Origin of the sequence: Sphingomonas xinjiangensis (genome assembly GCF_014199255.1) — a bacterium.
GTDB lineage: Bacteria > Pseudomonadota > Alphaproteobacteria > Sphingomonadales > Sphingomonadaceae > Sphingomonas > Sphingomonas xinjiangensis.
This window is the reverse complement of record NZ_JACIJF010000007.1, coordinates 113947-169793: the sequence shown is the minus strand read 5'-3', so window position 1 is coordinate 169793 and position 55847 is coordinate 113947. Positions and strand designations below refer to the sequence as shown.

General features: G+C 66.6%; 55 protein-coding genes and 2 pseudogenes (2 of these 57 only partly in view). 33 read left to right on the top strand and 24 right to left on the bottom strand.

The window, feature by feature from the left end; all coding sequences use genetic code 11:
• Both FHT02_RS13100 and FHT02_RS13095 read right to left on the bottom strand, forming a co-directional pair.
• On the bottom strand, positions 1-393 hold the start of the coding sequence (locus FHT02_RS13100; protein ID WP_184088299.1) for a glycoside hydrolase family 3 protein. Its footprint begins 2076 nt before the window's first position; 393 of the gene's 2469 nt are visible here — the first part of the coding sequence; it begins with the start codon at positions 391-393; the stop codon falls past the left edge of the window.
• Positions 394-476: 83 nt separating this feature from the next.
• Positions 477-779 (bottom strand): annotated as a pseudogene (locus FHT02_RS13095) (4a-hydroxytetrahydrobiopterin dehydratase); the annotation flags it as partial.
• A 35-nt stretch (positions 780-814) separates the two neighbouring features.
• On the opposite strand from FHT02_RS13095, the gene FHT02_RS13090 reads away from it, so the two are divergent.
• The 3 genes from FHT02_RS13090 to FHT02_RS13080 are packed head-to-tail and all read left to right on the top strand — an operon-like array spanning position 815 to position 2423.
• Complete coding sequence (locus FHT02_RS13090; RefSeq protein ID WP_184088228.1) at positions 815-1216, top strand: metallopeptidase family protein; 402 nt, start codon at positions 815-817, stop codon at positions 1214-1216.
• The gene (gene ccmA, locus FHT02_RS13085; protein WP_184088226.1) at positions 1213-1782 is read left to right on the top strand and encodes a heme ABC exporter ATP-binding protein CcmA; all 570 of its coding nucleotides are present in this window, start codon (positions 1213-1215) and stop codon (positions 1780-1782) included. The genes FHT02_RS13090 and ccmA overlap by 4 nt, the downstream gene beginning before the upstream one ends.
• Positions 1779-2423, top strand: coding sequence for a heme exporter protein CcmB (locus FHT02_RS13080; RefSeq protein ID WP_184088224.1), 645 nt, complete (start codon positions 1779-1781; stop codon positions 2421-2423). The genes ccmA and FHT02_RS13080 overlap by 4 nt, the downstream gene beginning before the upstream one ends.
• 6 nt (positions 2424-2429) lie before the next feature.
• Here the strand turns inward: FHT02_RS13080 and FHT02_RS13075 are convergent, their stop codons facing one another.
• Both FHT02_RS13075 and thrC read right to left on the bottom strand, forming a co-directional pair.
• Entirely contained in the window at positions 2430-3299 is an 870-nt protein-coding gene (locus FHT02_RS13075) for a class I SAM-dependent rRNA methyltransferase (RefSeq protein WP_184088222.1), read from the bottom strand.
• Complete coding sequence (thrC, locus tag FHT02_RS13070; protein WP_184088221.1) at positions 3296-4687, bottom strand: threonine synthase; 1392 nt, start codon at positions 4685-4687, stop codon at positions 3296-3298. Before thrC ends, FHT02_RS13075 begins: the two co-directional genes overlap by 4 nt.
• 409 nt (positions 4688-5096) lie before the next feature.
• Between thrC and FHT02_RS13065 the strand changes: the two genes are divergently transcribed.
• A complete protein-coding gene (locus FHT02_RS13065; protein WP_184088220.1) occupies positions 5097-5666 on the top strand; it encodes a pseudouridine synthase in 570 nt (189 codons plus the stop codon).
• 108 nt (positions 5667-5774) lie between these two features.
• On the opposite strand, the gene FHT02_RS13060 is transcribed toward FHT02_RS13065, so the two are convergent.
• Positions 5775-6116: a hypothetical protein gene (locus tag FHT02_RS13060; RefSeq protein ID WP_184088219.1), complete on the bottom strand. Its 342-nt coding sequence runs from the start codon at positions 6114-6116 to the stop codon at positions 5775-5777.
• A 201-nt stretch (positions 6117-6317) separates the two neighbouring features.
• Here FHT02_RS13060 and FHT02_RS13055 point away from each other — a divergent pair, with 201 nt between their 5' ends.
• On the top strand, positions 6318-7694 hold the full coding sequence (locus FHT02_RS13055; RefSeq protein ID WP_184088297.1) for a transposase: 1377 nt from the start codon (positions 6318-6320) through the stop codon (positions 7692-7694).
• Positions 7695-9540: 1846 nt separating this feature from the next.
• Positions 9541-10371 (top strand): 23S rRNA (adenine(2030)-N(6))-methyltransferase RlmJ, encoded by an 831-nt coding sequence (locus FHT02_RS13050; RefSeq protein ID WP_184088218.1) that lies wholly within the window; start codon positions 9541-9543, stop codon positions 10369-10371.
• A 40-nt stretch (positions 10372-10411) separates the two neighbouring features.
• Here the strand turns inward: FHT02_RS13050 and FHT02_RS13045 are convergent, their stop codons facing one another.
• The 9 genes from FHT02_RS13045 to coxB all read right to left on the bottom strand — a co-directional run bounded on the left by FHT02_RS13045 (position 10412) and on the right by coxB (position 17323).
• Complete coding sequence (locus FHT02_RS13045; protein ID WP_184088217.1) at positions 10412-11029, bottom strand: SURF1 family cytochrome oxidase biogenesis protein; 618 nt, start codon at positions 11027-11029, stop codon at positions 10412-10414.
• The gene (locus FHT02_RS13040; RefSeq protein ID WP_343056944.1) at positions 11029-11433 is read right to left on the bottom strand and encodes a DUF983 domain-containing protein; all 405 of its coding nucleotides are present in this window, start codon (positions 11431-11433) and stop codon (positions 11029-11031) included. Before FHT02_RS13040 ends, FHT02_RS13045 begins: the two co-directional genes overlap by 1 nt.
• A 1-nt stretch (position 11434) precedes the next feature.
• Positions 11435-12319, bottom strand: a complete 885-nt coding sequence (locus FHT02_RS13035) for a cytochrome c oxidase subunit 3 (RefSeq protein ID WP_184088214.1) — start codon at positions 12317-12319, stop codon at positions 11435-11437.
• A gap of 31 nt (positions 12320-12350) precedes the next feature.
• Entirely contained in the window at positions 12351-12884 is a 534-nt protein-coding gene (locus tag FHT02_RS13030; protein ID WP_184088212.1) for a cytochrome c oxidase assembly protein, read from the bottom strand.
• On the bottom strand, positions 12881-13051 hold the full coding sequence (locus FHT02_RS13025) for a hypothetical protein (RefSeq protein WP_184088210.1): 171 nt from the start codon (positions 13049-13051) through the stop codon (positions 12881-12883). Before FHT02_RS13025 ends, FHT02_RS13030 begins: the two co-directional genes overlap by 4 nt.
• Entirely contained in the window at positions 13048-13953 is a 906-nt protein-coding gene (locus FHT02_RS13020; RefSeq protein ID WP_184088208.1) for a heme o synthase, read from the bottom strand. The genes FHT02_RS13025 and FHT02_RS13020 overlap by 4 nt, the downstream gene beginning before the upstream one ends.
• 128 nt (positions 13954-14081) lie before the next feature.
• A complete protein-coding gene (locus tag FHT02_RS13015) occupies positions 14082-14351 on the bottom strand; it encodes a hypothetical protein (protein WP_184088206.1) in 270 nt (89 codons plus the stop codon).
• Positions 14352-14481: 130 nt separating this feature from the next.
• Positions 14482-16164 carry a cytochrome c oxidase subunit I gene (ctaD, locus tag FHT02_RS13010; RefSeq protein ID WP_184088204.1) on the bottom strand — a complete coding sequence of 561 codons (1683 nt, stop codon included), beginning with the start codon at positions 16162-16164 and terminating at the stop codon, positions 14482-14484.
• A complete protein-coding gene (coxB, locus tag FHT02_RS13005; protein WP_184088202.1) occupies positions 16157-17323 on the bottom strand; it encodes a cytochrome c oxidase subunit II in 1167 nt (388 codons plus the stop codon). The genes ctaD and coxB overlap by 8 nt, the downstream gene beginning before the upstream one ends.
• 169 nt (positions 17324-17492) lie before the next feature.
• Here coxB and pyrE point away from each other — a divergent pair, with 169 nt between their 5' ends.
• The 7 genes from pyrE to FHT02_RS12970 are packed head-to-tail and all read left to right on the top strand — an operon-like array spanning position 17493 to position 23949.
• Positions 17493-18074, top strand: coding sequence for an orotate phosphoribosyltransferase (gene pyrE, locus FHT02_RS13000; RefSeq protein WP_184088200.1), 582 nt, complete (start codon positions 17493-17495; stop codon positions 18072-18074).
• A complete protein-coding gene (locus tag FHT02_RS12995) occupies positions 18071-18799 on the top strand; it encodes a pyridoxine 5'-phosphate synthase (RefSeq protein WP_184088199.1) in 729 nt (242 codons plus the stop codon). The genes pyrE and FHT02_RS12995 overlap by 4 nt, the downstream gene beginning before the upstream one ends.
• A complete protein-coding gene (gene acpS, locus FHT02_RS12990; protein ID WP_184088198.1) occupies positions 18796-19209 on the top strand; it encodes a holo-ACP synthase in 414 nt (137 codons plus the stop codon). The genes FHT02_RS12995 and acpS overlap by 4 nt, the downstream gene beginning before the upstream one ends.
• Positions 19209-20081, top strand: a complete 873-nt coding sequence (gene lepB, locus FHT02_RS12985) for a signal peptidase I (RefSeq protein ID WP_184088197.1) — start codon at positions 19209-19211, stop codon at positions 20079-20081. The genes acpS and lepB overlap by 1 nt, the downstream gene beginning before the upstream one ends.
• Positions 20081-21238, top strand: a complete 1158-nt coding sequence (locus FHT02_RS12980) for an AI-2E family transporter (protein WP_184088196.1) — start codon at positions 20081-20083, stop codon at positions 21236-21238. The genes lepB and FHT02_RS12980 overlap by 1 nt, the downstream gene beginning before the upstream one ends.
• Before the next feature lie 27 nt (positions 21239-21265).
• Positions 21266-21886: a maleylacetoacetate isomerase gene (maiA, locus tag FHT02_RS12975; RefSeq protein WP_184088195.1), complete on the top strand. Its 621-nt coding sequence runs from the start codon at positions 21266-21268 to the stop codon at positions 21884-21886.
• The gene (locus tag FHT02_RS12970; protein WP_184088194.1) at positions 21886-23949 is read left to right on the top strand and encodes a TonB-dependent receptor; all 2064 of its coding nucleotides are present in this window, start codon (positions 21886-21888) and stop codon (positions 23947-23949) included. The genes maiA and FHT02_RS12970 overlap by 1 nt, the downstream gene beginning before the upstream one ends.
• On the opposite strand, the gene FHT02_RS12965 is transcribed toward FHT02_RS12970, so the two are convergent.
• Entirely contained in the window at positions 23934-25025 is a 1092-nt protein-coding gene (locus FHT02_RS12965) for a glycosyltransferase (protein WP_184088295.1), read from the bottom strand. The genes FHT02_RS12970 and FHT02_RS12965 overlap by 16 nt on opposite strands.
• Before the next feature lie 142 nt (positions 25026-25167).
• On the opposite strand from FHT02_RS12965, the gene FHT02_RS12960 reads away from it, so the two are divergent.
• From FHT02_RS12960 to FHT02_RS12950, 3 genes are read left to right on the top strand one after another with little or no spacing between them, the layout of a single operon-like run.
• Positions 25168-26121, top strand: coding sequence for a hypothetical protein (locus FHT02_RS12960; protein WP_343056943.1), 954 nt, complete (start codon positions 25168-25170; stop codon positions 26119-26121).
• On the top strand, positions 26121-26633 hold the full coding sequence (locus tag FHT02_RS12955; protein WP_184088193.1) for a DUF2141 domain-containing protein: 513 nt from the start codon (positions 26121-26123) through the stop codon (positions 26631-26633). The genes FHT02_RS12960 and FHT02_RS12955 overlap by 1 nt, the downstream gene beginning before the upstream one ends.
• 13 nt (positions 26634-26646) lie before the next feature.
• Positions 26647-27828, top strand: a complete 1182-nt coding sequence (locus FHT02_RS12950; protein WP_184088192.1) for a glycosyltransferase — start codon at positions 26647-26649, stop codon at positions 27826-27828.
• On the opposite strand, the gene FHT02_RS12945 is transcribed toward FHT02_RS12950, so the two are convergent.
• Positions 27783-29333, bottom strand: coding sequence for a glycosyltransferase family 39 protein (locus FHT02_RS12945; RefSeq protein ID WP_184088191.1), 1551 nt, complete (start codon positions 29331-29333; stop codon positions 27783-27785). The two genes, FHT02_RS12950 and FHT02_RS12945, sit on opposite strands and share 46 nt — an antisense overlap.
• A gap of 98 nt (positions 29334-29431) precedes the next feature.
• Entirely contained in the window at positions 29432-32020 is a 2589-nt protein-coding gene (gene pepN, locus FHT02_RS12940) for an aminopeptidase N (protein WP_184088190.1), read from the bottom strand.
• 114 nt (positions 32021-32134) lie between these two features.
• Here pepN and FHT02_RS12935 point away from each other — a divergent pair, with 114 nt between their 5' ends.
• The 3 genes and pseudogenes from FHT02_RS12935 to FHT02_RS12925 all read left to right on the top strand — a co-directional run.
• Positions 32135-33793 carry a M28 family metallopeptidase gene (locus tag FHT02_RS12935; protein ID WP_184088189.1) on the top strand — a complete coding sequence of 553 codons (1659 nt, stop codon included), beginning with the start codon at positions 32135-32137 and terminating at the stop codon, positions 33791-33793.
• Positions 33794-33897: 104 nt separating this feature from the next.
• On the top strand, positions 33898-35478 hold the full coding sequence (locus FHT02_RS12930; protein WP_246352386.1) for a M20/M25/M40 family metallo-hydrolase: 1581 nt from the start codon (positions 33898-33900) through the stop codon (positions 35476-35478).
• A 149-nt stretch (positions 35479-35627) separates the two neighbouring features.
• Positions 35628-36461, top strand: a pseudogene (locus tag FHT02_RS12925) (Rossmann-fold NAD(P)-binding domain-containing protein); the annotation flags it as partial.
• On the opposite strand, the gene FHT02_RS12920 reads toward FHT02_RS12925, so the two are convergent.
• From FHT02_RS12920 to FHT02_RS12905, 4 genes are all read right to left on the bottom strand, one after another.
• Positions 36374-37333, bottom strand: coding sequence for a DMT family transporter (locus FHT02_RS12920; RefSeq protein ID WP_343056942.1), 960 nt, complete (start codon positions 37331-37333; stop codon positions 36374-36376). The pseudogene FHT02_RS12925 and the gene FHT02_RS12920 overlap by 88 nt on opposite strands.
• Complete coding sequence (locus FHT02_RS12915) at positions 37330-38337, bottom strand: threonine aldolase family protein (RefSeq protein ID WP_184088188.1); 1008 nt, start codon at positions 38335-38337, stop codon at positions 37330-37332. The genes FHT02_RS12920 and FHT02_RS12915 overlap by 4 nt, the downstream gene beginning before the upstream one ends.
• 52 nt (positions 38338-38389) lie before the next feature.
• Positions 38390-40624 (bottom strand): transglycosylase domain-containing protein, encoded by a 2235-nt coding sequence (locus FHT02_RS12910; RefSeq protein ID WP_246352385.1) that lies wholly within the window; start codon positions 40622-40624, stop codon positions 38390-38392.
• Positions 40625-40706: 82 nt separating this feature from the next.
• Positions 40707-41273 carry an HNH endonuclease gene (locus FHT02_RS12905; protein ID WP_184088285.1) on the bottom strand — a complete coding sequence of 189 codons (567 nt, stop codon included), beginning with the start codon at positions 41271-41273 and terminating at the stop codon, positions 40707-40709.
• Positions 41274-41373: 100 nt separating this feature from the next.
• On the opposite strand from FHT02_RS12905, the gene FHT02_RS12900 reads away from it, so the two are divergent.
• The 5 genes from FHT02_RS12900 to egtD all read left to right on the top strand — a co-directional run bounded on the left by FHT02_RS12900 (position 41374) and on the right by egtD (position 45743).
• Positions 41374-42348 carry a glutamyl-Q tRNA(Asp) synthetase gene (locus tag FHT02_RS12900; RefSeq protein ID WP_184088187.1) on the top strand — a complete coding sequence of 325 codons (975 nt, stop codon included), beginning with the start codon at positions 41374-41376 and terminating at the stop codon, positions 42346-42348.
• Between the two features lie 10 nt (positions 42349-42358).
• Positions 42359-42589, top strand: a complete 231-nt coding sequence (locus FHT02_RS12895; protein ID WP_184088186.1) for a twin transmembrane helix small protein — start codon at positions 42359-42361, stop codon at positions 42587-42589.
• Between the two features lie 201 nt (positions 42590-42790).
• Positions 42791-43348: a cob(I)yrinic acid a,c-diamide adenosyltransferase gene (locus FHT02_RS12890; RefSeq protein ID WP_184088283.1), complete on the top strand. Its 558-nt coding sequence runs from the start codon at positions 42791-42793 to the stop codon at positions 43346-43348.
• Between the two features lie 45 nt (positions 43349-43393).
• Positions 43394-44770, top strand: coding sequence for an ergothioneine biosynthesis protein EgtB (gene egtB, locus FHT02_RS12885; protein ID WP_184088185.1), 1377 nt, complete (start codon positions 43394-43396; stop codon positions 44768-44770).
• Position 44771: 1 nt separating this feature from the next.
• Positions 44772-45743, top strand: a complete 972-nt coding sequence (gene egtD / locus FHT02_RS12880; RefSeq protein WP_184088184.1) for an L-histidine N(alpha)-methyltransferase — start codon at positions 44772-44774, stop codon at positions 45741-45743.
• 3 nt (positions 45744-45746) lie between these two features.
• Here egtD and FHT02_RS12875 read toward each other — a convergent pair whose 3' ends face one another.
• Positions 45747-46745 (bottom strand): DUF1176 domain-containing protein, encoded by a 999-nt coding sequence (locus FHT02_RS12875; protein WP_184088182.1) that lies wholly within the window; start codon positions 46743-46745, stop codon positions 45747-45749.
• A 66-nt stretch (positions 46746-46811) separates the two neighbouring features.
• Here FHT02_RS12875 and FHT02_RS12870 point away from each other — a divergent pair, with 66 nt between their 5' ends.
• Positions 46812-47681 (top strand): 3-hydroxyacyl-CoA dehydrogenase NAD-binding domain-containing protein, encoded by an 870-nt coding sequence (locus FHT02_RS12870; RefSeq protein WP_184088180.1) that lies wholly within the window; start codon positions 46812-46814, stop codon positions 47679-47681.
• A gap of 33 nt (positions 47682-47714) precedes the next feature.
• On the opposite strand, the gene FHT02_RS12865 is transcribed toward FHT02_RS12870, so the two are convergent.
• Positions 47715-49013, bottom strand: coding sequence for a NupC/NupG family nucleoside CNT transporter (locus FHT02_RS12865; protein ID WP_184088178.1), 1299 nt, complete (start codon positions 49011-49013; stop codon positions 47715-47717).
• Positions 49014-49152: 139 nt separating this feature from the next.
• Here FHT02_RS12865 and FHT02_RS12860 point away from each other — a divergent pair, with 139 nt between their 5' ends.
• The 6 genes from FHT02_RS12860 to FHT02_RS12835 all read left to right on the top strand — a co-directional run bounded on the left by FHT02_RS12860 (position 49153) and on the right by FHT02_RS12835 (position 52998).
• Positions 49153-49833, top strand: a complete 681-nt coding sequence (locus tag FHT02_RS12860; protein WP_184088176.1) for a queuosine precursor transporter — start codon at positions 49153-49155, stop codon at positions 49831-49833.
• Positions 49834-49874: 41 nt separating this feature from the next.
• The gene (gene argB / locus FHT02_RS12855) at positions 49875-50774 is read left to right on the top strand and encodes an acetylglutamate kinase (protein WP_184088174.1); all 900 of its coding nucleotides are present in this window, start codon (positions 49875-49877) and stop codon (positions 50772-50774) included.
• Between the two features lie 79 nt (positions 50775-50853).
• Positions 50854-51156, top strand: a complete 303-nt coding sequence (locus tag FHT02_RS12850; RefSeq protein WP_184088172.1) for a YggT family protein — start codon at positions 50854-50856, stop codon at positions 51154-51156.
• The gene (locus tag FHT02_RS12845; protein ID WP_184088170.1) at positions 51157-51465 is read left to right on the top strand and encodes a DUF167 family protein; all 309 of its coding nucleotides are present in this window, start codon (positions 51157-51159) and stop codon (positions 51463-51465) included.
• Entirely contained in the window at positions 51455-52357 is a 903-nt protein-coding gene (gene folD / locus FHT02_RS12840; RefSeq protein WP_184088168.1) for a bifunctional methylenetetrahydrofolate dehydrogenase/methenyltetrahydrofolate cyclohydrolase FolD, read from the top strand. The genes FHT02_RS12845 and folD overlap by 11 nt, the downstream gene beginning before the upstream one ends.
• Positions 52354-52998: a MarC family protein gene (locus tag FHT02_RS12835; protein WP_184088166.1), complete on the top strand. Its 645-nt coding sequence runs from the start codon at positions 52354-52356 to the stop codon at positions 52996-52998. The genes folD and FHT02_RS12835 overlap by 4 nt, the downstream gene beginning before the upstream one ends.
• Here FHT02_RS12835 and FHT02_RS12830 read toward each other — a convergent pair.
• Positions 52955-54745 carry an AcrB/AcrD/AcrF family protein gene (locus FHT02_RS12830; protein WP_246352392.1) on the bottom strand — a complete coding sequence of 597 codons (1791 nt, stop codon included), beginning with the start codon at positions 54743-54745 and terminating at the stop codon, positions 52955-52957. The two genes, FHT02_RS12835 and FHT02_RS12830, sit on opposite strands and share 44 nt — an antisense overlap.
• Before the next feature lie 127 nt (positions 54746-54872).
• Between FHT02_RS12830 and FHT02_RS12825 the strand changes: the two genes are divergently transcribed.
• Positions 54873-55295, top strand: coding sequence for a GtrA family protein (locus FHT02_RS12825; protein ID WP_343056941.1), 423 nt, complete (start codon positions 54873-54875; stop codon positions 55293-55295).
• 1 nt (position 55296) lies between these two features.
• On the top strand, positions 55297-55847 hold the 5' portion of the coding sequence (locus tag FHT02_RS12820; protein ID WP_184088163.1) for a class I SAM-dependent methyltransferase. Its footprint extends 178 nt past the window's final position; only the first 551 of its 729 coding nucleotides appear in the window; its start codon is at positions 55297-55299; its stop codon lies off the right edge, out of view.

Below are 55847 nucleotides of genomic sequence, written 5' to 3'. Positions count from 1 at the left end.
GCCGGGCCGCTGCTCCTGCGCGATCGCCCGGAAGGCGCGGGCGGTCGCCACCCATTCGGCCTGGCCCGCGCGATCGTCGCCCGCCAGCGGCGGCGAGTTGCCGCCCGCGAGGATCGAACCCAGCGGATAGCGGCGCAGATCCTCGGGCTTGATGCTGGCAATGTCGGCCTGGATCATTTGCCCAACCTTTTCCTCGACGCTCATCTGCGCGAGAAGGTCGGACACCTTCTTTTCGGTCTGCGCGTCGATCAGCCCCTGGCTCTTGGCCGCTGGCCACTTGGCGGGCGTGGCCACGGCCGGGTTTCCCGACAGCGCTGTCGGCGCTTGCTGCGCCAAGGCCGGCATGGCCCAGAACATGGTTGTCGTCAGCAACAGCTTCACGCCAGGCCGCATCATACTCTCCCTGTGTTTGTTATGCGTCGGGATAAACGATGATCGTGCCTCAAGTCCACGGCGCCGTGCTCGTGCGGCTATCGCTAGAGGAGCAGGCGCTCGATTGCGTGCGCCATGTCTATGTCGCGCTGCGAGAGTCCCCCGGCGTCGTGCGTGGTCAGCAGGATATCAACCCGGTTCCAGACATTGGACCATTCGGGATGGTGGTCCGCCTTTTCGGCGAGCAGCGCGACGCGGGTCATGAAGCCGAAGGCCTGGTTGAAGTCCGCGAAGGTCAGCCGCCGCGTGATCGCGTCGCGCGCGGGTTCGTGAGTCCAGTGCGCTAACTGCGCCAGCGCTGCGGCGCGTGCTTCCTCGCTCAACCGTTCCACCATGACAGCCTCCTTGCCGCGCCTTTGCCGCTCCGCCTATGGACTTGGCCATGAACGGGCAAGCGCCAACCCATGCACCCGACGCCGCAGTGATCGAAGCGTTGGCGCGTGCCGCACTGGCGCGCATCCCGGAGCCCTTTGCGCGGCATCTGCACGATGTCGTGCTGGTGGTCGAGGAGTTCGCCGATGTGGAAACGCTCAACGCGCTTGGCATTGACGATCCGTTCGAGCTGACGGGACTGTATCACGGCCAACCGGTGGGGGAGAAGTCGGCCTTCGATTCCGGAACGCTGCCTGACCGAATTCATCTCTACCGGCGCGCGCTGCTCGATGAGTGGGTCGATACCGGGGTTTCGCTGGAGGCCTTGGTCAGCCACGTGGTGGTGCATGAAGTGGGGCACCATTTCGGATTATCCGACGACGACATGCACGCGCTTGAGGATGGCGAATGAGCGCTGCGCTGGCGTTCGAGGATGTTGCGTGCGTGCGGGGCGGGCGATTGTTGTTCGAGGAGGTCGGTTTCGCGCTCGGGCCCGGAGACGCGCTGCTGGTGCGCGGGCCCAACGGGGTTGGCAAGTCCAGCTTGATTCGGATCGCGGCGGGGCTGCTGCCACCTGCTGCGGGTACGGTTCGGGTTGACGGCGGGCGGGCACTGCTGGCGGAGGGGATTGCGCTGGATTCCGAGCTTTCGCTGGGGGAAGCGTTGCGGTTCTGGGCGGGGTTGGAGGGGCGTGGCCACTATCTGGTCGACGCGGAAAACAGGGTCGGCTTGCGTAGCTTGAGTCGCGTGCCGGTGCGGTTGCTGTCGACGGGGCAGCGGCGGCGGGCCGGATTGGCGCGAGTGATTGCGAGCGGGGCGCCGGTGTGGCTGCTGGACGAACCGGCTAACGGATTGGACTCAGGCGCTATTTCGATGCTGGAGGACATCGTCGCGCGGCATCGCGCCGAAGGCGGCATCGCCGTGGTCGCGACGCACCAGCCCATAAGCCTGCCGGGCGCGCAGGAACTCACGCTGTGAGCGCGTGGCTGCGGATCGTGCTGCGCGAGGTGCGGCGGGCGTGGAGCAGCGGCGGATTGCTGCTTCCGGTCGCGTTTTTCCTGTTGGTTGCGATCCTTTTTCCGTTCGGGATAGGCCCCGACGCGCGATTGCTCGCCCGCATCGCCCCAGGCGCGGTGTGGGCGGCGGCGCTGCTCGCCGCACTGTTACCAGTCGAGCGGCTGGTCGCGCCGGATCTGGAGAGTGGCGTGCTCGACCAGTTCGCAGTGCGCGGGATTCCCGACGGCAGCGTCGCCGCAGCCAAGATCGCCGGACACTGGCTGGGGTTCGCGCCGCCGCTGCTCGTGGCAACGATCGTCGCGGCGGCGCTGCTGCATCTGCCCGAGGCGGCGCTGCCGGCGCTGCTGGCGAGCCTGGCGATCGGCACGCCCGGACTTGCGGCGCTGGGCGTGGCCACCGCCGCGCTGGTGGCGGGGCTGCGCGGGGCAGGCGCGCTCGCCGGGCTGATCCTGCTGCCCTTTGCCGTGCCGCTGCTGATCTTTGGCGTGGGCGCAGCGTCGGGACAGCCGGGCGCGATCAAGCTGCTGGGCGCGGTCAGCCTGTTGCTGGTGGCCGGGTGCCCCGCCGCGGCGGGCGCCGCGATGCGGATGGGGCGGTCCTGAGCCCGCTCAGCGGCTCCAGCGCGCGAAGATCGCGGTGGGCAGCATCAGCCCGCGCGCTTCCTCGCGAACGGTCAGTTCGCCGGCTTCCACCGTGCCGCCCAGATCGGCGAAATGCTGGCGGACCAGTTCGCCGATCGCCAGCGCCGACATCCGCACGGCATAGACGGTCAGGAACAGGAAGCGCGACTCCGCGTCGAGCAACTGGCGGCAATCGGCGACGAGGCCGGGCAGCCCTTCTTCGAGCTTCCACACTTCGCCATTGGGGCCACGGCCCCATTTGGGCGGATCGAGGATGATGCCGTCATAGCGCCGCCCGCGCCGAATCTCGCGCGCGACGAACTTGCCCGCGTCGTCGATCATCCAGCGCGTGGGCTTGTCGGCCAGGTTGGACAGGACGGCGTTCGCCTTGCCCTCCGCCACCGATTTCTTGGACGCGTCGACATGGGTGACCTTGGCCCCCGCCGCCGCCAGCGCAAGCGTGCCCACGCCGGTATAGCCGAACAGGTTCATGCATTCGGGCGCGTCCATGCCGGCGACCCGGCCGCGCATCCAATCCCAGACCGGCGCCATGTCCGGAAAGAAGCCGAGATGGCGAAACGGCGTGTTCTGCGCGGTGAAGCGCACTTCACGCCATGACAGCGGCCAGCCCTCACGCGGCACGTCCCGGGCGAACTGCCAGCGGCCGCCGCCATCCTCGTCAGATCCGGGGATGAACTCCGCGTCGGCATCCCATTCGTCCGATGCCGGCGCCCACATCGCCTGAGGTTCGGGGCGGATGAAGCGGAAGCGGCCATAGCGTTCGAGCTTGCGGCCATGGCCGCTGTCGATCAGGCCATAGTCCGCCCAGGGCTCGCCGGTCATCGTCACCAGGTTCATGGCCGGGGGATCGCCCGTTCCGCGATGTAGCTGCTGACCGCCTGATAGGTGCCGGGCAGCGTGTCATAGCGTTCCTCACGCTGGTGCAGGTCGCCGACCCGCGCAGGCACCGTCGGGCGCACGCCCGTCGCGCGTTCGACGGCATCGGCGAACTTGGCCGGATGCGCGGTGGCCAGCGTGACGATCGGCGTGGCCGGATCGAGCCCGCTGGCGCGCGCCGCCGCCAGCCCGATCGCGGTGTGCGGATCGATCACCTGGCCGGCTTCGGCATAGGCCCAGCGCATCGCTTCGTTCATGCCATCCGCATCGACGGCGTTGCTGGCGAAGAGCCCGGCGGCGCCGTCGCGCTGCGCATTGGTAAGCTGCATCGCGCGGGCAGCCTCGAACCCGCGCATCTGATCGCCGATCGGCGCGCCGGCGAGATCGAACAACAGCCGCTCGAAATTGGAGCTGACCTGGATGTCCATGGAGGGCGCGGCGGTGGGAGTGACCGTGCCGGTCGAATAATCGCCCGACGACAGCGCGCGGTGGAGGATGTCGTTGATGTTGGTGGCGACGATCAGCTTGGCGACCGGCAGACCCATCTTCGCCGCGACATAGCCGGCGAACACGTCGCCGAAATTGCCGGTGGGCACGGAGAAGGCAACGGGTTTATCCGGCGCGCCCAGCCGCACGGCGGCATAGAAATAATAGACCACCTGCGCCATCAGCCGGGCCCAATTGATCGAGTTCACCGCCGATAGCTGGAAGCGCCCGGCAAAGCGCGGATCGTTGAACATCGCCTTCACCAGCGCCTGCGCATCGTCGAAGCTGCCGTCGATGGCGATGTTGTGAACGTTGGGGGCGAGCACGGTGGTCATCTGCCGCCGTTGGACTTTGGACACGCGCCCCTTGGGGTGGAGCATGAAGATGTCGACGCCGATGCGCCCGGCGACCGCGTCGATCGCGGCGCTGCCGGTATCGCCGGACGTGGCCCCGACGATGGTCAGCTGAGTGCTGCCGCCCGCGAGGAAGCGTTCGAACAGCTGGCCAAGCAGCTGGAGCGCGACGTCCTTGAAGGCGAGCGTGGGGCCGTGGAACAGTTCGAGCAGCCAGTTGCGGTCGTCGAGCTGAACCAGCGGCGTCACCGCGGCATGGGCGAAGCGGCCATAAGCGGTGGTGCACAAAGTGCGCAGCGCGTCTTCATCCAGGTGCGGGCCGACAAAGGGCAGCATCACCCGGACGGCGGTTTCGACATAAGACAGGCCGGCAAAGGCGGCGATCTCGTCCCTGGTAAAGGCCGGCCATTGTTCGGGGACATACAGCCCGCCGTCGCTGGCGAGCCCGGTCAGGGTCGCTTCTCGGAAGCCGAGCAAAGGCGCGGCGCCGCGGGTGCTCTGATAGCGCATGGCTTCCCGGTTAGCGGGCGGGGCGGAGCGTCACAAGATAGGCAATGTTTAGCGCGGGTATCGGTGGGGGTGGGAGACTTGCGACGCGGGTGGAGGGTTAATCGCCACGAGCGAATGGTCTTGTGGCGGTCCCCCTCTCCATTCCGGGGGGATCAGGCCGTGAACCCATAAGCGCGACGGCAGGAAGCACCCCAGGTGCAGACGCTCAGGACCGGGGTGCGCGCTCTCCAAATGCGGACGCCCATTCAGGCGACGCGGCGTCGCTGGAACCGGGCCGATAGCTGAACGGCCGATCCCCGTTGAGAAAACAGGAAACCCGACCGACAGTTTCCGGGTGGGTCCGGGCGCAGCCTGTCGGGCGCGGCATGCGCCAGAAGACATAGCCGCAGCCGAACGATATGAGCGCAGGATGACCCGGCTGCTACTGTTCAACAAACCTTTCGGGGTCTTGTCGCAATTCACCGACCGCGGATCGCCGACGCTCCGGTCGACATTGTCGGACTTCATTGCGGTGAAGGGCGTCTATCCCGCCGGGCGGCTCGATCGCGACAGCGAGGGCCTCCTGTTGTTATGCGATGATGGGCGGCTGCAGGCGCGCATTGCCGATCCCCGCTTCAAGATGCCCAAGACCTATTTTGTGCAGGTTGAAGGTGATCCGCAGGAGCCGGAATTGGAGCGCTTGCGGCAGGGCGTCCGGCTCAAGGATGGCATGACCCTGCCTGCCGATGTTGCGCGCATCGACGATCCCGACCTGTGGCCGCGCGACCCGCCGATCCGCCAGCGCAAACTCATCCCCGACAGCTGGCTGAAAATCACCATCCGCGAAGGGCGCAACCGGCAAGTGCGCCGCATGACCGCGGCGGTCGGGTTGCCCACCCTGAGGCTGGTCCGCTGGTCGATCGGCGACTGGTCTGTCGCCGGGATCACGCCGGGCCAGTTCGAGGAAGGCTCTAGCCCGGGCGAGGTCGTGAACGCATAGCGGCCCGCTGTTGGCAACGCACCTGAATGTCCGAGGGTGGGTGGAGAGCGGCAGAGCGGCTTTCGGGAGCGCTAAGGGGATAGCTGTCGTTGCGGCTAGGTGCACCCGTCAGCGCCGGCATACCTCGTCTTCTGCATACCATCCGGGAAGCCTCTGCTCAGCTTCATAGGGCACAATGGGAAGGCTGGGCTCGATTGAAGCGACGCCTGCGATAACATGGAAACGCCAGTAACTGCTCCAATTGCCCGAAGGCGCGATATAGCGAACTTCACCGCACACGATCCCGCTCTTCGGAACTGCTAAGTTACGAAATTCCGGATTGGGGCCGCCCGGTGCTTGAACCGCCTTCGCGACCTCCTGCTTGGCAGCCGAGATGTCCGCGCCAGCATCACACCCTGTCATTCCGAAGAATGATGCAAAGCCTATCACCTTGAGAGCCCGCTTACTCATCAGCGGAGCATGTAGCGGAAGCACATTGACCGCAACTGCGGCGACAGCGATCCAATAGGACGATAAACACATGTCTGCTTTTCGGTTAGTGCACTTCGTCGGTGCGAACGTCTGATTGTGGGCGATTGTGTTGAAAAAGGCTCGCTTGCAGTGGTGTCGGCGGTCTGATTCAATCGCCGCAAGGTGAGCGGAGATGAGCCGATGATGGGCGAGCGGACGGTGGCGCAGGAGGCGCTGTTCTACAGCTTCAGCCTTGAGCGGCATGTGCCGGCGGACCATCTGCTGCGCTCGATCGACCGGTTTGTGGACCTATCGGGCATCCGCGAGGAGCTGAAACCCTTCTACAGTAACACGGGGCGCCCCTCGATCGATCCGGAGCTGATGATCCGGATGCTCATCATCGGCTATTGCATGGGCATCCGGTCCGAGCGGCGGCTGTGCGACGAAGTGCATCTGAACCTGGCCTATCGCTGGTTCTGCCGGTTGGGGCTGGACGGCGACGTGCCCGACCACTCGACCTTCTCGAAGAACCGGCACGGGCGCTTCCGCGACAGCGACCTGTTGCGCCGGTTGTTCGAGACAACGGTCGCACGTTGCATGGCCGAGGGGCTGGTGGGTGGCGAAGGGTTTGCGGTCGACGCCAGCCTGATCCGCGCCGATGCCAATCGTCAGACCGGCGGTCCGGGCAGCGATGGCATGCCGCCGGACGCCGACAGCCGTGCGGTACGCGAGTATTTCGCCGTTCTCGACGATGCCGCGTTCGGCGCCGCGACCCCGGTGGTGCCCAAGTATCTGGCGCCGGCCGATCCGGCATCGCGCTGGACCAGCGCGCATCGCGGGCCGGCCTTCTACGCCTACTCGACCAACTACCTCATCGACCTCGATCACGCCGTCATCATGGACGTGGAAGCGAGCACCGCCGTGCGTCAGGCCGAGGTGACCGCGTGCAAGCGCATGATCGCGCGGGTGCAGGACCGCTTCGGCGTCTGGCCCGAGCGGCTGGCGGCCGATACCGCCTACGGTTCGGCGGAGATGCTCGCCTGGCTGGTCCACGAGCGTGACATCCAGCCGCACATCCCGGTGTTCGACAAGTCCGCCCGCCGCGACGGCACGTTCGAGCGCGATGCCTTCATCTACGACCATGACGACGACAGCTACGTCTGCCCTGGCGGCAAGCGCCTGCGCCCCAGGAACCGCAACTTCGCAACCGCTCGGGGCGATGTCGGCCAGGACGGCTTCATCCGCTATCGCGCGCGACAGCAGGACTGCGGTGGCTGCGCCTTGCGGGAACGCTGCACGCCCAACATGCCCGCGCGCAAGGTCACCCGCTCGATCCACGAAGGGGCTCGCGACCTTGCCCGCGACATCGCCACCACCGACGCTTACGTCACTTCGCGGCGCCAGCGAAAGAAGGTCGAGATGCTGTTTGCGCACCTCAAACGCATCCTAAAGCTCGACCGATTGCGCCTGCGCGGTCCAAACGGTGCCAGGGACGAGTTCCATATGGCAGCCACCGCCCAGAACCTCCGCAAGATGGCCAAGCTTATCCCGTTGGCGACACAGCCACTACCCGCCTGAGCCGGTCGACGCTGTACCGCGCAACTTGGCCGCAGCTTGCCTCCGGTCCGCACCCCGACTTCTTCAACACAATCGGGCGGAAGCGGACAGGCAGCTATCAGGCAGAGGGGTAGCCGCTACAGCCGTTGCGAATTGCCCGAAGTACCGGCATCAACTGGCTCGTGCGCGGTGGTGGGAAGTCTGATGTTTACTCGTCGTAGTGTGCTTGGTTCGGGGTTGTCGGCCATGTCGTTCGTAGCATTGCCTGCGGCGTCTCAGGTCGCCCCGCGTGGTATGGCGCCGCCCCCGCCGTCCTCTGACGCCTATGGCTTGAAGAGCATTTTCGGGCCTTCTTTTGAGTATGAGCCGGTACTTCGGGCGCTTGGGGAGCCCGCGATTCTGGACGAAGCGGTCAGATTAGACGAAGCAACATTCAGAATAACCGAAAGCTATTCCTTTCGTCGCCCAAGGTCCGCCAGGATCATCTTCCTTCCTGGCGCCGAGGTCAGCGCAATGGCCGTCATAAAGCAGTACGGCACTGCTCTGTTAGCCGAGAAACCCACTTCATCGATCCGTGTCTTCGGTGCTCGAGAAAGCTTGAAGATACGCGAATTGGTTGATGATGAAGAGCGGTTTTGGAACGCCTCACCAAGCCCGCCAGACTGGAGCGAGATCTCATGTAGGGGGCGAAATGGCGGTCAACCTTGCGTTCCCGCGACGGATGGAGGAGCTTCCCTGCTAGAGGGCCGAGTAGGCGCGAAGGCGCACGCTATTTTACGCAGAAATCCTTCGGCAACTGAGCTCGTTCAGGAGATTGCTAAGCTCGTTTTCTAGCGCCTAGAAGGCAATTCCAGCAGGCAGGTGCGCCACCTATCGATGCTCCGACTTTCGATCATGACCAAAGCGGATGTGCCCCGCTACCCTAAAAGATGAACAAACGTCGGCTTGCAGGCAAGCTCTGGGCGGGCGCCATTGACGGGAATTGGGGCGACTGCGGTCCGGCGGTTTTTGGATCATTTGGACGTTAAGCAGACCTTCCCTGCACGGAATTTGGACATGCAGGAGCTAAGTCGCGTTCACGCCATTGCCCTTGGGAGACGATGAATGTTGGCGGTTCTTCTGACGCTTGCTGCCGCTGTGACAGACAAGGAGGTGATCGCCAGATTCGATGATCCCGCTGCCAGGCGGGAGGGGATCGTGGCTGAGCAGATCGCGCGCCCGGCAACGATCTTAGCGGAGTCGTTCGCCGACGCCTTGGTAGAAGCAGAGAGGCTAACCTCTTGGGGCCCTCAGGATCCAACAAGCTCAGAGCCCGGCAGCCGGTTGGAATGGCGAGCTCGACATGCCGCTAACGGCCGAGAAGTTGTGGTCTATTTCTCTCCAGCCAAACAGTCGGTGTGCAGGATACGCCGGCAACGAGGAGGTTTGTCCGATGTTCATTGGCGAGCCATTCGATGGTGCGCCGCTTCGCTTGGCAGCACGCTCCCTGCGGAGCGGGCACCGCCTATTCGCGCCAACTGACGGCAGCTTCGAGGACCGTCGTCTCTAGGGCTGAATGGCTGACTCTGGGCGCTTCCTGCCGTTTTCACATTTGTGAGTCTACGGCCGAGGTATCAGCGGCACGCGGGACCGAGGAGGCCGTTTGGCGGGTGCCTGGGAAACGGTTGCCAGGATTGCCGATCACCGCTGGCCCTGCTGCCGGTTGCCGCCGGCCGCGAAAGCTGATTTGAGGCTTCGCGCAGAGGGGCTTTGACGCCCTTCGCCCGGCGCATACGGGCTCCGGATCGGTTGCTTCAAATCGTCTCGCGATCGGCTTCCTCGCCCAGTAGCGCGTACAAAGGCACATCGGCAGGGTTTTGGATCTTCAATGAATTATCGCCATTCCTTCCATGCGGGCAACAGCGCCGATGTCGTGAAGCATAGCCTGTTGATTGCCCTTGTCCGGGCCTTGCAGCAAAAACCGGGCGCGTTGACCCTGATCGACACCCATGCCGGGTGCGGGCTCTACGACCTCGGCGGCGAGCAGGCCCAACGCACCGGCGAAGCCGCACAAGGCGTGTTACGGGCCTTTGCCGACCCGAACCCCTTGTTGGGCGACTATCGCGCCGCCGTACAGGCGGTGAATGTCGGGGCAGAGCCGCGCCTCTACCCCGGCTCGCCACGGTTCCTCGCGCAGCTCTTGCGCCCACAGGACGGGCTGATCCTCAATGAAAAGCATCCTGAGGACGCGCACGCCCTGCGCGGCGCGATGCGCGGTACGCCTGCCGCCGTGCATGCGCGCGATGCTTACGAGCTTTGGCTGGCGATGCTTCCGACCCGAACGGCGCGCGGCGTGGTGGTGGTCGATCCGCCGTACGAGCAGACAGACGAACGCGACCGCATCACAGCCACCCTCGCCGCGGCGTACCGCAAATGGGCGCATGGCGTGATCGTAATCTGGTATCCGCTGAAAGACCGTGCGACGCATCAGCGTTGGAAGAACAAGTTGCGTACGCTCGGTATCCCGAAATTCATGGCCGTGGAGCATTGGTTGTATGATGCCGATCAGGCCGGCATCTATAACGGCGCGGGCCTTTTCATCGTCAATCCGCCCTATGCGTTCACGCAGGCGCTGTCGCCTCTGCTGGAAGCCCTTCGCGCGGCGCTGGCACCAGAAGGGCATCGAGGCGAGATCACAGCGGATTGGTTGGACGATTGATAACGACCCATCTCGGTCGTTCGATTTACGAGACTAACGCTTAGATGGAGACAGGCCGGGTGCGGTTTCGCAGGCGGAGGGCCAAGACGTAGATCACCGTCGCTACGGCGGCGAACAGGAACCATTGCACGCCATAGGCAAGATGGTTGTTCGGCACCGAGGACAGGTCGGGCGCGGCGTTCGCGGCGAGGCCGGGCGGGGGCGTGTCGGCGACCAGCATCAGGCGCTGGGGCGTGTGGTCGAACAGGGCGGCAACCATCGGGCGGCTGTCGGGTGCGTGGCTGAGATAGCCCTGGACCATGCCGCCCTTCCACACCGGCTTGGCCAGCGGATCGCGGGTAGTGCCCAATTGCACGGTCATGCCGGGGCCCTCCGCGCCGGTGCGGCATTCGACGATCCAGCGGAAGCCGGCGGCGCCCGCGCCTTCGATCCTGCCCGAAAGCGGTTGGAGGCACATGGCCGACACGCGGCGGAACAGCAGCCGATCATCGGTGGTGCGCGGGAAGGCGATGGGCGGCTTGGCCGGGTTGGCCGCGAGCTGTTCGAGAAAGGCCAGCTTCTTGGGACGGCGATCGGCCAGCTGCCACACGCCGAGCCCGATCATCGCCGCCACCGCCAGCATGACCAGGAGTGTGGGAATGATGGGCACGCGCCGCATCAATTGTCCTTCCGGATGCGGCCTTCGCGCGCCTTGTTGCGGAATTCGAGCGCGAGCAGCCAGCCCTTGGCGATGCGCAGGGTGAGCACGGTCATGATGAGGCTGAGCGGCAGCCAAAGCAGGGCATGGACCAGGAAGCCGGGTTCGAAGGCGAGCTCCACGACGACCGCCAGGATGGTGACGATCGTGCCGATGCCCAGCGTCAGGAACACCACCGGCCCGTCGCCGACATTGAAATCGCGAAAATCGAGGCCGCAGTTCGAACAGGTATCGGCAAAGGCGAGATAGCTGCGGAACAGCGTCTTGGCGCTGCAGCGCGGGCACACGCCCTGGAGCCCGGAAGCAATCGGGGGAGGCAGCTGGTCGCCACCTCCCCCGGCAGGAGTATTGGATTGTTCGGTCACGTCAGCCGGCGTGGACCGGCGCGCCCCAGCCGCCCCAGACATAGATCGACGCGAACAGGAACAGCCACACCACGTCGACGAAATGCCAGTACCAGGCAGCGGCTTCGAAGCCGAAATGCTGGCGCGGGGTGAAATCGCCCTTGTACACGCGGATCAGGTTCACGATCAGGAAGATCGTGCCGACCAGCACGTGGAAGCCGTGGAAGCCAGTCGCCATGAAGAAGGCGCCGCCATAGCTGGAGCCGCCGTCGCTGCCCGCCTTGAAGGGGAAGGGGGCGTGCATGTATTCATACGCCTGAATGCAGCTGAAGATCAGGCCGAGGATGATCGTCACCCACAGGCCCTTTTTGACGCTGTCATTCTCGCCGACGCCCAGCAGACCCCAGGCGCCGCGCAGCGCGCCGCCGCGCTCGTTGTGGAGCAGGCCGTGATGCGCCCAGGTGACGGTGCAGCCCGAGCAGAGCAGGATCAGCGTGTTGAGGAGCGGGAACTCCCAGGCGTTGATGACTTCCATGCCCTTGGGCGGCCATTGGCCGGCAACGGCCTCCACCGTGGAGGGAAACAGCGAATAATCGAACCAGGCCCAGAACCAGCCGACGAAGAACATCACTTCGGAGGCGATGAACAGGATCATGCCATAACGCAGGTGCAGCTGAACCACCGGCGTGTGATCGCCGCGATTGGCTTCCTTTATCACGTCGGCCCACCAGCCGAAAAAGGTGATCGCGATCAGCGCCACGCCGGCGAAGAACACCAGCCCGCCCGAGGCCACCGAATGCATCCACATGATGCCGCCGGCGGCGAGCACCAGTGCCGCCATCGACCCGAAAAACGGCCAGATGCTCGGCGGCAGGATGTGATATTGGTGGTTCTTCGCTCCAGCCATGGTCCGTCCCTGTTCCTTGCTTTGCCGTTGCTTAGCTTGCCGTCTTGCCGGAATCCACCGGGTAAAATGTATAGGAGAGCGTGATCTCCTCAACGTCCCGGGTATCGGGATCGTTCAGGATCGCCGGATCGACGAAGAAGATCACCGGCATGCGCACCGTCTCGCCGGGCTGCAGCGTCTGCTGGGTGAAGCAGAAGCACTGGATCTTGGTGAAATACTTGCCGGCCACGGTGGGCGTCACGTTGAAGGTGGCGGTGCCGGTGACCGGGGTCTTGCCGGTATTGCTGGCCGTGAAAAACGCCATGTCGCGGCCGCCGATATCGATCGTGTCGGCGCGGCGTTCGGGCTGGAACTTCCACGGCATGCCCTGGGCGACGTTGCTGTCGAAGGCGACGGTGATTTTTTGCCCGACCCGACCCGGCGCGCGGCTGCCGCGCTGGGTGGTGCCGTCGAGCCCGGTCGCCTGGCAAAACATGCGGTAGAGCGGCACGCTGGCGAAGCCCAGCCCGGTCATCGAGCACACGCCGACGGCGGCGAACAGCGCGGTGCGCAGGTTGCGGTTCACGGCGCGTGGCCCTGGCTGATCTTCACCAGCGAAATGGCGAACACCAGGGCGACAAAGGCGAACAGCAGCACCGCCATGACGCGCGCGCGGCTTTGCTGGCGCGCGCGGATCACCTGGCTTTCGGTCAGCGCCTTGGGCGCGGAGAGAAGATCGTCACGCTTGGTCATGCGAACCACCGGTCGGCGACCAAAGCGCCGAAGATGAGGAACAGATACAGAATCGAGTATTTGAACAGGCGCTTTTCGGGCACCATGGTATCGTCCTGGGCCGAAGTGCGCGTGGCGACTTGCAGCGCAAGCGCCAGGAACACTGCGTTCAGCAGCACCGCCGACCAGCCATAGAGCGCGCCGGCCAGGCCAAGCGGCCAAGGCGCCATCGCCGCCGCGATCATCGGCAGGGTGTAGATGCCGATCTGCGTTCGCGTCACTCGCTCCCCGGCGACGACCGGCAGCATCGGCACGCCGGCATTGGCGTAATCGGTCTTCACGAACAGCGCGAGCGCCCAGAAGTGCGGCGGAGTCCACAGGAAGATCAGCGCGAACAGGAGCACGGGCAGCAGCGCGACGTCGCCGGTCGCCGCCGCCCAGCCGATCAGCGGCGGGAAGGCGCCGGCGGCGCCGCCGATCACGATGTTCTGGGGAGTGCGGCGCTTGAGCCAGATGGTGTAGATGAAGACGTAGAACAGGATCGAGGCGGCAAGGATCACCGTCGCGGCCAGGTTGATCGCGAAATACATCAGCCCCAGGCTGAACCCGGCCAGGCCGACGCCGAAATGCAGCGCGGACTGGCGGTCCATGCGCCCCGCGGGCAGCGGCCGCCCGGCGGTGCGCCGCATCTTGGCGTCGAGATCGGCCTCATACCATTGGTTGAGCGCGCCCGCCGCGCCGGCGCCCAGCGCGATGCACAGGATCGCAGTGAAGCCCAGGATCGGGTGGATCGGCACCGGCGCGGCAAGCATGCCGCACAGCCCGGTGAAGACGACCAGGGTCATCACCCGCGGCTTGGTCAGCGCAAGGAAATCGCGCCAATCGGCGGGCAGGGCAGCGGGCGAGGCGAGGGTGCTGGGCATGACTCGGCTATGGCTATAGGAGCGCAGCGAGCCAGGGGGAAGGGTGAGATGGCGCGGGCACGTTCCTGCAAGCGGGCCAGGGACTTACCTTTGCGTTGGCGGTGCCGGCTTGCATCGCGCGGGGGCGGTTAGGGGGTGTTGCCCTGCTGGCGGGGCGGGAGTTCGTTCACGCCCTTCTGGGTCTCGCCCGTGGTCTTTTCCACCTGGTGCTTGGACCACAGGAAAAAGCCCGATCCGAACAGCGGGAGCAGCGTGAGGATTGCCCAGCCCAGGCTTGCGCCGCGGCTGCGCAACATGCCGCGCTTGCGGAGCGCCATGCCGAGCGCGAACAGCAGCACCGTCGCCGCGACCAGCGCCAGAACCACGCTTATTCCGGTGTTCGCCGTTCCCTGACCCATGCACCCATCTCCGTGTTTGAGCGTGCAACGCGCCTCATCGCCGCAGGTTGCGCACGGGCAGGGCGGACCAACAAAAGAGCGCCCCGGCTGGTGGCCGAGGCGCTCCTTCGTTTCAGCGGGGATCGGGTGCTCAGTCGATCCGCGGCAGGGTCTCGAACTGGTGGAACGGCGGCGGGCTGGACAGCGTCCATTCCAGCGTCGTCGCGCCTTCGCCCCAGGGGTTGGCTTCGGCCTTCTTGCCCGAGAACAGCGACCAGATGATGTTCACGAAGAAGAACACCATGCCGAGCGCCATGATCTCATAGCCATGGCTCGCGATCTGGTTCCAGTACGCATAGGCGTCGGGGTAATCCGGGTAGCGCCGCGGCATGCCCTGAAGGCCCAGGAAGTGCATCGGGAAGAACAGCACGTTCACGCCGATGAAGAACACCCAGAAGTGCAGCTGGCCGAGCAGTTCGTTGTACATCCGGCCCGAGATCTTCGGGAACCAGTAATAGAAGCCGGCGAACAGCCCGAACACCGCACCCAGCGAGAGCACATAGTGGAAGTGGGCGATCACGTAATAGGTGTCGTGCATGTAATCGTCGACGCCGCCATTGGCGAGCACGACGCCGGTCACGCCGCCGACGGTGAACATGAAGATGAAGCCCAGCGCCCAGACCATGGGCGTCTTGAAGCTGATCGAGCCGCCCCACATCGTCGCGATCCACGAGAAGATCTTCACGCCGGTGGGCACCGCGATCACCATCGTCGCGGCGGTGAAGTACATCTTCACCGTCACGCTGAGGCCGGTCACGAACATGTGGTGCGCCCAAACGACGAAGCCGACAAAGCCGATCGCGACCATGGCGTAGGCCATGCCGAGATAGCCGAACACCGGCTTGCGGCTGAAGGTCGCGACGATCTGGCTGATCATGCCGAACGCCGGCAGGATCATGATGTACACTTCGGGATGGCCGAAGAACCAGAACAGGTGCTGGTACAGGATCGGATCACCGCCATAAGCCGGATCGTAGAAGGCCGTGCCGAAATTGCGGTCGGTCAGCAGCATGGTGATGGCAGCGGCAAGCACCGGCAGCGCGAGCAGCAGCAGGAAGGCGGTGATCAGCACCGACCACACGAACAGCGGCATCTTGTGCAGGGTCATGCCCGGCGCGCGCATGTTGAAGATGGTGGTGATGAAGTTGATCGCGCCCAGGATCGAGCTGGCGCCGGCGATGTGGAGCGACAGGATCGCCATGTCGACCGACGGCCCGGGTTCGCCATACGTCGAGAGCGGCGGATACACCGTCCAGCCGGTGCCGGCACCCCCGCCGACGAACGGCGAGGCGAGCAGCAAAGTGAACGCCGGGATCAGCAGCCAGAACGACACGTTGTTCATGCGCGGGAACGCCATGTCCGGCGCACCGATCATGATCGGCACGAACCAGTTGCCGAAGCCGCCGATCATCGCGGGCATGACCATGAAGAACACCATGATCAGGCCGTGCGCGGTGATCAGCACGTTCCAGAAGTGGAGCGCCTGGTCGACGCTCTGCGTGCCGCCATGGAACAGCCCGGCCCAGGTCGGCAGATACTGAATGCCCGGATCGGCGAGCTCGGCGCGCATCAGGCCCGAAATCGCGCCGCCGATGATCCCCGCGACGATCGCGAAGATCAGATACAGCGTGCCGATATCCTTGTGATTGGTGGACATGAACCAGCGGGCGAAGAAGCCGGGCTTATGCTCGCCTTCATGATGGTGATCATCGTGCTGGTCGTAAGCGCGCGCATGGGGATCATGCGCCACATGAGGAACGGCGGTGTCAGTCATTGCTTTGGTCCGCTTGTCCGAGGCCCGCGGGGTTCTGCGTGGCAGGCTTGTTGGTCACCGCGGGTGCGGCGGTTGCGTTGACGGTCGGCGCGCCTTCGTCGGACGTGCCATTGGCGGTGTCGTCGGCGCTGTCGTTGCCGGGTTCCGCCGGCACCTTGCTGCCGGACTGCGCACCGGCCTGGCCCGGCATCTTGCCGCCCTTGGCCGCGACCCAGCGCGCGAACACGTCGGGCGCCACCGCTTCCACGGCGATCGGCATGTACGCGTGGCGCGTGCCGCATAGTTCGGAGCACTGGCCGAAATACAGGCCGGGCTTTTCGATGATGAAGCTGGTTTCGTTCAGCCGACCCGGGACCGCGTCGAGCTTGATCCAGAAGGCAGGCATGGCCCAGCTGTGGATCACGTCCTGCGCGGTCGTGACCAACCGGATCGGAACGCCGACCGGAAGCACGACGCGCGTGTCGGTCGCGAGCAGGCGGGGACCGTCGGCATCGGTGCGGAAGCGCTGGCCGGGTGCGACTTCGGTCTGCTCCTTGAGCATGTTCGACGTCAGCTGGATGCCGCCATGATCGGGATATTCATAGGACCAGAACCACTGGTTGCCGATCGCCTTCAGCGTCACGGCATCCTTGGGCGCCGGCTTGAACTGGGCGGCGAGCAGCCGGATCGAGGGCACCGCGATCGCGATCAGGATCAGCACCGGCAGCAGCGTCCACACGATCTCCACGACCGTGTTGTGCGAGGTCCGCGACGGCGTGGGGTTCGCCGCGCGGCGGAACCGCACCATCACATAGATGAGCAGCGCCAGCACGATCAGCGTGACCACCGTGATCAGCGGCAGCAGGACCATGTTGTGGAACCAGTGCGCTTCGCGGCCATTCGGCGTGACCTGGTCCTGGAGCCCCCAGAGCTTCGCAGTCGGCTGGCCCATGCCGGGAACCGCCTTGGTCACCGGACGGCCCGCCGCGTCGAGCGTCGGATCGGCAGTCACCGGAGTCGCCGCCGCCGTGGTGGACGGAGTTCCCGCCGGCGCGCCGGAGGTTCCTGCCGACTGCGTCGGTGACGCTGCGGGAGGCGCGGTGGTAGTCTGAGCCTGGCCGGGTGCGGCAAGCGCCAGCCCCGCTGCCAGGACAATCGAAGTCAACCCAAGCATGCGCATCGTCTGTGTTCACCCTGTTCGCGAAGGCGCCGTAGGCGAGATAAGGAATGGTCCAATTGCAAGGGGGTATACCCGCCTCAAGACACTTCTCAACCTTTTTCGAGCGTGGTTGCGGCGGCGTTGGGGCGTCCCTAAGAGTTCGGCGAAGCTTGTAAATGGGAGTGCAGACTTGAGCGGCGACGCGATCCTGGAAGAGTTCCGCAGCGCAGGCGCGCTGTTGGAAGGGCATTTCATTCTGTCTTCCGGCCTGCGCTCGCCGATGTTTCTGCAAAAGATGCGGATTTTCGAAGATCCCGTGCGGACCGAGCGGGTCTGTTCGGCGCTGGGGGCGCTGATCCGCGAATCGTTCGGCGCGGTCGACATGGTGATCTCGCCCGCGATCGGCGGCATCATCCCGGGATACGAGACCGCGCGTGCGCTGGGCTGCAAGGCAGTGTTCGTGGAACGTGAAGACGGCGAGTTCCAGCTGCGCCGCGGCTTTGAAATCCCGCAAGGCGCACGCGTGGTGATGGTGGAGGACATCGTCACCACCGGGCTTTCTTCGCGCGAATGCATTGCCACGATCCGCAAGCATCCCGGCACGCTGCTGGGTGCCGCCTGCATCGTCGACCGTTCGAACGGCAAGGCCGATGTCGGCGTGCCGTTGGTGTCGCTGACCAAGCTCGACGTGCCGGCCTATCCCGCCGACCAATTGCCCCCCGAGCTTGCGGCGATCCCCGCAGTAAAGCCGGGGAGCCGAGTGCCCGCATGACCGGGCCGCTGCGCCTGGGGGTCAATATCGACCATGTCGCCACCGTGCGGAACGCGCGCGGATCGGGCTATCCCGATCCCGTGCGCGCGGCGTTGCTGGCGGCGCAGGCGGGAGCCGACGGCATCACCGCGCACCTGCGCGAGGATCGCCGGCACATCACCGACGACGACATCGCCCGCCTGTCCGCCGAGCTGCCGGTGCCGCTGAACCTGGAAATGGCGGCGACGCAGGAGATGCTGGCGATCGCATTGCGCCACCGGCCGCACGCGGTGTGCATCGTTCCTGAAAAGCGGGAAGAGCGCACCACCGAGGGCGGGCTCGACGCCGCGGGGCAGTTCGACCATCTCGCCCCGATCATTGCCGCGCTGCGCGACAATGGCAGCCGCGTGTCGTTGTTCATCGAGCCCGATGCGCGCCAGATCGACGCCGCGATCCGCCTGGGCGCGCCGGTGGTCGAGCTGCACACCGGGAAGTTCGCCGAACTGGAGGGCGGCGCGCAGGCCGACGAGCTGAAGCGCCTGGCGGATGCCGCTGCCCTGGCTGCCAAGAACGGGCTGGAGCCGCATGCGGGGCATGGCCTGACCTTTGACAATGTCGTGCCGATCGCGGCGATTCCGCAGCTGATGGAGCTGAACATCGGCCATTTCCTGATCGGCGAGGCGATCTTCGCGGGGCTGGGTCCGGTGGTGCAGCAGATGCGCTTGCTGATGGAATCGGCGCGGTGATCCTCGGCACCGGGTCCGATCTGTGCAACATCGAGCGGATCCAGGCGTCGCTCGACCGGTTCGGCGCGCGGTTCGAGAACCGCGCTTTCACCCAGGTCGAGATCGCCAAGGCCGACCGGCGCCCGCACACCCGCGCGGCCACGCTCGCCAAGCGGTTCGCGGCCAAGGAAGCCTTTTCCAAAGCAGTGGGAACCGGGTTCAAGGCAGGCGTGTTCCTGAAGGACATCGGTGTCGTCAATTCACCCTCCGGCGCGCCGACCCTGGCGCTCACCGGGGGAGCCAAGGCCAGGCTTGACGCCATCACACCCGAGGGCCACGTCGCGAAGGTGCATCTGACGTTGACGGACGATCATCCCTGGGCCTTCGCCATGGTGATGATCGAGGCGCTGGCGGTCGGGAAGGACGAGTGATGGCCGCGGACGAGTTGGCGTTGACGCATCAGGATTTCGATTTGAACGAACACACGCCTGCCCGCCGCCGCACCGATTGGTGGGCCGAGGTTCGCGGCATCCTGTGGCTGGTGCTGGGCGTGCTCGCCTTTCACAGCCTGATCGCCAAGCCCTTTTACATCCCGTCCGAATCGATGATGCCGAACCTGTTGGTGGGCGATCGGCTGGTGGTCACCAAATATCCTTATGGCTATTCGTTCGTCACCCCGACCTTTCACTTGCTGCCGTTCATGCCCGGGCGGCTGTTTGGCCGCGTGCCCGAGCGCGGCGATGTCGTGATCGTCACGCCGCCGGGATCCGAGACCGACTACATCAAGCGCGTGATCGGGCTGCCGGGCGACCGGATCGGCGTGCGCGCCGGTGTGGTGTACCTGAACGGCACTGCCGTGCCGCGCCGCTTGCTGGGCGAGCGCGACATCCCCGCCGACGCCAATACGCGCTGCGACGAAGAGCATTATCCCGGGCGCCGCGTTGCGCTTTCCGGCGGGCGTGCCGCGTGCCGCCTGCCAATCTATCGCGAAACGCTGCCCAACGGGCGTTCCTATGACACGATCGACAAGGGCTGGAGCCCGGGCGACGAGTTCGCCGAGATCCGGGTTCCCGAAGGACGCGTGTTCCTGATGGGTGACAATCGCGACAACAGCGCCGACAGCCGCTTCTCCACTGCCGAGAATGGCCTGGGCGGGCCGGTGCCGTGGGAGAATATCGGCGGCCGTGCCGAGTTCATCACCTTCTCGCTCGACGGCAGTGCCACGCTCAACCCGCTGACCTGGCCGCGATCGTTCCGCCAGGGGCGTGCGGGCAGCTCGCTCCACCCCAACAAGGGGCAGTGATGGCGAGCGGGGTTCCTGAAGCCGAAGGCATCCAGGTTACCCGCGAACCGGGGCCCAACGAACTGCGCGACCCGATGACGCGGGCCGAGCTGAAGCGCGCGTCGGTGTGGTTCGGGCTCGGCATCGCCATCGCGCTGATAGTGCTGCTGATCCAGCCGCTGCTGATCATCTTTGCCGGGCTGGTGCTCGCGTCGATGCTCGATGGCGGCGTGCGCCTGCTCGGGCGGGTGCTGCCGATCCCGCGCGGCGTGCGCCTGTTGATCGTCGTGCTGCTGGTCGCGGCGTTCATCCTCGGCACGTTCTACCTGACCGGCATGCAGATCGCGCAGCAGGCCGGCCAGCTGCGCGAGACGTTGCAGATCCAGGGCAACCGCGTCGCCAGCTGGATTTCAAGCCTGGGCCTGATGCCGGGCCGCTCCGACCTGACCGGCATGGCGCAGCAGGCGCTGGGATCGGTCGGGCGCCTGACCTCGGCGGTGGGCACGGTACTCGGCGCCGGCGCCAGCCTGGTGATGATCGTCGCGATCGGGCTGTTCGTGGCGATGGAGCCGCGCATCTATGAGCGGGGGCTGCAATGGCTCGTGCCGATCGACGCGCGCGATCACGTCTCGCTCGTCATCGGCCGCATGGCGCGCGTGCTGCGCCTTTTGCTTGCCGGGCGGCTGCTCGGCATGGTGTTCGAAGGGACGCTGACCTGGATCCTGCTGTGGATCGCCGGAGTGCCGATGGCGCTGCTGCTGGGCATCATCACCGGCATCCTGGCCTTCATTCCCAATATCGGCGCGTTCATCAGCGGGCTGTTGATGGTATCGGTGGGGTTCAGCGCCGGGCAGGATCAGGGGCTGTGGGCGATCGCCATCTATTTCGCGGTGCAGAATTTCGACGGCTATGTGCTGATCCCGCTGATCGCCCGGCGAACGGTGGACCTGCCGCCGGCGCTGACCCTCTCCTCACAGATCCTGGCGAGCACGCTGTTCGGCGTGATGGGGCTGGCGCTGGCTGACCCGATGGTGGCGATGATCAAGGTCGCGCTGGAAAGCGAGGCGGAGCGCGCGGCGGGGCTTTCGGACCTGCGTCGCCGCTTTCGCTGGCGGCTGGGGCATCGCGACACCGGCGGCGCGATACCCCCCTTGGCGGAACCATCACCCCAACCCTGAGGTTTGGCAGCGAAAGGGGAGGGGCACATGCTGCTCTACGATTATTTCCGCTCGTCCGCGGCCTATCGCGTGCGCATCGCGCTGGCGCTGAAGGGCGTCGCTTATGCGCGCCGCCATGTCATGCTGCTGGAAGACCAGCAGCGCAGTCCCGAGCATCTTGCCCGCAATCCGCAAGGGTTCGTGCCGGCGCTGGAGGCCGAGGGGCGCGTGCTCACGCAGAGCCTGGCGATCATCGACTGGCTCGACGCGCGCTATCCCGACCCGCGCCTGATCCCGGCCGATCCCGACGCGCGGGCGGAGGCGCTGGCCCAGACGATGGTCATCGGAGCCGACATCCACCCGCTCAACAATCTGCGGGTGATGCGCTGGCTGAAGAACGAAGGCGGGCTGGACGAGGCGCGGCGCGACGCCTGGACGCGGCATTGGATCGCGCAAGGCTTCGCGGCGCTGGAGGCGATGGCGGGCAACGGCCTGTATCTGGGCGGTGACGCGCCGGGGATCGCCGACTGTTTCCTGGTGCCCCAGATGTTCAACGCGCGGCGTTTCGGCGCGCCGCTGGACGCGTTTCCCAAGCTGGTGGCGGCCGATGCCGCCGCCTGCGCCCTGCCGGCGTTCGCCGAGGCCCATCCGAATCGAGTTGCACCCTGATGAAGTATCTTGCCTGTTCCGCGGGACTGCTGCTGGCCGGCCCCGCGCTGGCGCAGGAGGTGCCCGACACCGAGCCGCAGGAGGTGGTCGTCACCGGGCGCGGGCTCGATGTGCCGCCGGGCGAGGCGGCGTATGATGTGGTGGTGATCGACCGCGAGCGCCTGGCGAATACCGCGAGCGGGCGGCTGGAGGACGTGCTGCGCGACGTTGCCGGCATCGCCCAGTTCCGCCGGTCCGATTCGCGCTCGGCGCATCCGACCAGCCAGGGCGTCACGCTGCGCGGGCTGGGCGGCAACGCGTCTAGCCGCGCGCTGGTGGTACTGGACGGCGTGCCGCAGACCGACCCGTTCGGCGGCTGGGTGGCCTTTCCCGCCTATCTTCCCGAGCGGCTTGCGAGCGTCCGCGTCACGCGCGGCGGCGGCAGCGGCTTTGCCGGGCCCGGCGCGCTGGCCGGCACGGTGGAGCTTGTCAGCGGCAGCCCCGGCGATCTCGGCCCGCTGCTGCTGCGCGCCGATTATGGCAGCCGCGACAGCCTGGATGCGGCGGCGGTGGCTTCGGCGGCGCTTTCCGGAGGCTTCGTCACCGCGGCGGCCCAGTTCACCCGCGGCGACGGGTTCACGCCGATCGTCGCGGGGGATCGTGGGCCCGCCGACCGGCCCGCCCCGTACGAGCAGGCGAGCGTGGCGCTGCGCAGCGTGTTCGATGTCGGCGCGGGAACCGAGCTTCAGGCGAACCTATCGGGCTTTCGCGATCGGCGCGACCGGGGCATCGACTTCACCGACGTGCGCAGCGACGGCGCCGACGCCAGCCTGCGGCTGGTGAACCGGGGCGAATGGGGCTGGTCAGCGCTCGCCTATCTCCAGACCCGCAGCTTTGCGAGCGGCTTTGCCAGCGTGAACGTCGCGCGCACTGCCGCGACCGCGACGCTGGACCAGTATAATGTCCCCGCCACCGGCATCGGCGGCCGCTTCGAGATCCAGCCGCCGGTGGGCGGCGGCGTCACGCTGCGCCTGGGCGGCGACGTTCGCAACGTGTCGGGCCGCACGCAGGAGCGCTATACCTTTGTGAGCGGCGCGCCCACGCGCCAGCGGCAAGCGGGCGGCGAAAGCACCACGCTGGGCGGCTTTGCCGATGGCAGCTTCGAATCGGGTGCGCTGACGCTCAACGTGAGCGGGCGAATCGATCGCTGGACGATCACCGATGGATCGCTGGTGGAGCGTCCGCTCGCCGGCGGGGCGCTGCTCACCGACCTCGCTTTTGCCGACCGCAGCGGCTGGGAAGCGACCTGGCGGGCTGGTGCGGCCTTCGAAGCCGGCAGCGTGACGCTGCGCGCGGCGGCCTACCGCGGATGGCGACTGCCCACGCTGAACGAACTGTATCGCCCGTTCCGCGCCGGCGCCGATGCGACCGCGCCCAATGCCGAACTCGATCCCGAACGGCTGATCGGCGCCGAGGCCGGGCTCGACTGGCGCCCGGCAAGCGCGGTTACCCTGCGTGCCACCGCCTATTGGAGCCGAGTCGACAACGCCATCGCCAACGTCACGGTGGCGAACGGCCCCGGGACCTTCCCGCTGGCGGGCTTCGTGTCCGCCGCCGGCGTCTACCGCCAGCGCCAGAATCTCGAAGCGGTCGAGGCGCGCGGCGTCGAACTGGACGGACGCGTTGTGCAAGGCCCGCTCAGCCTGTCGGCGTCCTACGCCTATACCGACGCGCGCGTGCATGCCTCGGGTCTCGCCGCGCCGCTTGACGGGCTACGTCCCGCCCAGACCGCGGAGCATCAGGCCTCCGCCACGCTCGCCTGGTTCCGCGACGCGCTCGGCGGATCGCTCACGGCACGCTATATCGGCCCGCAGTTCGAGGACGATCAGAACGGCCGCGCGTTGGCCGACGCCGTGACGTTCGACGCGGTCGTCTCCGCCCCCGTGACGGACAGCCTTTCGGTGGAAGCGCGCGCCGAGAATCTGAGCGATGCGCGGGTCGAGGCGACGATCAGCGGCGCAGGCATCGTCGAGCGCGCGACACCCCGCACGCTGTGGCTCGGGGTCCGCTACCGGATGCGCTGAGCCGCGAGCCGGTCGAACAGCGCCAGATAGTCGCGGACCGGATCGCCGGACGCGATCTGCGGCGCAGGGCGCGTGCGCCCCGGCGTCAGCCAGCCGTCCAAAGCCGCGACCAGCGCGCCGGCGTCATCGCGCGCGACGACCGTCCCCAAGGCGGGCAGGTGGACGATCTCACGCACGGCGACGCTGGAGTCGGTGCTCACAACCGGGGTGCCGACCGACAGAGCCTCGCGCAGCACGCCGGGCACGCCTTCAAAGTCCGACGCCAGCACCGCGACCGTGGCCCGTTCCAGCACCGGTAGCGGGTCGGCGGCATGGCCGGGCAGGAAGACGCGGTTCTCCAGGCCCAGCGCAGCAACCTGCGCTTCCAACGCTCCACGCAGGCTGCCTTCGCCCAGGATCAACAAAGACACGGCCTTGTCCGCGAGATGCGGCAAGGCCGCGATGACGCGATCCCAGCGTTTCTGCGGCTCCAGCCTGCCCACGCCGGCGATGTAGCGCCCCGGCGGCAGCGGGGGGAGGACGGCACCGGGCACCAGACGCGCCGCCGGATTGGCGATCACGCTGACTCGGTCTGGCGTTATCTTCATTTCCGCCACCGCCTCCGCCGCCATTGCCGGCGTCATCGCCACCACCTGGTCGAGGAAGCGCGGATGCAGCCGCAGCCAGCGGCGATAGCCCCAGGCCGCGGCGCGGCCGAGCTCCGGGCGCACCAGTGCATTGGATATCTTGCCCACAATCGGCGGGGAGCTACCGCCCAGCCGCAGCCGGATTGCCGCCGCGACCCCGGTGTAATGGTTCCCCGGGCAGAAGAGGATGTCGGGCGCCATGGCCCGCACGTCCCCGGCAGCGGCGATCATCGCCCGATAGCGCGCATCGTGCAGCGCGACGATGTCGAGACCGGGGGGAAGTTCGCCGGCGAGCGGTCCCTCGCGGCTTCCCAGCACCAGCGTCACGCGCCGCCCCACGTCCAGCCAGCCTGCCGCCATGCGCAGCATCGCCCGTTCGACGCCGCCGCCGCGCAGGCTCTGGGCGAAACTGAGGATGTGGTTGGCGGGCGGCGGGATGTGCTGGGGCATGGGCAATTGCGGTTTGCCACGCTTAGGCCAAATTCGTCCCCGCAATAAACCGCATTCTGCTGTCATTCAGCACACACCGCATATACGCTGGGCCGATGGTCCCGGCACATGGGCGGGCGAACAGAGCGAAGAACGAGTATCAGTGACTAGCCCGGTTGTGGAGGCTTCGGTGAACACCAGCGTTGTCGAAGCCCCGTCCTTGACGGCTGGCCCCGATCTGGCGGGCCTGGAGCCGGTGGAGAAGATCAAACGGCGTTGGCCGATATTCCTTGGCGGCGCGCTGACGCTGCTGATGGTCGCCGGACTGGCGCGCGAATTGTTCGATGCCGGCCTGGTCGGGCTCAGCAAGGCCGCGCCGACAAACCCGCTCTTCTACATCGTGTTCGCGATCTATTATCTCGGGCCGCCGACCTTCGATTACATCATCTTCCGCCGGCTGTGGCGGATCCCGCTGGCCGGCATGGCCGCGCTCCACAAGAAGCGCATCTCGAACGAAGTGCTGTTCGGTTATACGGGCGAAGCTTATTTCTACGCCTGGGCGCGGCAGCGCACGCAGATGGTGGCGGCGCCCTTTGGCGCGGTGAAGGATGTGACCATCCTGTCGGCGATCGCGGGCAATGCCGTGACGCTTGGGGTGGTGGCGCTCGCATTGCCCCTGGGCATCAGCCTGCTCACGGCGATCCAGCAAAAGGCAGTGCTCGGTTCGATCGCGGTGATCATCGGTACCTCGGTGCCGTTCATGCTGTTTTCCAAGCGGGTCTTCTCCCTGCCGCGGGGCACGCTGTGGTGGATCTTTGGCGTCCACTGCATGCGGCTGATCGTCGGCGCCATTTCCATTGCGCTCGCCTGGCGTTTCGCCATGCCGGACGTGGCGCTGGGCACGTGGCTGTTCCTGGCGGCGGGGCGCCTGCTCGCATGGCGGCTGCCGCTGGTGCCGAACAAGGAGCTCGTCTTCGCGACATTCGCCATCATGGTGATCGGCCAGGGGCAGGCGCTTTCGGAGCTGATGGCGCTGATCGCCGGCCTGGCGCTGCTCTGCCACGTGGCGCTGATTGCAGGCTTTGGCCTGCATGCTCTGATCAAGAGGATTCTTTGATGTCTCGCTTTCCCCTGTTCGCCGCGCTTGGGCTTGCCGCTTGTGCGCTTCCCGCCGCCGCCTCCGCGCAGGATTGGATGGATGGGTCGTGCGCCGCGGGTGCCGGGCCGCGTCTGTATGTGAACGTGGACGGGCTGAAGGACCGCACCGGCCTTCTGAAGCTGGAAATATATCCCGCCAACGAAGCGGACTTCCTCAAGGACGATCGTGACTTGAAGAAGGAAGGCAAGCCGTTCCGCCGGGTGTGGAGCAGCATGCCATCGGCGGGCACGGTGAAGCTGTGCATCCGCGCGCCCAGCGCGGGGCAATGGGCGGTGCTCTTCACCCATGACCGCGACGGCAAGAACAAGTTCAACTTCTGGCAGGACGGCGCCGGCTTCCCCAGCAATCAGCGGCTCGGCCGCAGCCGGCCCAAGCTGCGGCAGGCGCTGGTCAATGTTCCAGCCTCGGGCGGCCAGATCACGATCCATGCGCAGTATCTGAAGGGACTGGGCGGCTTCGGCCCGCTCTGATCCCGCTCGCCAGATGCGTATCGTCGACGTCAACGAATTCTATTCGCCCACGGGCGGCGGCGTACGCACCTATCTCGACCGCAAGATGGGTATCCTGGCCGATATGGGTCATGAACTCACGGTCCTTGCCCCCGGATTGCAGAACGCCGTGGAGGATCGCCCCGGCGGCGGGCGCATCATCTGGATCAAATCGCCCCCGCTGATCCTCGACCGCAATTACTGCATCTTCGTGCGCGACGAACCGATCTGGGAGCTGCTCGACGAGCTGCAGCCGGACATCGTCGAGACCAGCTCGCCCTGGCGCCCCGGCTGGACGGTGGGGCAATGGCAGGGCGCCGCGCTCAAGGTCTTTTTCGCGCATGGCGACCAGATCGGCGCCTATCCGCAGCGCTGGCTCGACAGCGTCGCGACGCCGATTCAGGTGGAGCAGGCCTTTGCCTGGTACACGAGCTACTTCAACCGCTTCCTTGGCTATTATGACGCGTTCGTCACCAATGGCCCTGCGCTTGCCAAGCGCTTTCGCCGGCGTGGCATGCACGTCGACGCATCGATGCCGCTGGGGATCGAGCGCAGCTGGTTCTCACCGGACTTGCGTGACGAGAAGCTGCGCGTGTCGCTGCTTGAACAATGCGGGTTGCCGCCCGGGGGACATCTGCTGCTGGGGCTCGGCCGGCATCACAAGGAAAAGCGCTGGCCGCTGGTGATCGATGCGGTCGAATCCGCCGCGACCGACCTGCCGGTCGGCCTCATCCTGATCGGCGACGGGCCGGAACGCCGCAAGCTGGAGGAACGGATTGCCGACAGTCCGCATATCCGCATCTTCCGCCCGGTCTATGATCGCGTCCGGCTGTCGCGAATCATGGCAAGCTGCGACGCACTGATCCACGGCTCCGATGCCGAGCCGTTCGGGCTCGTCGCGTCCGAAGCGCTGGCATCGGGTCTGCCGCTGATCGGTCCGGATGAAGGCGGCTTCGCCGAACTGGCGGACCCGGTCTATGCCGAAACCTATGCCGCGCGCGACGCGCTTTCAGCCGCCGATGCCATTCGCCGCATGGCGGCGCGCGATCCGCTGACGTTGCGCGCCGCCGCACGCGCCGCCGCGGGGCAGGTGCGCAGCGATCACGACCATGCGGCCGAGTTGATGGCCTATTACGAAGGGTTGCTGGAAACGCGCGGGCGCGTTCGCGCCGCGTGAGGCGGGCCGAGCAGCAGCACCCGCAAGGAGCTGCCCTCTAGCTGCAGCACGCGCATCGGTCGCGCCGCCGCGACGCGGGCCACCAGCGCATCCAGCGCGGGGTCACCGCCAGCCCATTGGCCCTCACCGCCGAGCAGTACGATCCCCGGAAGGTCGCTCGGCCGCAACTGTGCGGCCGAGATCAGGTGGAAGCGCGCCTCGTCGTCGGCGGGCAGCAGCCCCTTGCTGCGAAAGTAGAACGGCCCCGATGCGAAGCGCCGGTCGGGCAGGCGTGCCGCGGCCGGCAACAGATGCGGTGCCAGGGTGGCGACCGGCCCGGTGGCCTGTTCGGCATCGAGTATGCGCTGGATCGCGTCGCCTTCCCTCAGCGCGCGCGCCATGGGCACGCCATCGCGCGCCGCGGCGCCCAGCGCGAGCAGTGTCGGCACGAGCCCGGCGAACGCGAAGACGGCGAAGATCGCGCGCTGCTTTGCGCCGGGCGCTTCGATCCGCCAGATCCGTGCCAGGCGCAGGAAAAGCGGTGGCAGCACGGGCAACAGATATTGCCGCCAGGTCGGCTCGGGAAGCACGGCCGATAAAAGCCCTGCGAGGATCAGCACGTCGAGCAGCGTGTCGGTTCGCGCGCGGCGCAGTCGCGGCCACGCCACCACCGCGAGCGCGGGCAATGCCGCGCCCAACGCCAGGAACTTCAGAAGGTCGAGAACGCGAAAGCCGAGCGTGAGCTTATAGGCGCGCCCGCCGCTCGCATAATATTGCGCCGGTGCGTCGGCCGGGAAGGTGAAGGCGCCGAACAGGAACGCATCGGGTGCCTGTGCCGCAAGAAGCAGGACCAGCCCGGTCGGAACCGCTGCGCCCAGCGCGACCCACAACGGACGATGATCGCGGTGCCACAGCGCCCACATTCCATAGGCCGCGGCCGGCAGCGCATAGCTCGCCTTCACCGCCGCCGCGGCCGCCAGCAGCAGCCCGATTGCGGCAGCCATGGCCGGCGTACGGCGGGTCTCGCCCGCCAGGATCAGCCACAATGCGCCGGTGAAGAAGACGAGCGGCAGGGCGTCGTTGCGGGCGACGCCGGTGCCGAACAACAAGATGTCGGTGCTCGCCAGCAGACAGCTCGCCACCAGCGCGGCCCCGGCTGGGACGCGTGCCGAGCGTGCCGCGCGATAGACGAAGAAGATCGCAAGCGCGCCGAGGAGCGCGTTGATCAGCCGGAGGCCGGGATATGCCAATTCCCCCATGACCCGCACGATCGGGGCGAACAGCAGCGGCTGGAGCGGCGTTTGGAGATAGGCATAGTCGCGGTACGGCAAGAACCCTTCGCCCGACAGCACCGCCGCGGCGACATATTGGCTTTCGTCATGGTCGATCGGGCGCACCATCGAAAGCAGCGCCAGGAGGATGGGCAGCGCTATCGCCCAGACCAGGGGCGGGCGTCGGCGCAGAGCTTCACGTAGCGCCAGTCCGAACGGTCGATGCCCGTCTGGCTGGATCGTTGCGGCAGTCATCGATCGTTCACGCGCAATCTCCGGCAGCGGCGCAGATTTTCGCCTGCGCGCTTACACGCGATTTCCGGCGGCAACCAGTTGCCGCGCTTGGGGCGCGCTCAATCGAGCGACTTGGACGCCTGTTCGAAGCTGTCCTTGCTCAGCCCCGGCGTGGCGACGATCCGTTCCAGCTCGGCGCGCATCGCCGCCCCGCGGCGTGCGTCGAACCGCTTCCACCGCCCGAGCGGCGGCAGCAGCTTGGCCGCGGTCTGCGGGTTGAGCTTGTCGAGCGCGATCAGCTGGTCGGCGACGAAGCGGTAGCCCTCGCCCGAGGCATGGTGGAACGCACGCTGGTTGACGCTGAACGCGCCGATCAGCGAGCGCGCGCGGTTCGGGTTGGCGAGCGTGAAGGCGGGATGCGCCGCCAGCGCCCGTACCACCTCGCCGGTGTCGTCGCGCGACGACAGCGCCTGGGTCTGAAACCATTTGTCGAGCACCAGGCCGTTGCTGCGATAGCGGTCATAAAAGGCCGACAGCGCCTGTTCGCGCAGCGGCGACTGGCCGTTGGCGAGCGTGCTGAGCGCACCCTGGCGGTCGGTCATGTTGTCGGCGCCCGTGAACTGATCGAAGGCGAGTTGCGGCGCGTCCTGCGCCCCGCTGGCGGCGATATAGCCGAGCGCGACCGAGCGGATGCGGCGCGCGCCCTTGGCCGCGGGGGAATATTCGAAACGGTTGGCGATGCTGCCTTCGTACGCCGCGCGCCACTGGTCGCCAAGCGCGGTGCCGAGGTCGCGGCGCAGCGCTTCGCGGGCGCGGAAGATCGCGTCGGGATCGACCACCGCCATCTGGTCGCCGATGAAGCTGTCGGAGGGGAGCACCACCGCTTCGGCGATAAAGGCGCGGTCGAGCGCCGGATCGGTCAGCGTGTTGCGCACCGCTTCGATCACCGCGCCGTGATCGGTGCCGCCACTGGCCACCGAGGCGACCAAGGTGTCGAGCATCAGCTGCTGCATCGCCTCGTATCGGGCGAAGGGATCGTCGTCATGCGCCGATAGGAAGGCCAGGTCGGCAGCGGTGCGATTGGTCTCCACCACCACCGGGGCGGAGAAGCCGCGGTTGATCGACAGCACCGGCTGTTCGGTCAGGTTCTCGAACACCAATTCGCTGGTGTCTTCCTTCAGCAGCACCAGTTGCTCGTCGCCCATCGCGCGGCCGGTCTCGGCGCCGAACAGCTTGAGCTTCAAGGGCAGCACCATCGGCTCCTTTACGCTCTGGCCCGGGGTGGCGGGCACGCTCTGGCGCAGCGTCAGACGGGCCTTGCCATTGTCCATCGCCAGATCGGCCGAGACGCGCGGCGTGCCGGCCTGGGTGTACCAGCGGCGGAACTGCTCCAGATCGACGCCACCGGCTTCCTCCATGCAGGCCACGAAGTCCTCGCACGTGGCGGCGGTGCCATCGAACCGCTCGAAATACAGGTCAGTCGCTTCGCGGAACTTGGTCGGGCCCAAGATCGTGTGCATCATCCGGATAACTTCGGCGCCCTTGTTATAGATCGTCGCCGTGTAGAAGTTCGAGATCTCGATATATTCATCGGGACGCACCGGATGCGCAAGCGGGCCGGCGTCCTCTGGGAATTGGCTGGCGCGCAGGCCGCGCACATCCTCGATCCGCTTGACCGCCGCTGAACCCTGGTCAGCGGAAAAGCTCTGGTCGCGAAAGACCGTGAAGCCTTCCTTGAGGCTGAGCTGAAACCAATCGCGGCAGGTGATGCGATTGCCCGACCAATTGTGGAAATATTCATGCGCCACCACCGTGGCGATCGCGTCATAATCATAGTCGGTGGCGGTGTCGGGATCGGCGAGGATGTAGCGGCTGTTGAAGACGTTCAGCCCCTTATTCTCCATCGCGCCAAAGTTGAAATCGTCCACCGCGACGATGTTGAACACATCCAGGTCATATTCGCGGCCATAGACCTTCTCGTCCCAGGCCATCGACAGCTTGAGCGCTGCGAGCGCATGGTCAGTCTTGGCGAGATCGGGCTGGCGAACCCAGATGCCGAGCTGCACGTCGCGGCCCGACATCGTCCGGAAGCTGCCGGTATTGGCAACCAGATCGCCCGCGACCAGCGCGAAGAGGTAGCAGGGCTTGGGGAAGGGGTCGTGCCACTCGGCCCAATGCCTGCCGCCCTCGCCCTCCCCCTGCGCGATCGGATCGCCGTTGGCGAGCAGCACGGGAAAGCGCGCCTTGTCGGCGGTCATCCGTACCTTGTACCGGCTCAGGACGTCCGGCCGGTCGGGGAAGAAGGTGATGCGGCGGAAGCCCTCCGCCTCGCACTGGGTGCAGAGAATTCCCCCCGAAGCATAAAGCCCTTCGAGCTGCGTGTTGCGCTCCGGCGCGATCTCGACTTCGGTTTCGACCACATGGGCGCCGCCGCCGAGCGGAACCACCAGATTGCCGCCGTTAAGCGACCAGCCCTGCGCTTCCACGCCGTCCACCTTAACCGACAGCGGCGTCAGCCCGTCACCGTCCAGCACCAGCGGCCGGGCATGGTCGCCGTTGCGCGTCACGCTGAGCGCCGCCCGCACGCGCGTGGCGGCGGGATCCAGGTCGAAATCGAGCGCGATTTCCGGCACCCACCAGTCGGGCGCCCTATAGTCCTCGCGGCGGATTACATGGGGAACCTGGGTTGCGATCTGAGCGTCTGCCATAGCGCAGCGATATAGGACGAAGTCCCCGCGCCGCCACAACAAAACTGGCCGCTTGCCTATGGGCGGCACGATGCTACCGATGACCAAGTTTCAGTCTTTCGAGGACTTTCCCGAATGCTTCGACTGTTTGTGCCGCTTACCCTTGCCGTGCTGCCTGTTTCCATCGCCTGCGCGCAGGATCAAACACCGGCACAGAAGAACGCCGTCCTGAACGCAGAGCTGCCCGCCGACCAGGCGGCATTGAAGAGCCATGTGATGTTCCTGGCCTCCGACGCGCTGAAGGGCCGCGAGGCGGGCACCCCGGAATTCGACATCGCCGCCCAATATGTCGCCGCGCAATTCTACGCCGCCGGGCTGAAGCCGATGGGCGATCAGGGATCGTTCCTGCAAAAGGTGCCGCTGGTCAGCTACAAGGCTGCCGACCAGGGCAGCATGATGGTGGCGGGCAAGCGCGGCCAAACGGTCACGCTGACCTTTGGTGACGACTATCTGCCCGGCGCCAACCCGGAGACGCCGACCTTCAACCTTACCGCGCCGGTGGTGTTCGTCGGCTATGGCATCGAAGGGCTGGGCCGCAACGATTACAAGGGCATCAACGCCAAGGGCAAGATCGTCGCCTTCTTCCCCGGCGCGCCGAGCAGCTTCCCCGAAGAGGAAGGCGCGCACTTCTCCAGCGCGTCGAGCAAGGCCGAGATCGCCGCACGCCACGGCGCCGTTGGTTATATCCAGCTCGAATCGACGCTCGGCGGACGGGGAAATTATCCTGTCGCTGCGATGCGCGCCGGTTGGGACCGGCCGCGCGTCACCTGGGGCAACCCCGACGGCACCGGCCACATTCCCGTGCCCGGGGTACCGTCGCTCGGCATCCTGAGCAAGGCGGGCGCGGCCAAGCTGTTTGCCGGTGCGCGCACGCCCTGGACCACGATCGCCAAGCAGGCCGAAAAGGACGGCGCGGTGTTCAAGGCGATCGACCTCCCGGCCAGGCTGACCGTCACGTCCAAGACCGCGCTGACGCCGATCACCAGCTACAATGTCGCGGGCTTCCTGCCCGGCAGCGATCCCACGCTGGCGAAGGAAGTCGTCGTGCTTTCGGGCCACCTCGACCATATCGGCGTGGGCAAGGCGGATGCGGCGGGCGACACGATCAACAACGGCGCGCTGGACGACGCGGTGGGCATCGCCTCGCTGATCGAAGAAGCCAAGCGGTTCAAAGCGGACAACAGCAAGCCGCGCCGTTCGATCCTGTTCCTGGCAGTCACGGCGGAGGAAAAGGGGCTGGTCGGCTCCGATTACTACGCCAATCACCCCACGGTGCCGGGCACGATCGTCGCCGACGTCAATCTCGACATGCCGATCATCACCTACAAGTTCCAGGACATCGTGGTGTACGGCGCCCAGCATTCGACGCTGGGCCCGATCGTGGAGAAGGCAGGCGCGGCGATCGGCGTGACGCTGTCGGAAGATCCGTTGCCCGGTGAATCGATCTTTACCCGCTCCGACCATTATAACTTCGTGAAGAAGGGTGTGCCCTCGGTCTTCCTGTGGCCGGGGGCCGGCGGTCCGGGCCGCGCGGCGATCGATGATTTCATGAAAAATCACTACCACCAGCCTTCCGACCAGATCGGCATCGTCCCGATCAACTGGGAATCGGGCGTGCGCTTCGTCGATGTGAACTATCGCATTGCCCGCGCGATCGCCGATGGCGACCAGCGCCCGCTGTGGAACAAGGGTGATTTCTTCGGCACCTTCTACAACGGTCCCGGCGCCAAGTGACCGTATCCCGCCGTCTCCCCTCCCTGCAAGGGAGGGGCCGGGGGCGGGTGCCGAGCCGCCAAGCTCGGCTTGGCGCGGCGATATGGTTGGGGGCGCTGGCGCTGTTGGCGCTGCTCGCCCCGGTCGCGCAGGCGCAGCAGCTCCCCCCCGATCAAGCTGCGCTCAAGGGACATATCCAGTTCCTCGCAGCGGATAGCCTGCATGGCCGGGAGGCCGGCACGCGGGACTTCGACATCGCCGCCGATTATGTCGCGGCGCAGATGCTCGGCGCGGGGCTGAAGCCGGCGGGCGCGGATGGTGGCTGGTTCCAGCCCGTGCGCCTGGTCGGCTATCGCCCAGACAAGTCGAAGTGGACGCTGACTCGTGCGGGCAAGCCGCTCCCGCTCATCTCCGGCACCGATTTCCTGAACGAGCCCGTGCCCGCCGCTGCCGACTTTGCCGCGCAGGGGGCGATGATGTTCGCCAGCTATGGCATCGTCGATCCGGCAAGCGGGCGCGACGATTACCAGGGCCTGGACGTGCGCGGGAAGATCGTCGCGATCTTCGCGGGCGTGCCCAAGGGCCTGTCGACCGACATCGCCGCGCATTTCGGCAACGACGATCAAAAGGCGCGGCTGGCCCAGGCGCGCGGTGCCAAGGCGGTGCTGATCCTGGAGTCCGCGGCCAGCCGCGCCGACTATGCGTTCGACGCACTGGCACCCTATTGGAGTTACGAACGCTTCGGCTGGGCCGGGGCGGACGGCAAGGCGCACATGATCGCGCCCGGTGCACCGGTGGCCGGCTATGTCAGCCGTGCGGGTGCGGAAAAGTTGTTTGCCGGCTCGCGCCTGCAGTGGCGCGCAGTGATGGCGGCGGAGGAAGCGGGCACGCGGCTGCCCACCGGCCCGCTCGCCGGCACGCTGCGCATCGCGAACACCACGCGCACCCGCATGCTGGACAGCCGCAACGTGATTGGCGTGCTCGAGGGCAGCGATCCTGCGCTCAAGCACCAGTATCTCGTCCTGTCCGCGCATCTCGACCATGTCGGCGTGGGGCAGGCGGTGGACGGCGACACGATCTACAACGGGGCGATGGACAATGCCGCAGGCATCGCCACGATCCTGGAGGTCGCCCGGCGCTTCCAGGCCGATGGCGTGAAGCCACGCCGATCGATCCTGTTCGTGGCGCTGACCGCCGAGGAAAAGGGGCTGGTCGGCTCGAGCTACTTCGCCAACTTCCCGACGGTGCCGCGGCAGGCGTTGGTCGCCGACATCAACCTCGACATGCCGATCCTTACCTATCCGCTCCAGGACCTCGTCGTGCTGGGCGGCGAGCGTTCGACGCTCGGACCCGCGCTTGCGGCTGCCGCGGCGGGCGAGGGGCTGAAGGTCGTGCCCGACCCGTCGCCCGAGGAGATGTTCTTCGTCCGCTCGGACCATTACAGCTTCGTGCAGGCCGGCATCCCGGCGGTCTCGGTGGATACCGGCCCGGGGGGCGAGGGGGCGGCGGCGCAGCGGCTGTTCCTCGACGACGACTATCACCAACCCTCCGACCAGATGAACTTGCCCTTCAACTGGGCCTCGGCAGCCAAGTTCATGCGAGTGAATTACGCCGCCGCCCGGGCGATCGCCGACGCGGACGAACGGCCGCGCTGGAACAAGGGGGACTTTTTCGGGACGCTGTTTGGTGGCGATGGCGCGAAGTAGCCGTCCGATTGCGACATCCAACCAGTTCCCCGGCGCAGGCCGGGGCTCAGCTTCGGCGTATCTGGAGATCGTCGAACACCCTCGCGACATCATGGCAACTGGGCCCCGGCCTTCGCCGTGGAACCGCTCTTGGTTAAGCTGAAACAGACATGCGCCTGCTGATCTTCGGCCCCGGCTACACCGCTTCAAGGTTGATTGCGCGTCTCGCTCCGCGCGGCTGGCGCATCGCGACGGTTACCCGCGACGGCGACTTGCCGCTTGGCGACCGGGACCGGGTCGGGTTCGAAATCGCAAACGCGACACACATTCTTTCTAGCATCCCCCCGGCGGGTGACATCGACCCCGTCCTCCAAGCCTACGGAGCGGACCTCGCGAACGCTTCGGCCTGGCTCGGCTACCTCTCCGCCACTGGCGTCTATGGCGACACTGGCGGCGCCTGGGTGGACGAGCATGCCCCCACCGGCACGGGCCGCCGCGGTGCCCGCGCGGTTGCCGACGCCGGCTGGGCGGCGCTGCCGAATGCCCGCATCTTTCGCCTGCCGGGCATCTATGGCCCGGGCCGTTCGACGCTGGAGCGGGTGGTGCGGGGGGAAGCCAGGCGCATCGACGTGCCCGGCCAGGTCTTTAGCCGCATCCATGCCGACGACATTATCTCGGGCGTGATCGCCGGCTTCGATGGTCCGCCGGGCCCCTACAATCTCGCCGACGACGAACCCGCGCCGCAGAGCGACGTTGTCGCTTATGCCTGCCGGCTGCTTGGGCTGTCGGTACCGCCGCTGGTTCCGCTCGAGAAGGCCAACCTAAGCCCACAGGCACATGCTTTCTACGCCGAGAATCGCCGCGTCGCCAACGGCAAGGCCAAGCGCGTGCTCGGCTGGCGCCCGCGCTACCCCGATTACCGGTTGGGCCTGCGCGCTCTGAGCGCGATCACCAGTCCCGCCATCACCAGCACCGCGCCGCCGCCCGCCAGCAGCGACCAGCGATACCCTTCGAACACCGTCGACAGCAGCATCGCGATCACCGGGATCAGCACACTGGTATAGGCCGCCTTGGCCGGCCCGATGACGCGGATTAGCTGGTAATAGATGCTGAAGCTCAAGGCCGAACCCAGCACGCCCAGATACAGGATGCCGGCGAGATAGCTCCACCGCGTCTCGATCACCGGCGCACCCACCGTGCTCCACGCGAACGCCGCGTCCACCCCTGCGCCGATCAGCATCGCCCAGCCCAGCGCGGTCGACATCGGATAGGCCCTGGCCCAGCGGGTCGCCTGCATGACATTGGCGGTCGAGGCGGCCAACACGCCGAGCGCCGCCGTGCCGATGCCGATCATCGCCGCGCCGGTTCCGGCCGCGCTCAGCCGCGCTTCGTGGATGAACAACAGCGCGACACCCGCCATCGCGACCACCGATCCGGTGATCAGCTGGCGGCCCATCTTCTGGCCGAGGAAAAGGCGGGCGAGAATGGCATTGGGCACCAGCAGCAGCGCATAGACCACCGCCACCACGCCCGAGGTGATGTGCAGCTCGGCGCGATAGACGAAGTTGAAGTTGAGCACGAACTGGGCGACGCCCAGGCATGTGGCAAACAGCACGCCGCTCAAGGGCAGCCGGAGCCCGTCGCCGCGCGCGATCGCCCAGCCGAGCATCACCACGCCCGCGATCACGAACCGGTAACAGACCGACCAGCTGGGCGGCACGACCGCCAGCTGATCGCGGATCACCAGCCAGGTCGATCCCCAGATCAGCGTGACCAGGACGAAGGGGACCAGCACCTCCAGCCGGGCCGAACGCGGCGGCACGGGTTCAACCGGCGGCTCGACAATCGGCTTGGCGTGCAAGAGGATGCGCCTCACGTCAGCTTCGCGATCGCGTCCGCCAGCGGCCGGACCGCCGCTTCCGCCTGATCCCAGCTGGTCACCAGCCGCACTTCGCCTGGCGCCCAGTCATAAAAGTCGAAGCCGAGCGCGCGCAGCCCCGCCGCTTCTTCCGGCGTCGCCTTCAGGAACACTTCGTTCGCCTCAACTGGGTGCACCAGCCGGTGCGCGCCCGCCGCGTCGGCAAGCAGCTGCGCGGCCACGTTGGCGGCTCGGGCGTTTTCGAGCCACAGGTCGCCGTCGAGCATCGCCAGGATCTGCGCCGCCAGATAACGCCCCTTGGACAGCAGCAGCCCGGCGCGCTTGCGTCGGTACAAGGTCACGTCGGCCAGTTCGGGCTTGAAGAAGATCAGCGCTTCGGCGCTCATTCCGCCATTTTTGACGAAGCCGAAGCTGAGCGCGTCGACGCCCGCGCGCCAGGTCACGTCGCCGGGATGGCAGCCGAGATGCGCAACGGCATTGGCGAAGCGCGCCCCGTCCATGTGCAGCCCCAGCTTGCGCTCGCGCGCGACGTCGCCGATGGCCGCTACTTCTTCGGGCGTATAGACCAGCCCATATTCGGTCGCGTTGGTGATTGAGATCGCGTGCGGCTGCACCTGGTGCACGTCGTTGCGGATGTTGCCGAGCACGCCCCGCAGTGCCTCGGGCGTGATCTTGGCGCCCTGGCCCTCGACCAGCATCAGCTTGGCGCCATGGGTGTAGAATTCGGGTGCGCCGCATTCGTCGTTCTGGATATGGGCGTCGCGCGAGCACAGCACCCCGCCATGCGGCGGGCACAAGGCTGCCAGCGCCAGGCAGTTCGCCGCGGTGCCCGACGGCACCCACAGCGCCCGAACCTGCGTGCCGAACAGCTCGGAAAAGCGCCCATCCAGCTGCTTCGACCAGCGATCGCCGTCATAGGCAGTGTCGAGCTGGTTCACCTCCAGCATCGCCTGAAGTACCTGAGGGGAAACCGGGGCGGCATTGTCCGAAAAGAAGCGCATGCTCAGTCCCTTGGGCCCGCGCGCGGTCCGGCGTCAACCGGTCGTGCGCGCGTCAGAAGCCCGGATCGTCTTCCGGCGGCTCCCCTTCGCTTGCTTCCTCGTCCCTGCCACGCCGGCTGTTGCCCCGCCGCAGCGGCGGACCGGCCTCTTCCTCGCCCTCAAAGGGCGCGGCGCGCGGGTCGATCACTTCGGTGTCGATGCCGGCGCCCTCGATCATGTCACCGACGCCGTTCAGCACATCGTCCAGGCTGACGGCATTGTCGCCTTCAACCTCGACCGGCGGAGGCGGCGGCAGCTTCAGGTCCATCGCGCGGACCATGAAGTCGCGCCAGATCCGCGCCGGCAGCCCGCCACCCGACGCGCCCGGGATCGGCGAATTGTCGTCGTTGCCGATCCACACGCCCACTACCAAGTCGCCCGCCCAGCCGACGAACAGCGCGTCGCGCGCGTCCTGCGTCGTGCCGGTCTTGCCGAACGCCGGAATGGGAAGCGCCGCACTGCGCCCGGTGCCGCCTTCCACCACCGTTGCCAGCAGCGAGCGAAGATCCTCCAGCTCGCCGCCCGGAATCCGGCTCGCCCCGCCCAGCCGCTTGGCCAGCCAGTCATCGGCTTCTTCCACCTGATCGAGCCCGCTCGGCCGCACCGGGTAGCTGCCGTTCGCGATCGCTGCATAGGCCGCGGTCAGCTCGAGCAGCGACACGCCCGAAGTGCCCAGCCCGATCGACGCGTCGTTGCCGATCGGGGTGGAAATGCCCAGGTCGCGCGCCGCCCGGGTCACGGCGCGCACGCCCAGTTCGTTGGTCAGCCGCGCCGCGACCACGTTACTCGACTTGGCAAAGGCCTGGCGCAGCGTGATCGGTCCGGCATAGCGTCCGTCGCTGTTCGCTGGCTTCCAGTCGCCGATGGTCACCGGCGTGTCGTCCACCATCGTGTCGGGAGTCATGCCCGAACGCAGCGCGGCCAGGTACACGAACAGCTTGAAGGTCGAACCCGGCTGGCGCCGTGCCTGGGTGGCGCGGTTGAACGGGCTCTGGCCGTAATTGCGCCCGCCGACCATGGCGACGACGCGCCCATCGGGCTTCATCGCGACCATCGCCACCTGGGTGCCGCGCAGCCCGGCGCTCTTCACCACCCGCTCGGCGGTCTGCTGGAGCTTGGCGTCAAGCGTGGTGCGCACTTCCTGCTCGGTCGCCACGCCGCCCGCCCGGTCGCGCGCCTGGGGCAGCACCCAGTCGGCAAAATACGTGCCGTTGGGCAGCTCCTTGCTCTTGCTCACCCGCAGCACTGCCGGGCGCACGCGCCGCCCCTCGGCTTGCGTGAGCAGCCCGGCATCGACCATCGCGCCGACCACCAGCTTCTGCCGTTCGCGCGCGCCCGCCAAATTATCGGTCGGCGCCAATCGCGACGGCGCCTTGACCAGCCCGGCGAGCATCGTCGCTTGGCTCACGGTCATCCGCTCGGGCTCGACGCTGAAATAATGCTGCGACGCGGCGCGCAGCCCGTAGGCATTGTCGCCGAAATACACGTTGGACAAATAGCGCGACAGGATCTCGTCCTTGGTCAGCCACGCCTCCAACCAGAAGGCGATCAGCACTTCCTGGAACTTCCGGGTTGCGGTGCGATCCAGGGTCAGGAAGGCGTTCTTGGCCAGCTGCTGGGTGATCGTGCTGGCGCCCTGCGACCTGCCGCTGGAGGTGGTGTTGTGCCACGCCGCGCGCAGGATGCCGCGCGGATCGACGCCCCAATGGCTGTAGAAGCGCCGATCCTCGATCGCGACGAACGCGTCGCGGACATGCTCGGGCAGCTTGGTCACATCGACAGGATCGCCGATCACCCCGCCGCGCCGCGCGATGGGCGTGCCGTCGCTGGCCAGCAAGGTGATCGACGGTGGCACCGGCGGCTGGAGCGACTTGTTGAGCGGCGCGGTCACCGCCAGCCAGCCCACTGCCACGAAGAACAACAGGATTAGCGCGGCGATGCCCCGGCTGATCCAGCGCAGCACGTTGCGCCGCGGCCGTGGCGGAGCGGGCAGGTTGGTGGAATACGCCTCCGGCTCGGCCGCGCTCCCGTCGGGAAAAGGCGGCAGCGGTGGCGGCGGTGGCGGCGGCGGGCCTGGCCGGTACGGATCGTCAGCTTGGCGGTAGGATGGCGAGGCGCCGCCCAGATCGAGCGGTTCGGGCCGGGGCGCGCTTACCGGCCGCCACGGCCGTGCTTCTCCGATGTCCGCCTCCGCGGCGCGCCGCCGCAGGGGAAATCGCATATCGTCAGAGCCGGAGTCACGCGCCATCCACCATTCCTAGGAGATCGCCGGCCCCGTTTCAAAGGCTTAGCGGCGGAACGTGTGCTAGTATAGTGATACAGCGTAACGCTCAAGCCTCCAGTTCTACGTCCCAGTACAGCCAGTCGCGCCAGGTGTCGTGCAGATGGTGCGGCGGGAAGCGGCGGCCATGTTCCTGCAACTGCCAGCTCGTCGGGCGGATCGGCTGGATGTGGAGCGGCATTGCGGCCTGTTTGGGGGTGCGTCCGCCCTTGCGGAGGTTGCATGGCGCACAGGCCGTGGCGACATTCTCCCAGGTGGTGCGGCCGCCTTGGGCGCGGGGAACGACATGGTCGAAGGTCAGATCGCGCGGGGAGCCGCAATATTGGCAGCAGAACTTGTCGCGCAGGAACAGGTTGAAGCGGGTAAAGGCGGGAAATTGGGAAGGCCGGACATATTGTTTGAGTGCGATCACCGAAGGAAGCTTCAGCGCCGCGGTGGGACTTCGCACCTCCCGCTCGTAATAAGAGACGACGTCGACGCGTTCGAGAAACAATGCCTTGATCGCGGTCTGCCACGGCCACACGCTGAGCGGATAGTAACTGAGCGGCGTGTAGTCGGCGTTCAGCACCAGCGCGGGGCAGCTGTCCGGATGACGGATCAGATCGGGATGGTACATGCAGTCCCTCGCCTGACGTGTTACGTCCCACCATCTTGCCAGGAAGCGTGACGTGGTCATGACAGCACAGCCCGTGAGTGGCGGTCAAGGCCCCCAAATCATGCCCGTACAGACCCGCTTCGCGCCCAGCCCGACCGGTCGACTTCATCTGGGTCACGCCTTTTCGGCGGTCCAGGCACATGATTTCGCCCGCGCGCAGGGTGGCCGCTTCAGCCTGCGTGTGGAGGATATCGACGGCACCCGCAGCCGGCCCGAGCATGTCGAGGGGATCCTGCGCGATCTGGAATGGCTGGGGCTTGAGTGGGACGGCGCGGTGACCTTCCAGTCGCAATGGCTCGACCGGTACGAGGCCGCGCTGGCCCAACTGCGGGACATGGGTCTGCTCTATCCGTGCTTCTGCACCCGCGCCGACATCGCCGCCAGCCTGTCCGCCCCGCATGGACCGGAAGGGGCGGTGTATCCTGGTACATGCCGGGGGGGAGCGGACGCCGACCTGTCGCAACCCCATAGCTGGCGGCTCGATGTGGAGCGTGCCCTCAAGATCCTCCCCGAGCTTGCTCGGGGAGGGGGGCCGTCGCGCAGCGATGGTGAAGGGGCCGGCGCCCCCGCACCGGTTATGCCGGCGCACCCCTTCACCCCCAGCTTCGCTGGCGGTCCTCCTCCCCGGGACGAGTTCGGGGAGGATATTTGGTGGCACGATGCGTTCGCCGGCTGGGTCCGCGCGGACCCGCGCTCGCATGGCGACGTCATTCTCGCGCGCAAGGACGCGCCGGCCAGCTACCACCTGGCGGTCACGCTCGACGACGCTGCCCAAGGCATCACCCATATCGTGCGCGGCAAGGACCTGTTCGAGGCGACCCACGTCCATCGCCTGCTCCAGGCGCTGCTCGATCTCCCCACCCCCGAATACCGTCACCACGGGCTTCTAACCGGCCCCGACGGCCAGCGGCTCGCCAAGCGCCACGGCGCGCCGACGCTGGAGTCGCTCCGCCTCGCGGGCGAGAACGGCCGCGCGCTCGCCGATCGCCTGCGCGCCGGTCTGCTGCCGGTTGGATTCGCCGCGGCAAAGGCGTAGGCTCGCTCGCATGAACCTGTTCCTCGTCCTCCTGCTCGTGGCCGTGATCCTCTCGGTCCTGTTCGTCCTCATTCGAGGATTGGTGAACATGGCCGGCACGACTCAGGCCGACCTGGAAGGCGAGGGGCCGAGCGAGCGCGCTCTGAAGTCCAACAAGCTCATGCAGCAGCGCATCCTGCTCCAGGCGTTGGCGATCGGTCTGATCGCGATCATCCTCCTCTTCGCCTCGGCGGGGAGCTGAACAAGAAATAACTCCCCCAGAGCTTTGCTGGGGGAGGGTGACCGCGCCCGAAGGGCGTGGTGGAGGGGCCGCCGCAAAGACCGCCACCATGCTGCGCATGATCCGCCTCCTCAAGCCCGCTCGGAAAGGTATGAGGCAGTCCCGCTTGCTCAAATCCCGCTTTCCGCGTCTATGCCCGCCAACGCCCTTCGCGAGGAGCCCATGGTCAAGCTCAACAAGATCTACACCCGCACCGGCGACGACGGCACCACCGGCCTGGTCGATGGCTCGCGCATATCAAAGGCCGATCCGCGCATGGTCGCGATCGGCGATGTCGACGAAGCGAACAGTGCGATCGGCGTAGCCCGCGCCGCGCTGGGCGCTGGCGCCTTCGACGATCTGCTCGCCCGCATTCAGAACGACCTGTTCGATCTTGGCGCCGATCTCGCCACCCCGGCGGAGATGGAAGGCGGGCTGCGCACCGTGCAGTCTCAAGTGGACTGGCTGGAGGCGAGCATCGACGGGCTCAACGACCAGCTCGCGCCGCTGACCAGCTTCGTGCTGCCGGCCGGTGATCCCGGCGCGGCGGCGCTGCACCTCGCCCGCGCCATCGCCCGCCGTGCCGAGCGCAGCGCGATCGCCGCCGCGGAGGTAGCGCCGGTGCGCGACGAGGTTCTGCGCTATCTCAATCGCTTGTCCGATCTGCTGTTCGTAGCTGCAAGAGTGGTGAACTTTCGCGGGCGTGGAGACGTTCTCTGGGTACCAGGCGGGTCGCGCTGAACGGCGCGGCTTGACTGCCGGGCATTTGCGAGATAGAAGAACATTATGAGAACGGAGCGCGGTCTGGCCCCGGCTTGTGCGGGACTCTCAGCGCGTTTCGCGCAGGTAAGGGCGTTGTCCGAAGCGTTGGTTGCGCCGCTCTCCGACGCCGATGCGACGATCCAGTCGATGGACGATGCGTCGCCGGCCAAATGGCACCTCGCGCATACCAGCTGGTTCTTCGAAACCTTCGTGTTGCGCGACCATGTGCCTGGCTATCGCATCCATGACGAACGCTTCGCGTTCCTGTTCAACAGCTATTATGAGGCGGAGGGCGCGCGCCACGCCCGGCCGCATCGCGGTCTGTTGTCGCGCCCGTCACTGGACGAGATTCTTGCCTATCGCACTGCGGTGACCAATGCCGTGCTCGCCGCGGTACCGGATCTGCCGCCAGAGGCTGAGGCGCTGGTGGCGCTGGGCTGCCATCATGAGGAGCAGCATCAGGAATTGCTGCTGACCGACATCCTCCACCATTTCTCGGTCAACCCGCTTCAACCGGCGGTGTGGCCCGGCGCGCCCAAGGTCCCCGTCGGCATGCCCGGCCCGATTGGTTGGATCGAAGGCGCCACCGGCGAAGTTTGCATCGGCGCGAACATCGAAACTTCCTCAACTTCACGCGATGTCGATAATCGGGTGAGGACGACAACTTACTCAACTTCACCACAGGCACGAGGTGAAGTTGAACGGGCGCAGACCGCAACTTCGTCAACTTCACTCCCCTTCGCGTTCGATTGCGAAGGGCCGCGCCACCGCGCGCTGCTGCATCCGCATGCACTGGCGGACCGCACCGTCACCAATGGGGAGTGGGCCGCGTTCATCGCCGATGGCGGCTATCGCGATCCGCGCCATTGGCTGTCGGACGGCTGGACCTGGGTTCAGCGGGAGGGCATCGACGCGCCGCTATATTGGCAGCAGCGGGACGGCGTATGGACTCGCTTCGGGCTGGACGGCCGCCGCCCGATCGATCCCGCCGCGCCCGTCACCCATGTGAGCTTTTTCGAGGCGGACGCTTATGCCAGCTGGGCTGGCGCGCGCCTGCCGACCGAATTCGAATGGGAAGCCGCCGCCGCCGCACATGATCCCGCCAGCGGCAATCAACTCGACACCGCCGGCCCGGTCGAGCCACGCCCCTCCATCGGCGGCCCGGCCTTTTTCGGCGATGTCTGGGAATGGACGGGCAGTGCCTTTCGTCCTTATCCCGGCTTCCGCCCACCCGAAGGGGCGGTTGGCGAATATAACGGCAAGTTCATGAGCGGCCAGTTCGTGCTGCGCGGCGGCAGCTGCGCCACCCCGCGCGGGCATGCACGCGCCAGCTACCGCAACTTCTTCTACCCGCATCAGCGCTGGCAGTTCACCGGCGTTCGTCTGGCCAAGGACCTCTGACATGCGCAAGCAGGAGCCGGGCGAGGGCGAAGCCAGCCTGACCGACCCGCATTTCCGCGCCGATGTGCTGACCGGTCTTGCCGCCCGCCCGCGCGCGATCCCCGCGCGCTGGTTCTACGACCGCCGCGGCTCGGAGCTGTTCGAGGCAATCACTCGGCTGCCCGAATATTATCCCACCCGCACTGAAACCGCGCTGCTCGAGCGGATATGCCCGGATCTGGACGTGACGGCGGGCGCGGCCGTGGTCGAGTTCGGGTCGGGCTCCTCGGCCAAGACGCCGATCCTGCTGCGCTGCATCGAACCAGCGGCCTATGTGCCGATCGACATTTCGGGCGATTTCCTCCGGCAGTCGGCGCGGGACCTCGCCGCCGATTTCCCCGGCCTCGCGGTGCTGCCGGTCGAGGCGGATTTCCTCCGCCCGGTGCCGCTGCCCGAACAGGTCGCGGGCATGCCCAAGCTCGGCTTCTTCCCGGGTTCGACCATCGGCAACATGGACGCCTATCAGGCAGTCGACCTGCTCCGCGCGATGCGGGTCTGGCTGGGCGAGGGCGCCAAGCTGCTGATCGGCATGGATCGCGTGAAATCGCCCGACATCCTGGTCCCCGCCTATGACGACGCGCAGGGCGTCACCGCGGCGTTCAACTTGAACCTGCTCGATCGGATCAACCGCGAGCTGGCGGGCAGCATTCCGCTCGACGCCTTCCGGCACCGCGCGATCTGGAACGACGAAGCGTCGCGCATCGAGATGCATCTGGAGGCCACGAGCGACGTGGCGTTCGAAGTGGAAGGGCGTCCCTTTTCCATGACGGCGGGCGAGACCATCCATACCGAAAACAGCCACAAATATGGCGAGCGCGGTGCGCGCCTGATGCTCCGCGCCGGCGGCTGGACACCCGTGCGCGAATGGACCGACCCACAGGGCTGGTTCAGCCTTATCTTGGCCGAGGCGCAGCCGGTTCCGCAGGCGCCTTGAGTATCAACGGAACACCGGCTTCGCCGTCCAGCGGCGCAGCCAATTGGTCGATCCCCGGCATGGGTCCATCGACCGCAGCTCGATCAGCCGAAACCTGCGTCCGTCCCACACATATTCGGCCGATTCGCCGCAATCGCCGATCCCCCGCCCCTTGGCCCGGCTGCTCAGCACGCTGCGCTCGGCCTCCCACCAGCCGTTGGTCAGCATGGGCGCGGTGTCCGACCCTTCGTTGCTATAGTCGAGATCGGCCACTGCAACCGTGCCGCCGCGCACCACGAACGGCACCAGCAGCGTGTTGTACGCGCCGGAAAGGCACGGCAGCAGCGCCAGCGTCGCCCCGCCGCCCAGCGCCGCGGTCGACACTTCCATCGGATCGCTCTCGCCCGCGTCGTCGCACTCGGCCAGCTTCACCATTCGCGCCTTCAGCGCCTTGGTGATCGCGGCCGGCTTGCCCGAGGCACGCAGCGCAGCCACTTGCGGCGCTGCGATCGCGGCCGGCACGCTGGAAGCTGGTTTGGCGCCCTTGGCCACCGCGGCAGTAACCGTGCCGGCACGTCCCTGCTCGGCTTCGATGAAGCGCAGCGCCGCCGCCGACCCGCTGAGCGGCACGGTCATCACGAGCTTGCCCGCATGTTCGATCCGCATCGCGGTGCCATTGGCCATTGCCGCTACGATCCGCGCCGCTTCGGCACCGGTAATGCGGATGCCGCCCTTGGCGGGCGTGTTGCGAACCACTTCCGCTCCGTCGATCTTGACCGCGACCACACCTTTCATCTCGCCGGTTTCGATGGTCACATCAAATCCCGCAGCCGGGCCTGCTTCCCGCGCAACCGACACGTTGAGCGGCCCGTCCTCCGGCCATTCGGCTTCCTCAGGGATCAGCGAGGTCATCTCGCATGCCCGGCTGTTGTCGCACGCCACTTCCCAATCGCCGAACCCCTTCTCCGTGCCGGGGGTGGGGACAGCTTGGGCGGCGGCAAGCAGTAAGGCGTATGTCAGCATAAGCGTGGCCTAGCCGAGTTGCCGCGGCGCGAGTAGGGGCGGCGCGAAGCCAAAGGAGAGCGATGGATGCGTACGGTTGGAGTCATCGGATCGGGGCAGATGGGTGCAGGGATCGCCCAGGTGTCGGCACAGGCAGGCTATACGGTGCTGCTCTCGGACGTCGACCTCGCCCGGGCCGAGGTGGGGAAGGCGGGCATCGCCAAGCAGCTTGCCCGTGCGGTCGACAAGGAAAAGATCACTGCCGCCGACGCGCAGGCCGCGCTTGATCTGATCCAGCCGCTTGGCGATGTGACCGGCATGGCGCCGTGCGACTTGGTCATAGAAGCGGCCACCGAGCGTGAGGCGATCAAGCGCACAATCTTCGAGAGCGTCGGCAAGGTATTGGGACCGGACGCGATCCTCGCCTCCAACACCTCGTCCATTCCCATCACCCGGCTGGCCCAGGCTGCGCCCGATCCCGCGCGCTTCATGGGCGTGCACTTCTTCAACCCCGTGCCAGTGATGGGGCTGATCGAGCTGATCCGCGGCCTTGCCACCGCCGACGCGACCGTGGCCGCAGTGGAGGCGTTCGGGCAGCGGCTGGGCAAGCGCATCGTCCACGCCAATGATGCACCGGGCTTCATCGTCAACCGCGTGCTGATGCCGATGCTCAACGAAGCCTGCTTCGCACTGGGCGAAGGCGTGGCGACGATTCCCGACATTGATGCCGCTTGCCAGCTCGGCCTCAACCACCCGATGGGCCCGTTCACGCTCGCCGACTTCATCGGCCTCGACACCTGCCTGGAGATCACCCGCGTGCTGTTCGAAGGCACCGGCGACCCCAAATTCCGCCCCGCGCCGCTGCTGGTGAAGTACGTCGAAGCCGGTTGGTACGGCCGCAAGACCAAGCGCGGCTTCTACGATTATTCCGGAGCCGAGCCCGTGCCGACCCGCTGATGCTGCGTTTCCGCCCCAATTGGGCGGAAGCGTTCAGGGCAGGAGCAGCCCCGCCAATGCCGCTGACATCAGGTTCGCGAGGCTGCCCGCGATCAGCGCGCGCACGCCCAGCTTGGCGATCATCGCGCGCTGGTTGGGCGCAAGGCTGCCCGTCGCCGCCATCTGGATGGCGATGGAGCTGAAATTAGCGAAGCCGCACAGCGCGAAGGTGATGATCGCTTTGGTGCGTGGCGCCAGTTCGGGATTGTTACCCAGCTGGATGAACGCGACGAACTCGTTCAGCACCACCTTGGTCCCGAACAGTCCGCCGGCCTGCACCGCTTCGCGCCACGAGATGCCGAGCAGGTACATCACCGGCGCGAACACCGTACCGATGATCTTCTGGAAACTCAGGCCCTTGAACCACAAGGCCCATTCGGCATTGCCACTGGCATAATAGACCCAGTTGCCCGCGCCGCCGAGCAATCCGTTGGCGAGTGCCACCAGCGCCACGAATGCCAGCACCATCGCGCCGACCGCGACGGCGATCTTCACGCCGGTCGAGGCGCCGCTTGCCGCCGCCATGATTAAATTGGCAGCGCGCTCTTCCTCCAGATCGTGCTCGGCGACCTTGATGACTTCCTCTTCCGGATCATCACCCAGGGGCAGCTCGCCCTCGGGCACTGCCGGCGTATCCGGCATTATGATCTTCGCCATCAGCAGTCCGCCCGGCGCCGCCATGAACGACGCGGCGAGCAGATACGGCAGCGACGCCGGCCCCAGCAGGCTGGCATAAGCGGCGAGGATCGTGCCCGCGACCCCCGACATGCCCACGCTCATCACCGCGAACAGCTGCGACGGGGTAAGCCGCGCCAGATAAGGACGGATCACCAGCGGCGACTCGCTTTGACCGACAAAGATGTTGGCCGCGGCGCACAGCGATTCGACCTTGCTGGTGCCGATCACCTTTTCAATGCCGCCGCCGATCCAGCGAACGACGAACTGCATCACGCCCAGATGATAGAGGATCGATACCAGCGCCGCGAAGAAGATGATTACCGGCAGCGCGGCGATGGCGAAGCTGGTGCCGCCCAGCTCGGGCTTGGCCAGTGGGCCGAACAGGAAACTGGTGCCTTCGCCGGCATAGCCGAGCAACGCGGCTACGCCGCTGGACATGCCGTGCAGCACCGCCTGGCCCCAACCCGTACGCAGCACCAGCACGGCGATTACGACCTGCAATCCGAATGCTGCACCCACCACGCGCAGCCGGATCGCGCGGCGGTTGGTGGACAGCGCATAGGCGATCGCCAGGATGGCCAGCACGCCGAAGATGCCGATCGGGAAATGATTCATGCGGTGAGACAGGGTCCTAAGGGCGGCGCGCTGAATTTGGCCAGCGAAAGCGGGACCATACACGCTGTGCCGATTCTCGCCAGTAGCGGGATCGCACGCATCTTGCCGCAGCGCCCGCTTTGCCGCTAGCGTCCCGCGGATGGACAGTCTCCGGCCCGCGGGCACGCGCTCGCTCTTCGCGCTTTCGATCTTCTACGGCGGAATGGTGTGCATCGCCGGCGTGCTCGGCAACAAGCAGGTATCGCTCGGCCCGGTGTCGGAACTCGGCAACTGGGTGGGCGTCGGCCCGCTCGCGGTAGAAGCGGGCATCTTCGCGTTCCTGCTGCTGGTATCAGTATCGAGCGCGGTCGCCGAACTGCACGGTCCGTCGACCGCGCGGCGACTGGTCGTGGTCGGTTTCGTGCCGCTGGTCATGTCGGTGCTGCTGTCGTTGCTGGTGCTCAGCCTGCCCGCTTCGCCCAGCATGGAACCCGAGCGGCTCCACGCGTTCGACATGATGATGGGCGCGACGCCGCGCATCTGGCTGGGTGGCATCATCGCTTATGGCATTTCGCAGATCCTGAATGTCACGATCTTCAGCTGGCTCAAGGGCCGGGGCGGCGGCCTGCTCTGGCTGCGCGCAGCGATCGCCAGCGTGCTGAGCCAGATCACCGACACGTTGATCTTCGTCACCGTCGCCTTCTACGGCATCTTCCCGATCCAGGAGTTGCTGGTGGGGCAGATGCTGACCAAGGTGGTGCTCAGCCTCGTGCTGGTGCCGCCGCTCATCTATCTGTTCGTCTCGATCGGCCGCTCGCTGGACAAGCGCCGCTCGCTTTGAGGAACATTGCGGGCGGGGGTCGCCGCGCCTAAGGGGCGCGGATGACCGATCACGGACCCGATCCCGCGCTGCTTGCCAAGGCAGAGACGCTGACCGAGGCGCTGCCCTATCTGCAGCGCTATGCCGGCGCGACCTTTGTCGTGAAATATGGCGGCCACGCCATGGGGCATCCGGACCTCCAGCGCCGGTTCGCTAGCGATGTGGTGCTGCTGAAGGCTGTCGGCATCAACCCGATCGTGGTGCATGGCGGCGGGCCGCAGATCGGCGCCATGCTCAAGCGCCTTGGCGTCGAATCGCAGTTCGTCGGCGGCCTGCGCGTGACAGACGCCGAAACCGCGCGCATCGCCGAGATGGTTCTGGCCGGATCGATCAATAAGGAAATCGTCGGCTGGATCGGTCAGGCCGGCGGGAAGGCCGTCGGCATTTCAGGCAAGGACGCCGGCCTTGTCACCGCCCGCAAGGTGGAAGGCCGCGGTGCCGATCCCCTCCAGGGCATCGAGCGCCATGTCGATCTGGGCTTCGTGGGTGAGCCGGTCGCGGTAGACCCCGCCATCCTTCACTCACTCGCGGCACAGGGATTCATTCCGGTGGTGGCGCCCGTGGCGCTGGGCGCGGATGGCCACACCTACAACATCAACGCCGACACCATGGCTGGCGCGATTGCCGGTGCATGCGGCGCGGCGCGCTTTTTCCTGCTGACCGATGTCGCCGGTGTGCTCGACAAGTCGGGCGACCTAGTGACCGATCTGGATGCCGAACGCATTGCTGCGCTCAAGGCCGATGGGACGATCTCAGGCGGCATGATCCCCAAGGTAGAGACCTGCATATCCGCCGTAGCCGCGGGCGTGGACGCCGCAGTGATCCTGGACGGCCGCGTGCCGCACGCGCTGCTGCTCGAGATATTCACCCGGCGCGGTGCGGGTACGCTCGTCCACGCTTGAGGGTGTTCCCCGCCAAAGCTTTCCTATATCGTCAGATCAACCGAGTTTCGCGGAGACAATCTTGAATTCCTTCCTGATCATGCTCCTGCAGATCGTGCAGCTGCTTCTGACGGTCTTCACCTTCATCATCGTGGCCCAGGCGATCCTGTCCTGGCTGATCGCGTTCAACGTCATCAACACATATAACGAGTTCGTTCGCTCGCTGTGGAACGGGCTGAAGGTCGTGACCGAGCCGGTGTATCGCCCGATACGCCGGGTGCTGCCGGATTTCGGCGCACTCGACATCTCGCCGCTCATCGTGCTGCTGATCCTCTATATCCTCAACAACTATGTCATTCCTTGGCTGATGATCCAGATCGCCAACCCCGGTTATCCGGGCTGAGTGCCCGCCTGGCGGGGCAGCGCTGACGCGATCGAGATCACCGTCCGCGTGACCCCACGGGCATCGCGCGACGTGCTGGCGGCGGGCACCGCGGACCATTTCGCCGCCCGCTTGGCAGCGCGGCCGGTCGAAGGCGCTGCCAACACCGCACTGGTCGCGCTCGTCGCCAAGCAGTTCGGTGTTTCACGCCGCGCGGTCACCTTGCTTGCCGGGGAAACCTCCCGGCTGAAGCGGCTCGCCATCACCGGCGACGTTGCAATGCTGGAACAGATCGCCCGCAGCCTCTATGGGATGGGGCATGACGGCTGAACTGATCGACGGCAAAGCATTCGCGGCGGGCCTTCGCGCCCGCGTCGCGGCGCAGGTTCCCACTTTCCAAGCGGCTGCGAGCCGTGCGCCTGGCCTTGCCGTGGTGCTGGTCGGCGAGGATCCCGCCTCGGCGGTCTATGTCCGCTCCAAGGGTAAGCAGACGCGCGAAGCCGGTATGGAAAGCTTCGAGCATCGCCTGCCCGCCGACACCGGCCAGGACGACCTGCTCGCGCTGGTCGAACAACTCAACGCCGATCCGGCGGTGGACGGCATCCTCGTCCAGCTGCCGCTGCCGCGCCATATCGACGAGCAGGAAGTGCTGCTGCGGATCAGCCCCGACAAGGATGTCGATGGCTTTCATCCGGTCAACGCCGGCCGCCTCGCAACGGGGATGGAGGGCTTTGTGCCTTGCACGCCGCTCGGCTGCCTGATGCTGTTGCAGGATCGGCTGGGTGACTTGTCCGGCCTCGACGCCGTGGTGATCGGCCGCTCCAACATCGTCGGGAAGCCGATGGCGGCGCTGCTGACGCAGGCAAGCTGTACCGTCACTGTCGCCCATTCGCGCACGCGCGATCTTGCCAGCCATGTCGCCCGCGCGGACATCGTCGTCGCGGCGGTTGGGCGCGCCAACTTCGTGCAAGGCGATTGGATCAAGCCGGGCGCAACGGTCATCGATGTGGGCATCAACCGCGTCGAGGGGAAGCTGGTGGGGGATGTGGACTTTGCCAGCGCGATGCGCGTGGCCGGGGCGGTTACACCCGTGCCGGGCGGGGTAGGGCCGATGACCATCGCCTGCCTGTTGCGCAACACACTGGTCGCGGCGCACCGCAACGCCGGCGTACCGCTCGCCGGGGATGTTCTCGCCGGCATTGATCGTCCCGAACGCACATGATCGAGCTCTTCGTCTCCGCTTTCGTCACCTTCTTCGTGGTGATCGACCCGCCCGGCTGCGCGCCGATCTTTGCGGGACTGACGTCGGGGGCGAGCGCGGTGCACCGCCGGGCGATGGCCGTGCGCGCGGTGCTGGTGGCCGCCGCCATCCTGTTCGGCTTCGCATTGTTCGGAGAGGCGCTGCTGCATGCGCTGGGCATCAGCCTCAACGCCTTTCGCATCGCCGGCGGCATCATGCTGTTCCTGATCGCGCTGGAGATGGTGTTCGAGCGTCGCACCGAACGCCGCGAAGACCGCGCCGAGAAGGTCAAAGCGGACGAAGAGATCACCGACATCTCGATCTTTCCGATGGCCATGCCGATGATCGCGGGTCCCGGCTCGATCGCTTCGGTCATGCTGCTGATGTCGAAGACGCAGGGGCTCACCCAAAGCATCGTCGTGCTCGCGGCAATGTTCGCGATCCTCGCGCTCAGCCTGCTCGCGCTGCTCGCCGCAGGCCCGATCATGCGGCTGGTCGGCGCGAAGATCGAAGCGGTGGTGTCCCGCCTTCTTGGCGTGCTGCTCGCCGCGCTCGCCGCTCAGTTCGTTATCGACGGGATCACGACTTCCCTGGTCGTGGGTCGCGCGGCGACGGGGCACTGACCGACGCGTCGGGCAGGTCGTAGCGGATCCGCCACAGCTTGAACGGTGAGTTCGCCGGCAGCGCCATCGGCTCCAGCCAGTTCGGCACCCGGCCGCGATACAGCTGCGAGAAGAAGCCCTGCGGCCCGCGCGATCGGTAGATCGTCGTTTCCGACATGTCGGGGCAGATCAGCAGATACTGCGCCTTGTGCCGTGCCGCGATCGCGCGAAAGCCGCCCGTCGGCCCGGTGAAGGCGTGGTGCACGTCCAGGATCGCGTCGCCGTTGCGGTGGTAGGGGCCGGCGATCCCGTCATGATGGGTGATGGTGATCAGCCGCGGACCCATATCGACATGCGTGAACAGGATCGCCTTGCGATAGGCGTTCAGGGGCAGCAGCGACGACACGCGCCCGCACGCCGCATTCGCCTTGGCATATTTGGCCGGCGTCGCTTTGCCCGGCTTGTCCGCGGGCAGGAACGGCAGCGCAAGGCCCGCGAACAGGCCGGTCGCGACCAGGAATGCCACGGCGGACCCGACGATTCGCACGGCCATGTTGGACCGGGTCAGGAACCAGGGAATGACGATCCAGGCCAGTGCGGTCGCGCCCGGCACGCTCAGCATCTGTGCGGCAGGACCCGCGCGGACCTGCCACAGCAGCATTGCGCCGGCAAAGGCCGTAAACAGCGCGATCGCTGCCCAGGCGATTGCCGCCGCGCTGCGCCGCGCCCGCCACGTGGCGAGCAGTGCCCCGATGATGCCGACTACGGGAAGCGCCGCCATCGGGAAGGCGTTCTTGAGCGGGTGCTTGTAGATCGGCCGCGCCTCACGGACGTTGTTGAGCCAGGTTCGCGCCAGCTCGTCAGAGACTTGCTCGGGCCGGCCCAAGCATTGCGGGAAGAACAGTGCGAAGCCTGCGACGATCACCGCGCCTACCGCAGCGGCAAGGGCAAAGCGCACCCAGCGGCGTTCCGCCGGCACAAGCGACAGGGCGAACAACAAGCTTCCCGTTGCGACCGTAACGCTGAGCCAGACGGGAGTGAGCGCGTCACACCGCAGAACCTGGTTCGCATTGGAGGCGAACAGGGCAAAGCCAAGCGCCGAGCCACCTGCCAGCGTCAGCCCGTGTGCCGCTATCCGCCGCGCGTCCGCGCGATCCCAGATCCAGCGCAGCACGATGATCCCGTCGGCCATCGCGCAATAGGGCAGCATCTCCAGCCCGATGGTCAGCGACACCGCACTGGATATGCCCACCGTCGCGCCGCCGCGTGCGCGGTTCGGATCGGCCAGCCCCGCCACTGCCATCGCCAGGCAGGCGAGCTGCCAGCCATGATGGTCGATCCGCATCGGCGCATACATGGCCATGGTCGCGGTGCAGCTCATCAGCACCAGCATCGCCATTGGCCAGGCATAGCCCGCCACCAGCCGCCGAACGGTCAGCGACAATGCAGTCATGGTGAGCGCGAGCGGCAGCAGCGGCGCAAGGCCGCATGCCCATTTCTCCGCCGCTTCCACGCCCAGGAACGGCCGCAGCAGCAGGATCAATCCGGCAATCGGCAGATCCACCAGCCGCGACCAATGAATGTCGAAGCCGCCCAGTGCAGGATCGAGCCGATACTGGCGCAAATCGTACCAGCCCTGGCCCGCAAGCAGCGCGCGAACCTGCATCAGCCGCATATTGTCGTCGGTGTCGTTCAGCACCAGCCAGTGAATATTGGCTTGGCGCTGGACCAGGTACCAGGCGACCACGCAGCCCCAGAACGCCAGCATCCAGCCCAGCCAGTGGCGGTCCAGCTCGTGATCCAGGCGGAACCCGCCCCATGGCTTCAGCTTCAAAATCGCTTCCCTCGCTCGATCTCCCGCATTAGGGCGGCGGCTTGCGCGAGGGCAAGCTGAAGTGACGGCCGTTCAACGACGAGTGGAAACCTTGCTGGAGAGCGGTCTGCTCGGCCAGTTGATCCGGTTCGTGATCGCCGGCGGCATCACCACTGGCTTGTACACGCTGGTATATTCGCCGCTCGCGGGCTTGGGCATCACTTCGGAACAGGTCGCCAATATCTGCGGCTACCTGGTCGCGATGACCTCCGGTTATGTGCTCCACAGCAAGTGGAGCTTTCGCGGGCATGGCGCCGAGGCGACGAAGACCAGCTGGCGCTTCTTCGTGGTGTCGCTGGTCAGCTTCGGGCTCAACACCGTGTTCGTCTGGATACTTACCGACGATGCCATGCTGGCGGGCCCCTGGTGGTGGCCGCTGATCCCGATCCTGTTCGTGACGCCGCTGGTCACTTTTGCACTTAACCGTTTCTGGGTATTCGGCTGATATGGACCGCGTCGTTTACGATCGCATGGCTGCGCACGACACCACCCATTGGTGGTACCGCGCCCGCCGCGACATTCTTTCGGACTTTCTCGCACGTGAGGCGAAGCTGCCCGCGCAGGCGCGCATCCTCGAAATTGGCTGCGGCACCGGCCACAATCTGCCGATGCTTGCCAGCTATGGCGAAGTCGACGCGATCGAGATTGACGAGGCCGCTGCGGCCAAGGCCAGCGAGCGCTTGGGCAAGCAAGTCGGATCAGCGCCGCTGCCCGAACTGAATGGGGTCGAACCCGCCAGCTACGACATGGTCGCGGTGCTCGACGTGGTCGAGCATGTCGAGGACGATGTCGCCGCGCTTCAGGCGATCGCCCGCGCGCTCAAGCCTGGCGGCAAGATCCTGGTCACCGTGCCCGCGCACCAGTGGATGTGGAGCGCGCATGACGTGGTGAACCACCATAAGCGCCGTTATTCCAAGGCATCGCTCGCCAAGGCGCTGGATGCAGCGGGCCTGCGCCCGCACAAGCTGGGTTACTTCAATTCGCTGCTGTTCCCGGT

Excerpts from the sequence above, each read along its gene's own strand:
- FHT02_RS12980 (WP_184088196.1), top strand. The coding sequence starts at position 20,081 with ATGGCGAGCGGGGTTCCTGAAGCCGAAGGCATCCAGGTTACCCGCGAA.
- FHT02_RS12945 (WP_184088191.1), bottom strand. The coding sequence starts at position 29,333 with ATGACTGCCGCAACGATCCAGCCAGACGGGCATCGACCGTTCGGACTG.
- FHT02_RS13050 (WP_184088218.1), top strand. The coding sequence starts at position 9,541 with ATGAATTATCGCCATTCCTTCCATGCGGGCAACAGCGCCGATGTCGTG.
- lepB (WP_184088197.1), top strand. The coding sequence starts at position 19,209 with ATGGCCGCGGACGAGTTGGCGTTGACGCATCAGGATTTCGATTTGAAC.
- FHT02_RS12970 (WP_184088194.1), top strand. The coding sequence starts at position 21,886 with ATGAAGTATCTTGCCTGTTCCGCGGGACTGCTGCTGGCCGGCCCCGCG.
- FHT02_RS12865 (WP_184088178.1), bottom strand. The coding sequence starts at position 49,013 with ATGAATCATTTCCCGATCGGCATCTTCGGCGTGCTGGCCATCCTGGCG.
- ccmA (WP_184088226.1), top strand. The coding sequence starts at position 1,213 with ATGAGCGCTGCGCTGGCGTTCGAGGATGTTGCGTGCGTGCGGGGCGGG.
- FHT02_RS13055 (WP_184088297.1), top strand. The coding sequence starts at position 6,318 with ATGATGGGCGAGCGGACGGTGGCGCAGGAGGCGCTGTTCTACAGCTTC.
- maiA (WP_184088195.1), top strand. The coding sequence starts at position 21,266 with ATGCTGCTCTACGATTATTTCCGCTCGTCCGCGGCCTATCGCGTGCGC.
- FHT02_RS12950 (WP_184088192.1), top strand. The coding sequence starts at position 26,647 with ATGCGTATCGTCGACGTCAACGAATTCTATTCGCCCACGGGCGGCGGC.
- FHT02_RS13020 (WP_184088208.1), bottom strand. The coding sequence starts at position 13,953 with ATGCCCAGCACCCTCGCCTCGCCCGCTGCCCTGCCCGCCGATTGGCGC.
- FHT02_RS13045 (WP_184088217.1), bottom strand. The coding sequence starts at position 11,029 with ATGCGGCGCGTGCCCATCATTCCCACACTCCTGGTCATGCTGGCGGTG.
- FHT02_RS13035 (WP_184088214.1), bottom strand. The coding sequence starts at position 12,319 with ATGGCTGGAGCGAAGAACCACCAATATCACATCCTGCCGCCGAGCATC.
- FHT02_RS13065 (WP_184088220.1), top strand. The coding sequence starts at position 5,097 with ATGACCCGGCTGCTACTGTTCAACAAACCTTTCGGGGTCTTGTCGCAA.
- coxB (WP_184088202.1), bottom strand. The coding sequence starts at position 17,323 with ATGCGCATGCTTGGGTTGACTTCGATTGTCCTGGCAGCGGGGCTGGCG.
- FHT02_RS12955 (WP_184088193.1), top strand. The coding sequence starts at position 26,121 with ATGTCTCGCTTTCCCCTGTTCGCCGCGCTTGGGCTTGCCGCTTGTGCG.
- FHT02_RS13075 (WP_184088222.1), bottom strand. The coding sequence starts at position 3,299 with ATGAACCTGGTGACGATGACCGGCGAGCCCTGGGCGGACTATGGCCTG.
- FHT02_RS12905 (WP_184088285.1), bottom strand. The coding sequence starts at position 41,273 with ATGTACCATCCCGATCTGATCCGTCATCCGGACAGCTGCCCCGCGCTG.
- FHT02_RS12995 (WP_184088199.1), top strand. The coding sequence starts at position 18,071 with ATGACCGGGCCGCTGCGCCTGGGGGTCAATATCGACCATGTCGCCACC.
- FHT02_RS12835 (WP_184088166.1), top strand. The coding sequence starts at position 52,354 with ATGATCGAGCTCTTCGTCTCCGCTTTCGTCACCTTCTTCGTGGTGATC.
- FHT02_RS12935 (WP_184088189.1), top strand. The coding sequence starts at position 32,135 with ATGCTTCGACTGTTTGTGCCGCTTACCCTTGCCGTGCTGCCTGTTTCC.
- folD (WP_184088168.1), top strand. The coding sequence starts at position 51,455 with ATGACGGCTGAACTGATCGACGGCAAAGCATTCGCGGCGGGCCTTCGC.
- pepN (WP_184088190.1), bottom strand. The coding sequence starts at position 32,020 with ATGGCAGACGCTCAGATCGCAACCCAGGTTCCCCATGTAATCCGCCGC.
- FHT02_RS13060 (WP_184088219.1), bottom strand. The coding sequence starts at position 6,116 with ATGAGTAAGCGGGCTCTCAAGGTGATAGGCTTTGCATCATTCTTCGGA.
- FHT02_RS12965 (WP_184088295.1), bottom strand. The coding sequence starts at position 25,025 with ATGCCCCAGCACATCCCGCCGCCCGCCAACCACATCCTCAGTTTCGCC.
- FHT02_RS12890 (WP_184088283.1), top strand. The coding sequence starts at position 42,791 with ATGGTCAAGCTCAACAAGATCTACACCCGCACCGGCGACGACGGCACC.
- FHT02_RS12895 (WP_184088186.1), top strand. The coding sequence starts at position 42,359 with ATGAACCTGTTCCTCGTCCTCCTGCTCGTGGCCGTGATCCTCTCGGTC.
- egtD (WP_184088184.1), top strand. The coding sequence starts at position 44,772 with ATGCGCAAGCAGGAGCCGGGCGAGGGCGAAGCCAGCCTGACCGACCCG.
- thrC (WP_184088221.1), bottom strand. The coding sequence starts at position 4,687 with ATGCGCTATCAGAGCACCCGCGGCGCCGCGCCTTTGCTCGGCTTCCGA.
- argB (WP_184088174.1), top strand. The coding sequence starts at position 49,875 with ATGACCGATCACGGACCCGATCCCGCGCTGCTTGCCAAGGCAGAGACG.
- FHT02_RS12860 (WP_184088176.1), top strand. The coding sequence starts at position 49,153 with ATGGACAGTCTCCGGCCCGCGGGCACGCGCTCGCTCTTCGCGCTTTCG.
- FHT02_RS12830 (WP_246352392.1), bottom strand. The coding sequence starts at position 54,745 with ATGCTGGCGTTCTGGGGCTGCGTGGTCGCCTGGTACCTGGTCCAGCGC.
- FHT02_RS13015 (WP_184088206.1), bottom strand. The coding sequence starts at position 14,351 with ATGGGTCAGGGAACGGCGAACACCGGAATAAGCGTGGTTCTGGCGCTG.
- egtB (WP_184088185.1), top strand. The coding sequence starts at position 43,394 with ATGAGAACGGAGCGCGGTCTGGCCCCGGCTTGTGCGGGACTCTCAGCG.
- FHT02_RS13025 (WP_184088210.1), bottom strand. The coding sequence starts at position 13,051 with ATGACCAAGCGTGACGATCTTCTCTCCGCGCCCAAGGCGCTGACCGAA.
- ctaD (WP_184088204.1), bottom strand. The coding sequence starts at position 16,164 with ATGACTGACACCGCCGTTCCTCATGTGGCGCATGATCCCCATGCGCGC.
- FHT02_RS13090 (WP_184088228.1), top strand. The coding sequence starts at position 815 with ATGAACGGGCAAGCGCCAACCCATGCACCCGACGCCGCAGTGATCGAA.
- FHT02_RS12915 (WP_184088188.1), bottom strand. The coding sequence starts at position 38,337 with ATGCGCTTCTTTTCGGACAATGCCGCCCCGGTTTCCCCTCAGGTACTT.
- FHT02_RS12870 (WP_184088180.1), top strand. The coding sequence starts at position 46,812 with ATGCGTACGGTTGGAGTCATCGGATCGGGGCAGATGGGTGCAGGGATC.
- FHT02_RS12875 (WP_184088182.1), bottom strand. The coding sequence starts at position 46,745 with ATGCTGACATACGCCTTACTGCTTGCCGCCGCCCAAGCTGTCCCCACC.
- FHT02_RS12900 (WP_184088187.1), top strand. The coding sequence starts at position 41,374 with ATGCCCGTACAGACCCGCTTCGCGCCCAGCCCGACCGGTCGACTTCAT.
- FHT02_RS12910 (WP_246352385.1), bottom strand. The coding sequence starts at position 40,624 with ATGGCGCGTGACTCCGGCTCTGACGATATGCGATTTCCCCTGCGGCGG.
- FHT02_RS12850 (WP_184088172.1), top strand. The coding sequence starts at position 50,854 with ATGCTCCTGCAGATCGTGCAGCTGCTTCTGACGGTCTTCACCTTCATC.